Source organism: Paenibacillus sp. FSL H7-0350, assembly GCF_038593195.1.
In the GTDB taxonomy this organism is placed as follows: Bacteria; Bacillota; Bacilli; order Paenibacillales; family Paenibacillaceae; genus Paenibacillus_AQ.
The window spans coordinates 2,018,504-2,076,174 of the sequence record NZ_CP151972.1 but is presented as its reverse complement, the minus strand read 5'-3'; the positions used below and the strand labels follow the sequence as shown (position 1 = coordinate 2,076,174).

Below are 57,671 nucleotides of genomic sequence, written 5' to 3'. Positions count from 1 at the left end.
ATCCTGCCATAACTGCGGCCAAGAGTAAAATTGATATTATTGACGACAAAATCGATACCGTGGTTACTAACATCCTGACCACCAGCAGCCTGTTGAAAACGAGTCCCGGCAATGCCGAGCTCAAGCAGAAGCTGGAACAGTACAAGGAAGAGTACGCCGACCTGCTGAAGCAAAAGGACCAGGAACTGCAGAAATGAATAAGTTGCCCCGTAGCCATGAGTGACGTTGATTATGGACTGCGGGGCTTTTTGCTCAGAAATACATGTTCTAGCTAGCACGCTCAGCCGCCGAATTGTCACCCTTATTTAAGGAAAGTCTGTGGACCAGCGGCGGCAGAGCGAAAGCGTAATATACACTAACCAGCAGCGTACATACCGCCAGAAGATAGTGCAGCCAAGTGATGGATACAATAGCCGGAAAAGCAAAGGCAACCAGCCCAAGCGCCAGCGAATGGCCGAGCATCATAATGGGCTCAATTAGAGCATTAACACGCCCCATATTCCTCGGGATGACCAGCTCCGGCAGCCAGCTGCCGATAGCGATATTCACAGGAGCAATGCAGAAGCCTTCTATGAGAACGAGCGGAAGATAGACCCAGACGCTATTCGCCGAGCCCAGCGCAACAATGAGCAGGCTGGACAGCAGCAGTCCGGTGATCAGCACCCGGCTCCGTGTGAACCGGCGGATCAGCGGGGAGGCTGCCAGGCTTCCGGCCAGATACCCGATGCCCAGGCACAGATTAATGAGAGAGGCATGAAGCATGTAGGAACCGGGACTGAGCTTGTATTTCATTGTAAAAATAGGGAGAACCGCAAACACCCCATTGACGATCCCGAAGAACAGGAAGCCGGAGATGAGCGTCAGGAGCAGCCTGTGACTGAGGATATAACGAAGACCTTCCAGGAAATCCCCGATGAGCCGGGGAAAACGGATATCCCTCAGAGCGTGGTGACCGCCGGGCATCCGTACATCCTCATGGAACCGGCAGCTTAGAATGAGCAGTCCGGAGAGGAGGAAGCTGATGCCGTCGATTAGAATGGCACCCTCAATTCCAAGGAAGCGGTAGGCGAATGCGCCAAGGCTCATGCCGAACAGCATGAACAGTCCCATAATCATCTGGTTCAGGCCAACAGCCTGCACATATTGCTCCTGGCCGATGCTACCCTGCAGCAATCCCATCTCGGCAGGACCGAAGAACTTCGCTACGGCACTGCGCAGGAAGAGCAACAGGAAGCATAAGGTCAACAGCTCGAAATGTAAGGCAACGAGGAGCAGCAGAGTTAATCCCGCCCTGATCCAATCGCTGTATACAGCGATACGGGCGCGGTCAAGCAGATCGGCGATAACCCCTACCAGCCAGAACACGGCCAGGGTAGGCAGAGAATACATCAGTTCAGCAGTTGCCGCCAGCGCCGGACGGGTACTGAAGTGATCGACCAGATAGTAGGCAAAGGCCATATTTCCGACCACTGTTCCGAGCTGGGAAGCAAAGTTGGCCAAGAACAGCCTGGTGAAGACAGGGTTGCGAAAAAGCGCAGACATAAGTTGCCTCCTATTCCAGAGCCGGACGGGGCCCGGGGTTCAGCAGCTGCTTCAGATAATCTAGCAGCGCTTCGATCTGCAATTCCGTATGGGCAAGCTCGGCTCCTACAGCCAGGGTATGCGTTGCTATCCCTTCCTGATAAGAAGCTGTAATTCTTGCAATCTGGTCGAGTGGCAGCACAGGGCTGAATTCCCCGCGTTCCACTCCTGTGCGAAGCAGTGCTTCTAAGCGAGAAAGACCTGTCTCGTAGCGTTTCAACAGGAGGCTTCGCCGCTGCTTATCCCTTGAGCCGCCAAGAAAATACTCATAGAAGGCCGGCAGAAAGCTTCCGCCCGGCATCTGCATTAGGTCAGCCTGCTGATCGGCATACATCTGCCGGATAACATTCCAGATCATAGGTTGTCTAGCTGCCAGTTCTTCCAGGTAAGCCTCATGCTCTATGTCCTGCTGATCCAGCAGCGCCTCGAAGATTTCCGCCTTGGTTTGAAAATACAGATAGATCCAGCCGCGGCTCATCCCGGTTTCATCCAGGATATCCTTGAAGGTAGCGGCTTCATAGCCTTTGGCGGTGAACACCAGCTTCGCAGCATTCAGGATTTTGGAGCGCCTTTCTTCCTTCTGCTGATCGGAGATTCTCGGTGACATTCGGATTCCTCCTTGTTTATAATGACACGTGCGTCATTTTTATTATAATGACACGGTTGTCATTTTTCAAGCGGTAGTTTGACTCAGATATCAATAATTAGCTATAAGAAGCTATACAGGTTTTTATAACACGTGTTATACTTCCCTTGAGGTGCTGAAAAGTATGAGTAAAAAAAGAGTGACCAGCTTCGATGTAGCTAAACGGGCGGGCGTGTCCCGCAGCGTAGTCTCTGCGGTGCTTAATGATACGCCTGGCATTGGTGTTGGAGCCGATACGCGTGAGGCTGTGCTGGAAGCCATCCGTGAGCTGAATTATCATGTGGATGCTGGAGCACGCAGCATGAAGACGGGAAGAAGCATGACACTTGCCGCTTATGGGGATACGCGCCATCCGCTGTTCATCCGGCTGCTGGAAGGGATGCAGCGGGAGTGTGAGCTGGGCGGGTATCACATCCTGCTCTGTTCTCCGCGCCCCAAGGGGAATGCGGGCGGCAGGGCCGAGCTGCTAGAATTGTATCACCAGCGGAAGATTGACGGGATAGTCACCCTGGACCACACCAGCTACAAGGATGAGGAGTGGGCGTCCCTTGTCAGCGCTGCCGGAGTCCCCTACGTCTCCGTGGAAGGGTATGCGGAAGTGCCGGGTGTATGTTCTGTACTGGCTGATTATTCAGGCAGTGTGGAGACCGCAATGAATTATTTGATGCGGAAAGGCACGGCACAGCAGCCGGGGCCGGTCTACGCCGAGGTATATCATGCGCTTGACACGGATAACTGGGCGGAACGGAACCGCCGGGAGGCCTACACAAGCTGGTGTACATCGCGTGGGATGGAGCCGGTAATCATTCGTTTGGAGGAGCATGGCGGCGAGTGGGCTGATTGTCTCCAGAGGCTTGCGGCGGTCAGCGGTCAGCCGTCTGCGCCGCTCCTGGTTAACTGGTCGAGCGCGATCCCCGATCTGTATCGGGCTGCTCATAAGCTGGGCCTGCGGATCGGCGAAGACCTGCGTATTATGGCAGCAGACAACACGATTCAAGGCGACCGGCTCAGCCTGCCCTCCTTAAGCTGCGTAGAGATCCCCTATGTGAGTATGGGGGAAGAGGCCGTACGCTGCCTGCTCGCGCAGATGAGCGGAGGGAGTGCAGCAGGGCAGGCCGAGAAAATCTGGCTCCCGGCCGTGTTGAAGGCGGGGGAAAGCGCATAAATGGTGGTGCAAGTAAAACTAAAGTGTTAGCTGCTGGAGGTATTGGAGATAGTCCGGTTGGTGGCGTGGAGTGCGCCGGGTGGGCTGGAGGCAGGAATGAGAGGGATAAATCCCTCTGAGTCGGCTGAAAGTGGGCTGGAAGCGGGAGTGAGAGGGATAAATCCCTTTGAGTTCGCTGAAAGTAGGCTGGATGCGGGAATGAGAGGGATAAATCCCCTTGAATTGACTGGAAGTAGGCTAGACGCTGGAATAAGAGGGATAAATCCCTCTAAGTTGACTGGAAGTAAACTAGATGAGCTAGTGGAGATGGGCTAGGTGAGCGAATGAGGAGCACAAGTGCCCCTGAATTTGCTGAAAGTGAGCCAGATGAGCGAATGAGGAGCACAAATGCACCTGAATTTGCTGAAAGTGAGCCAGGTGAGCGAATGAGGAGCACAAGTGCACCTGAATTTGCCGAAAGTTGGCTAGGTGAGCGAATGAGGAGCACAAGTGCCCCTGAATTTGCTGAAAGTGAGCCAGATGAGCGAATGAGGAGCACAAGTGCCCCTGAATTTGCCGAAAGTTGGCTAGACGAGCGAATGAGGAGCACAAGTGCCCCTGAATTTGCTGAAAGTGAGCCAGATGAGCGAATGAGGAGCACAAGTGCCCCTGAATTTGCTGAAAGTGGGCTAGGTGAGCGAATGAGGAGCACAAGTGCCCCTGAATTTGCTGAAAGTGGGCTAGGTGAGCGAATGAGGAGCACAAGTGCCCCTGAATTTGCTGAAAGTGAGCCAGATGAGCGAATGAGGAGCATAAGTGCCCCTGATCTCAGCCCGCTCCCCCCCACTTTTTGCCCGCTTAATAACACGTGTTATAACTAAGGAGGAGAACGATTATGTTCTGGACAGAAGAGAAGCTTGGTGCGCGGTTGAGAGAGCTGGAGAGTTACAGGTACCGTGAGGGGATTACACTTGAGGAATGGCAGGTTACTGAGGATCTGGAGGGGGCCAACGGTGCTTATCCGCCCGTACTTGACGGAGACAGGAAGCTGCGGACCGGGGAGCATTGGACCGGCTATGATGCCTATCTGTGGCTGCACCGCAAGGTAACCGTACCTGCCGAATGGCAGGGAAAACGTGTTGTCGGGTTGTTCGATTTTGGGCGCACCGGCGGAGGCAATAACGGCGGGTTCGAATCGCTGCTGTACCTGGACGGGAAGCCTTATCAGGGGGTGGACTCCAACCATCAGGAGGTATTCCTGGAAGACGGCGCGGCCGGCCGGGAGCTGGAGCTCACGTTCCGCTTATGGTCGGGACTGAACGGTGACGGTCAGCTGATCCCTCAGGAGCACAAGATCATGCGGGCGGAGCTGGCCTATCTGGATGAGTCCACTGACAATCTCTATTATACCGGCCGGGCTGCGCTGGGTACGATCAAGCAGCTACAAGACAGCCAGATTCAGAAACATGAGCTGCTAACCGCCTTGAACAAGGCCTTCAACCTGCTGGACTGGTCCAGACCCGGAAGCGCCGCATTCTATGCTTCAGTCCAGGAGGCGGAAGCGCTGCTTCAAGAGGCGCTCGCCCGAATGGAGCAGGAGCATCCGGTAACGGTGACCGCCATCGGCCATACACATATCGATGTGGCCTGGTTATGGCGGCTTACCCACACCCGGGAGAAAGCAGCCCGTTCCTTCTCTACCGTACTGCGGCTGATGAAGCAGTTCCCGGAGTACATTTTTTTGCAGACGCAGCCTCAGCTCTATGCGTATATCAAGCAGGACTACCCGGAGATCTATCAGGAGATTAAGGAGCGTGTGGAAGAGGGCCGCTGGGAAGCCGGAGGGGCAATGTGGCTGGAAGCGGATTGTAATCTGACGAGCGGCGAGTCGCTGGTGCGGCAGATTTTGTACGGGACCAAGTTTTTCCGAGAAGAGTTCGGGGTGGATTGCAAATACTTATGGTTGCCGGATGTGTTCGGGTATAGCTGGGCGCTGCCGCAGATTCTGCGCAAGTCAGGGATTGATACCTTCATGACCACCAAGATCAGCTGGAGCCAGTACAACCGGATGCCGCATGATACGTTCCAGTGGAGAGGGATTGACGGCAGCGAAGTGCTGACCCACTTCATCACGACGCCGGAGGGCCCGGAATCGGGTGCTTGGTATTACACTTATAACGGTCTGATCGAGCCGTTCTCTGTGCAGGGAATTTGGGAACAGTACCGGGACAAGAACCTGAACCGTGAGCTGCTGTTGTCCTATGGTTACGGAGACGGGGGCGGCGGTGTCAACCGCGAGATGCTGGAGATGCGGCGGCGGCTGGATACGATGCCAGGTCTTCCGCAGGTGAAGACGGGCCGGGCAGCGGAATACTTCGAGCGGCTTCATGAGACGATAGATGCTACGGAGGAGTATGTGCATACCTGGGATGGGGAGCTATACCTGGAGTACCACCGGGGAACCTATACAAGCCAAGCTTATAATAAAAAAATGAACCGCAAACTAGAGCTTCTATACCGTGAAGCGGAATGGCTGCAGATGCTCTGGGCGGCGGAGAGCGGCGGATTCAGCCAGTATCCGGCGGGCTCGCTCCTCGAAGGCTGGCAGATCATTCTGCGTAATCAGTTCCACGATATTATTCCCGGCTCCTCGATTCATGAGGTGTATCAGGATTCCCGGGTGGAATATGCCGAAGCAGAGCAGCTTGGCCTGGCGGCGCGGGCGGCGGCTGTGGAGGGACTCGTCGGCTTAACTCCTGCGCCTGCTGAGGATTCATCTGCGGCGCAATCCGGTCTCGCATCTGTCCCTGCCGAGGATTCTTCTGCCGTGCATGTCGGCCTTCCTCCGGCGTCTGCCGAGGGTTCGCTTGCGGCACATGACGCTCTCCCGCCTGCGGCGCAAGCTGACCTCCCACCGGCGAAAACTCCGGTGCAGACAGAATATACGCTCTTTAACAGCGCATTCTACACCGCTCCCCGGCTTGCAACCGTGCCACATGATGCCGAGAATGCTGTCTGGACAGATGCCGAAGGTAACCGGCTGACTGCCCAGCGCTCCGGCGGGCAGTGGCTGGTGGAGACGGCGGCGGTTCCGGCGATGGGCAGTGCAGTGATTGTTGCCGCTGAGCCTGGCGGTTCCGAAGCCGCTCAGCCAGAACCCACCGTTCCTTTCCGCTGGCAGGATTCCACACTAACCACTCCTTATTATATTCTGGAGTGGAATGCATCTGGACAGCTCAGCCGGATCTTCGACCGCAGCGCAGAACGTGAGGTGCTGGCAACGGGCGAATGCGGCAATGTGCTGCAGGTCTTCGAGGATAAGCCCAAGATGTTCGATGCCTGGGATATCGATCTGTTCTACCAGGAGAAGATGCGGATCATCAGCGATCTGCGCTCTGTCAAGCTGACCGAGTGTGGGCCACTTCAGGCGGTGCTGGAATTCGTCTGGAGCTACATGGATTCCACCATTGTCCAGAAGGTTAAGGTCTATGCCGGAAGCGCGCGGATTGATTTCGAGACCTATGTAGACTGGCATGAGCAGCAGCAGCTGCTGAAGGCGGCCTTCCCTGTGGCTGTGCGGGCTACGGAAGCGACCTATGATATCCAGTTCGGCAATGTGAAGCGGCCGACTCACTGGAATACAAGCTGGGATTATGCGCGATTCGAGAGCGTGGGTCATCAGTGGGCCGATCTGTCGGAGCGGGGCTACGGGGTCAGCCTGCTGAACGACTGCAAATACGGCTATGACATCAAGGATCATACGATGCGGCTGTCGCTGATCAAATCGGCAACCAGCCCGGACCGGCTGGCGGATCAGGGCGAGCACAGCTTTACGTATGCCCTGCTTCCGCATGAAGGGGATTGGGTGGCTGCGGGCACGGTACAGGAAGCGTGGGCGCTGAACCAGCCGCTTCTGGCCGTGGAAGGCGCCTACACCGCCGGAGCCGGCAAATCCCTGATCACCTGCGATGCCCCGAACATTGCGATCGATGCCGTGAAGCTGGCGGAAGACGGCAGCGGCTGTATTGTCCGGCTGCATGAGTTCACCGGAACACGCTGCACGGCGAATGTCAGCAGCGATTATGCGGTCTCCTCCTGGCAGCTGCGCGATCTGATGGAGCGGCCTCTGGAGGCTGAGACGGTGGATGGACCCGCTATAAGGCTTGATTTCAAGCCTTATGAGATCCATACGGTTCATGTAGCTTTTCCTAATGCTTAAGCCGGATCTGCCCGCCCAGGCAGGTTAATGCACATCTAAAAGACCGTCATTCCGGCAGGGGGAGTTTTCACACACCCTGCCGGAATTGGCGGCCTTTTTATTAATACTGTTCCTGTACACTTACATCAGCTTAATCAGTTCTTCCAGCTCAGCAACCAGACTTTTGGCAAGCTCGAAATTGTTATCCTTCAGCGCCAGTTCTACCCGGGTTTCGGCTGCTTTCTTCTTCTGCTCCAGCTCCAGATAATCTTTATCGAAATGCCGGGCATAGATCATCTTCTTGAATTTCTTGATCGTCATCTTGCGGACCGTTTTATCGTCAATAATCAGTACATAGTCCATCCCGTTAACCACGGAATAGAAGTCATGCGAGATCATAAGAATCGCGCCCTTGTACTCCTGGATGGCTTGGTCCAGAGCGATTTGCGTGTAGGTGTCCAGATGGCTGGTCGGCTCATCGAGCAGCAGGACATTGGCCTTCAGGGCAGACACTTTGGCCAGTTGGAGCAGATTTTTTTCGCCGCCGGACAGGGATTCTATTCTCTGGTTCACGATCTCGCCTTCAAAGCCGTAGCCTGCCAGATGGGAACGGATCTCATCATACGTAGCCATTCCGGCCTCGATGAATTCTTCGAGCAGGGTGCTCGCATCCGTCAGCACTTCACCTTGAAGCTGGGACAGATAAGCTACCGTAGCCTCCGGGCTCAGAGTTATAGAGTCGTGCTGGCCCCGCGCGATATCGCGCAGCAGGGTTGTTTTGCCGGTACCGTTCGGACCGATCAGGGCGACTTTATCACCAGCATTCATCTCGAAGCTAACCTTGTCCAGCAGCAGCTCATCGAAGGCCGCCCGGTACTCTTGAACTGTCACAACAGGAGCATCGGCGTCCTGCAGCTCATGCACCATCCCCAAATGAATCTGCGGCTGCTTAATGTCCACGAACGGCGCTTTGATTCTGCGGGCTTCCAGTCTTTCCTGGAACCTTACTCTCGCTTTCAGTGCTCTCCCTCTGGAGGCTTCTGAATTATACGTGGCGATCGCCCGGAGGTTGTCGATGATGTTCTCGTTGCGCTCAATCTCTTCCTGTTCGGCAAGGGCCAGCTCCTGCAGCTCTATTTTGGTCTGAAGCAGGGAGAGGTTGTATTCCAGATACCGGCCGTCAAACTCTTGAAGCTCCTTATTTTCCAGATGAATAATCTTATTAAAACAATGGTTAAGCAGATAACGGTTGTGCGTAACCACCAGCAGAATTCCCTTATGGGAGTTAATCAGCTGCCGGAGCGCATTGAGGTTCTCGAAGTCCAGGAATACATCCGGTTCATCCATAATCAGGAAGTCAGGACGGTTCAGCATTTCCTTCATGACCTGAACGAGCTTGAATTCCCCGCCGCTCAGCTCGGATACCTTAAGATCCCTGCGCTTCATGAGGTCTGCCAGATTCAGCTTTTTGTGAATGAGGCTCTCGTAATCATCTCCGCCCAAGGCCTCAAAAGCGTCCAGAGCCAGTTGATACTTCTCCAGCAGCGGCTCAATATCCGCCGAGGTCTCCATCTCTGTGCAGATGAGCTGTATTTCCTCCTGTAGCTTAAGGAAGGGTCCGGCTATATATTCAAACACGGTGGTGTCGGCAGACAGGTCCGGCTTGGCGAACTGGCTGACATACCCGATGCTGCAATCAGGCTCCATCTCAATGCTGCCGTCGAACAAATATCTGTCCCGGTCCATCAGGATGTCGATCAGGGTGCTTTTTCCGCTGCCGCTGGTTCCGATAAAAGCGCAATGCTGCGCCTCTTCGAGCGTAAACGAAATGTCAGTGTAGAGCTCTTTTTGCGGGAAGGAGAAGGACAGGTGTTGAACTTTAATCATAGGACTACCTTTCTGTGTAGCTGGAATGGAGTTTACCGTTGATAGCCTAACACTATTTCCTAATAACATCAATCATTCCACGTTAAAGTTGTTCCTCCGGGTTCACCGCTTTCATCTGTTTCCTTCCCGGTGTTTGTCGGTAGATCCCCGGTGTTGTGCCGATGATCCGCTTGAAAACCAGATTGAACGTTGACGGATCGCGGTAGCCTACCTGCTCTGCAATGAGGTGAACAGGCGACTTGGGCTGCTGGACCAGCAGCAGACAGCTTTTCTGAATCCGGACGTTCTGCAGGTACCGGTAGAAGGTCTGCCCGGTATGCGCCTTGAACAGCCGCTGAAGATGCCGTTCACTCCAGTCGAAGCTGCGTGACAGATGCGTCAGGGTAATCTCCTGCACATAGTTCAGGTGGACGTAATTCAGAATCTGCAAAAATTGCGTCTGCTTGCCCAGCGGAAACTGAATCTCGTCATGCTCCAGCCTGTAGATACTGATCAGAAGTTGAATGAACAGGGTCAGCAAATAGCTGTCGGAGCCGCTCTGCGGCAGGTGAAACTCACGGTGAAGCGCCAGAAACAGGTTCTCTATGGAACCATTCAGATCCGTCAGGGAGAAGGAATGCAGACGGTGTTCTCTGATCTGCTCCAGGTAGGAGGCGATCGGCGGGTCTTGAATCACGGAGGCAAGCCGGTCCAGTAGCTCCGGTTTAAACAAACAATTGTACACGACGAGCGGCTCACGCAGAGAGCTGGGTGATGACGGACGGAAGACATGAGACACGCCGACAGGAATGAAGTGCAGCTGGCCCTTGCCGGTCGGGTGAGCCTTCTGGCCGATATAATGAAATCCTTTGCCCTCGGCTACGAAGGTCAGCTCTATGAAGTCATGGGAGTGAAGTGGAAGATCATAGGCCTCGTTAGCGCGGTTCACATATAACAGGAGATTGCCCCGGAAGAAATACTCCCCTTTTAGCGTATGGTTGGCCGAATCCATCAGTTCCCTCCTCCAGATGGCAGAAAGTCCTTTTTACCCCGGTGAAATGTCCATATTGCAGGTCATGCAAACCACGCGGAATCCTATAATTGTAATAGAAAGCGCATCATATATACAGGATTAATCCTATAAAGGTGAGGTGTATTCAATGATAGCTATCCAAAAACCGCGAGTGGAGTACCAGGAGAATCCGCTGGGGCTGGATATTCGTAATCCAAGAATCAGCTGGCAGGTGAGTGCGGATGAGCGGGATGTGAGGCAGCAGGCGTATCAATTACAGGTGGCAGGCGCGGCGGATTTCGGGAGCGTATGGTGGGATTCGGGCAGAGTGGAGTCCGGGGACTCCCTTCACATTGAGCTGAAGGAGCTGGAGCTGCAGTCCAGGACGCGTTATTATTACCGGGTGAAAATATGGGATCAGCACCATCGTCCCACAGAGTGGTCCGGGGCGGCCTGGTGGGAGATGGGGCTGCTCTCGCCGGAGGAGTGGACTGCAGAATGGATTACGGCTCCGCTGGCCTGCCTTGCGGAAGAAGCAGAGCAAAGCCCGCTGCTGCGCGGAAGCTTCCATGTGGACCGGCCGGTCGCCCGCGCCAGAATCTATGTGACCAGTCTCGGGTTGTATGAGCTGGAGCTGAACGGAGTGCGGGTAGGCGATACTTATCTCAATCCCGGGTGGACCAGTTACAGCCAGCGTCTGCAATACCAGACATATGATGTGACCCCGCTGCTTAACCTTGGGGACAATGCGGCTGGTGCCTGGCTCGGGAACGGCTGGTACAAAGGAATTCTAGGCTGGGAGCACAGGAAGTATATCTATGGCAGCCGTACAGCGCTGCTGATGCAGCTTCATCTCACCTTTGAGGACGGCACGGAGCAGATCATAGGAACCGGCCCGCAGTGGAAGGTGATGCCCGGCCCGCTGCAGATGTCGGAGCTGTATCACGGGGAGACCTATGACGCCCGGCTGGTGCAGCGCGGCTTCAGCACGCCGGGGTATGACGACACGCTGTGGACACCGGCGGAGATTCTTCCGTATACCAAGAAAATTCTGCTTGCGCAGGAGAATGATCCGGTCCGGGCAGTCCAGGAATTGGCTCCTGTGGCCCTCATCCGCACTCCGGCGGGGGAGATGGTGCTCGATATGGGCCAGAATATGGTCGGCTGGCTGCGGTTCACCGTAGAAGGCGCGGCGGGACAGGAATATCAGCTGCGGCATTTCGAGGTGCTGGACCAGGGGGGCAATGTGTATACAGAGAACCTGCGGGCAGCCCGGCAGACTGTTACTTATATCGCCGGCAGCGGGGGCCGGGAGAGCTTCCAGCCGCGTTTTACCTTCCAGGGCTTCCGGTATGTGCAACTGATCGGGTTCCCGGACCCGCTGGATCTGCAGGACTTCACAGGCGTGGTGCTGCATTCGGATATGGAGCCGACGGGCACCTTTACCTGTTCCAATGCACTGCTGAATCAGCTCCAGCACAACATCCTGTGGGGGCAAAAGGGCAATTTCGTCGATGTGCCGACCGACTGCCCCCAGCGCGATGAACGGCTCGGGTGGACCGGAGACGCGCAGATGTTCATCCGCACCTCGGCGTATCTGATGAATGTGGCACCTTTTTTCAGCAAATGGCTGAGGGATCTGTCTGCCGATCAGCGGGAGGATGGAGGAGTTCCTTACGTGATTCCGCATGTATTGGGGGAGGAGGCACATTCCTCTGCGGCGTGGGGAGATGCGGCGGTCATCTGTCCGTGGACGATCTACCAGTGTTATGGCGATAAGCGGATTCTGGAGCAGCAGTACAGCAGTATGCAGGGCTGGGTGGAGTATATCCGCCGCCAGGGGACTAATGAGTTCCTGTGGAATACCGGCGACCATTTCGGAGATTGGCTGGGTCTGGATGCCAAGGCAGACAGTCTTGTGGGTGCTACGGACCGGAATTATATCGCAACGGCCTTCTATGCCTATTCGGTTCAGCTGATGGAGAAGACGGCGAAGGTGCTGGGCCGGACCGAAGATGTGGAGAAATACTCGCAGCTTCATCACCGGATCAAGGATGCGTTCAACCAAGCGTATATTCTACCAGCGGGGCAGGAAGCTACGGCTACCCAAACAGCCTGTGTGCTGGCGTTAATGTTCGGACTAGTGGAGGGGAATGCAAAGGACCGCACGCTAGCGAGACTTATCGGGCTGCTGGAAGCGAGCGGGTATCACCTTACGACAGGCTTCGTCGGAACGCCTTATCTGAATTTGGTGCTGGCGGATGGGGGCCGTTATGACGCTGCCTACAAGCTCTTACTACAGACGGATTACCCATCCTGGCTGTACCAGATTACCCGCGGGGCCACTACGATCTGGGAGCATTGGGACGGGATTAAGGAGGACGGCAGCTTTTGGAGCAAGGATATGAATTCCTTCAACCACTATGCTTACGGGGCGGTAGGGGACTTCCTGTACCGCTATGTGGCCGGGATCGGGCAGACAGAGGAAGGGCCGGGCTATAAGCAGTTTCTGATCCAGCCACATCCGGGAGGCGGACTGACCTCGGCTGCTGCCGGACTGGAGTCGATGTACGGAATGATCCGCTCTGAATGGAAGATAGATTCCGGGAAAATGGGGCTGACCGCCGTGGTTCCGCCGAATACTTCGGCTACGGTGCTGTTGCCGGACGCCTTGCTGGCGGAGGTGTCGGAGACAGGCATGGCGGCTGGACAGCCGCTTGAGCAAGCCTCCGGTATTCATTCCGCTGAGCAGCTGGCACGGGCGGTGAAGGTTACGCTCGGCTCCGGGGAATACAGATTCCAGTACCCTTTGCGGAAGTAAGCGGATTGTAGCCGGGGCTATTTCAGCCACTGATAATACTGCGATGCAGGGCCCTCGGGAGTATAGGGCTCTGTTTTTTGTTGCAATCTCCCCACATAAGGGCTATCATAGATAAATAAAGTCTGTAATTTCAGACATAGTCCTTATGTAAGGTGGAATAAGACATGAAATACTCCAAAGCAACGAACTACGCCCTGCACACAATGCTGTTTCTGGTGGCGCACACTCCCGATAAGCCAATGGGCGTGCAGCAGCTTGCCAAGCGGCAGAATGTATCGCCAACGTATTTGTCCAAGATTCTAACCAAGCTGGTGAAGGCCGGGCTTATCGAATCCGCATCTGGGGCCAATGGCGGGTATCGTCTGCGGCGCAAGGGGGACGAAATCTCGTTCCTGGATATCATCCATGCCATTGAAGGCACGGCATCGCTGTTCGACTGCACCCTGGACCATCCCAGTGAGTGTCTGATTCAGCAGGAGATGGTTAAGGCTGAAGGGCAGATGGAGGATTATCTGCGTAACAAAATGATGTCCGAGCTTGCCGAGAAGATGCTGGCCAGCCATTAAGCTGTGGCATCATGCTGTCGCATACTGTGTGCTGCTATTTCCCGCTGCAACGGATACCGTCCCTTCAGGGGCGGTATAGCCGTTGTAACTTAGCGGGTATTATAGATATTCAAAATCTTTTAAGTCTTCGTAATTGTCGTGTGATGAATACATTCAGAGAGGATGAATTAGTAATGAATAACGGATTATTCGATGCAAGCGTATGGGAGAAGGCTTGGAAGGAAGATCCCAAGGCGATGGCTAACAAGTTCAAAGCGATGGGTATGAACCCGCACACGAGCTTCGATCATAAAGCGGATGTGTTCAATGAAGAGGTATTCAGCAGTGCCGGGCGGGACCGGAGCGAGCGGATTATCGGCTGGATGGAAGGCCAGGGCGTGGACTTTAAAGGGTTGACTGTTCTCGATGTAGGCGCGGCTTCGGGCGGGTTCACAGTTCCTTTTATCGAGCGGGGGGCCAAGGTTACAGCAGTAGAGCCTAATGTTCCGTTAGCGGAGCTGTTTCTGAAGAACACTGCCGGAGCGGCTCCGGGTCAGGTGGAGCTGGTGCATGAAGCGTTCGAGAATATCGATATTGCGTCACGCGGCTGGCTGGGTGCCTTCGATCTGGTCTTCGTGTCCATGTGTCCGGCGGTGTTCGACTGGGAGAGCACGGAGAAGGTGATCAGCTGTGCCCGGCAATACTGCTATATCAGCACCTCGGCAGGTGTGCAGGAGCATAGTCTGATGAATGAAGTGCTGCCGCTGCTGACGGGCCGGGAGGTTCATGCGGAGTCTTCGGATATGGCTTATCTGACTCAATTATTATATTTGAAGGGCTATTCCTATGAGACGATTATTACCCGCGAAGCGAAAAGCAAGGAGCTGACCTTGGAAGCAGCAGCCGCTGAGGTGATGGAAATGCTGCCGCTGCATCATCTGGACGGGGGAGAGGCTACCCGCAAGGTAGTTACAGACTATCTGCACACGGCCTACCCGCAGCAGCAAGTCGTTGTCCGCCAAGGCGGGCGGTTCGGCAAAGTGCTGATTAAGCTGCAAGACCTGAATATGTACAGCCGGGCCGCTGCCGGAACGTCCGGGAAATCTGCCGATTCTGTGAAGCGTTGAACCGGAGCGCGCCATCCCCTGCACATGAGATTGTCTTTCCCGGGAAAGATGCTATCATAGAGAATAGGTCCCTGCGCGGGATCTATTTTCTTATATAGGAGGACTGAGGGCTATGAGCAGGAACAAGCGTATTTTCGAGCATGACCTGATGAAGAAGGTAGGTGAAATCTACTATGAGCCATAGTCTCAGAACAGTTTCCTTGCGCAAGGAGCTGGTGCAGCAACTGGTCTATCTTGATGAGCATAAATTCTCCATTCTGGACAGGGGAACATGGGAGTCACCGGCTGAGCGGTCAGAGGTACAGGCGATGATCAAAAGCTATCAGGAGACGGTGGAGCGGATTCTGTCCGGTGACAACGATGCGCTAGAACGTTCTATGGTGCTGGTCGGTTCCCGGGTGTCGTTGCGTATCGGGCAGGAGACGCTGAAGGATATGTACCGGATTGTAATTCCTGGTGAAGCTGAGCTGGATGAATTCTGCATTTCCCTCTGGTCGCCTATGGGCAGAGGGCTGATTCTGGCGTGTCCGGGCGAGACGGTAACGATTCAGACCCCATTCGGCAGCGACGAAGTCCTGATTCTTGATAACAGGTACGAGTGAAGCCGATTGCTGACAAAAAAGAGGCGTCCCTGATCATCCTGCGATGATGGGGGACGCCTCTTTGTCTTCGGCCTTATTGCTGCGGCCGGGAGTTACAGTTCTTCGATTTCCTGCAGCCAGAGCGCGGCAGAAGCATCGCTTGGCATACGCCAGTCGCCGCGCGGCGAGAGGCTGACCGTACCGACCTTCGGTCCGTCCGGCAGGCAGGAGCGCTTGAACTGCTGGGTGAAGAAGCGGGTGACGAACACCTTCAGCCAGGCGGTCAGCTGCTCCTTGGGATAAGCACCGCCGAAGGCGTGCTGGGCGAGATAGAGCATTTTGCCGGGAGAAGCGCCATTACGCAGCATGTAATAGAGGAAGAAGTCATGCACAATGTAAGGCCCCAGGATATTCTCGGTCAGCTGGACAATCTCTCCGGTTGCAGAAGGCGGAAGGAGTTCCGGGCTGATTCCGGTCTCGATTATGCTATAGAGGTACTTGTTCACCGTCTCGTCTGCTTCATGGTCCGCATACCAGGCGACAACATATTGGATCAGCGTCTTCGGAATGCCCGAATTCACGCTGTACATCGACATATGGTCGCCGTTATAGGTACACCAGCCCAGCGCAAGCTCGGACAGGTCGCCTGTACCGATGACAATCCCGCCGTTCTTGTTGGCGAGGTCCATCAGAATCTGGGTGCGCTCGCGGGCTTGTACGTTCTCGTAAGTCAGGTCATGCACCTCGGGGTCGTGGCCGATGTCAGCGAAGTGCTGGAGGCAGGCCGCCTTGATGTCAACGACCTTCATCGTGGCGCCGAGCGCTTTGATCAAGCCTACAGCATTGTCGTAGGTGCGGCTGGTCGTGCCGAAGCCCGGCATCGTGACCGCCAGCACATCGCTGGCCGGACGCCCGAGCAGCTCCATGGCCCGCACGGCAACCAGCAGCGCAAGCGTAGAGTCGAGGCCGCCGGAGATGCCGATCACAGCCTGCTTGGTGCCGATGTGACGGATACGCTTCATCAGGCCGGAGGTCTGGATCGAGAGAATCTCCTGGCACCGTTCGTCCCGCTGGAGCGGATTGCCCGGCACGAACGGGTTGACGCCTACGTTCCGTTTCAGCTCCCGCCGGGTGCCGCTGCTGAGCGGCGCGGCGTAGAGAATCTCGCGGTAATTGCGTCCGCCCTTGCCTGCACGGAACGTTCCCATCACGGTGCGGGAATACTGCAGCCGCGGCAAGTCAATGTCGGCGGTAATCATCCGGCTCTCATGAGTGAAGCGTTCCGATTCGGCCAGCAGCTGGCCGTTCTCCGCGATCAGGGAATGTCCGCCGAAGACAACGTCTGTTGTCGATTCGCCGGTATTGCAGCCGGCATAGACATAACCGGCCACACACGAGGCAGACTGGCCCCCGACCAGCTGGCGGCGGTAATCGGCCTTGCCGACCAGCTCGTTGCTGGCCGACGGGTTGAACAGCAGCGTCGCCCCGGCTTGGGCCAGCAGGCTGCTTGGCGGCACCGGCACCCAGAGATCCTCGCAGATCTCCACACCGAACGACAGATTTCCGTCACTCTCACAGGCAAAAATCAAATCATTGCCCACCGGCACCACCGATCCGCCGATCCGCAGCTCGGACACCTCCAGCTCCTCGGCTCCCGCGAACCAGCGCGGCTCGTAGAATTCACTGTATCCGGGAATGCAGGTCTTGACCACAATCCCGAGAATCCGGCCCTGCTGTAGGACAGCGGCACAGTTAAACAGCCTGCTCTTGATGGAGACCGGCAGACCGGCAATAATAATCATCCGGTGCTCTGCCGTCGCGGCCGTAATCCGCAGCAGCGCCTGCATCGCGGATTCCAGCAGCCTGGGCTGGAGGAACAGATCCGCACAGCTGTAGCCGGTGATGCACAGCTCCGGGAGTACCAGGTACTCCACCTCCTGGGTGCTGGCTGTATTGATGGCTTCAATAATCTGGTCTGCATTGAATACGCAGTCAGCCACCCGGAGTTCCGGGGAAGCGGCGGCGACTCTTGCGAATCCGTAATTCTGCATTCATTTCACCTGTCCTTTACTGTCCTGTAGTTGAAGTACCTACCCTAATAATTGTACCCATCAATCGGCACCGGTAACAAGGCCTGGCGGGGTCTCTTTCTCAAAGCCATAATCCCGTTCAACCTTGCACACCCTCGTTTTATAAGTCAGGTACCATTCCCCGATTCCTTTGCTTTGGGCGACCAGATGCCGCTCATTCTGTTTCCATTGCCGTATGGCTTCAGGAGAATCCCAATAGGATACAGTGATCCCGAGGCCCTCCCTGGCGCTCTCCATTCCGAGGAATCCAGGCTGGGCGGCGGCGAGCTGGGCCATTTCCTCTGCCATTTCCGCATAGTGGTGATCACCGTCCGTTCGTTCCGATGTAAAAATGACTGCATAATAAGGCGGTGCGGGGGTGTTCACAATCCTGCTCATCAGGGTTCCTCCAGTGTCTAGATATAAATTTCCTATCCATACTACCTCTATTATGAATCTGTTGTATAGGGGTATGGGGGCTGAATACAGCAGCGCAGCCAATCCTCTTGGGCAGAGCGCTGTGATATAGGAGGCGCGCTGAAAGACTTCATTTGCGGACAAGACGGTAATACGTTAGAGTTTGGTAGAGAAGAGAGGAAGGGAGCAACCCATCATGCCATTAGCAGGCCAAGAACTGATCGAAGAAATCCGCAGCACTGAGGTGCCTTACGGCTGCCTGGCGGTCTGGTTCCTCGGACAAGCCAGCATTATTGTCAAGGGGGCGGGGGTGACCGTCTATATTGATCCATATGTATCCCCGAACCCGGACCGCACTTTCCCGCCGCCGGTAGGGCCTGGAGAGATTACGAATATGGAGGTCTGCCTGATTACCCACGACCATTCAGATCATCTGGATGAGGAGGCCCTCCCCGTGCTTGCCGGACTGAATCCGCAGGCGCAGTTCATGGCCCCGGCGGTCTGCCTGGAGCGTCTGCAGGCGCTGGGCATCCGCAAGGAGCAGTTGACTGCTGCCTTGCCTGCCAGTGAAACAGAGCCTGCAAGCGGGCTGAAGGTCATACCCGTTGCAGCGGCGCACGAACAGCCCGAACGCGATGAACAGGGTCATCCTAAGTACGTTGGCTACATTCTGGAGCTTAACGGGGTGACGCTTTATCATGCCGGGGATACCGTGCTGTTCCCTGAGCTGATTGAGGAGGTAGGCAGCCGCAAGATCGATCTGGCGCTGCTGCCGATTAATGGACGCGATTATTACCGGGGCAGCCGCAATATCGTGGGCAATATGAATTACCGGGAAGCGGCGGAGTTCGCGGCGACCTCAGGCTTTGAGACCGTGGTACCGCTGCATTATGACCTGTTCGCCGGCAACGCCGAGAATCCGGGCTATTTCGTAGATCACCTGTACCGCCACTTCCCGGAGCAGAAGTTCCATATGATGGCCAGAGCGGAACGGTTCGTGTACGTGTCGGCGCAGGCTTTTAAGCGTGAACGTTAAGACTTATTGTGAATCAGCAGGGTAGAGCAGGGAGACCTGATATTTGGCAAGGAACTCGATCCATTCCTCGGACGGCCGCTGATCGGTGACGATATAATCGACCTTGTCGAAGCTGAACAGCCGGATGAAGGCGATCCGGTCGAACTTGGAATGGTCAGCCAGCAGGACCACCTTGCTCGCTTGCTGCTGCATCAGCACCTTAAGTTCGGTCTCCGCTTCGTTGGAATCAGAGAGTCCGCCGGTCATGGAGAGTGCCTTGCAGCTGAAAATCGCCACATCCACATTATATTTCAGAATGGTCTGCGAGGCCGTAGGCCCTACGAAAGAGCTGGTCTCCGGTCCGAGCAGGCCCCCCGTGGAGATGAGTTTTTGCCCGGAATGCTGGAATTCTGACAATACCGCCAGGGAATTGGTGATGATTGTCAGATTTTTTTTGTCCTCCACGATTCTCCGTAATCCTTCAAAAGCCGTAGTGCTGGTGTCCGTCATCACACTGTCCCCGTCATTAATCAGCTCCAGCAGCCTTACCGCAATCATCCGCTTCGCTTCAATGTTGACCTGATGCCTGTGCGAGTAGGAAGGGTCCTCGTTGGTGTGAGCGTTCAGAATCGCCCCGCCGTAATTCTTCTTGGCAATACCCTCCTTGTCCAGCCGGTCAAGATCGCGCCGGATCGTCTCCTCCGATACACCAAATTTCTGTGCCAGATCCGCAACATGAACCTTCTTATGCCTGTAGAGCTCATTAATGACCAGATCCCGCCGTTCAAAAGCTTTCATATCATGCCCACCCTTACGTTATGTAGTTAAGTACAGTTTACTATAACCTGCTGCATAACATAAATCCCACAATCACAAACGATTCCACAGTTTATCGCAATTATATCACACAAAACCACACAATAACCAAATTTAAAGTGTGGAATAGTGTTGACTTTGAAGGTGGGTGATTCTATGATGTAGAAGAAATGGAAAGCCTGCGGCGAAAGACAAAAGTGTGCAGACCGCAGAGGCTGTATTTGGTAGCGCTTACTAATCGGAGCTAGCGCTCCAGTGTAATGTTCTCATACTATCAACTTACGATTCCGGGGAGGAACAGCAGTGACAGCAAATTATCCGAAGATTGGAATCCGGCCGACGATTGACGGCAGAAGACGCGGGGTGCGCGAATCGCTGGAGGTACAGACGATGGGCATGGCGCAGCGCGTGGCGGCATTTTTGCAGGAGAATGTAAGGTATCCGGATGGTTCACAGGTGGAGTGTATCATTGCCGATTCTACGATTGGCGGCGTGAAGGAGGCTGCTGCGGCGGCGCAGAAGTTCGCGGGTGCAGGTGTAGGCGTATCCATTACAGTCACCCCGTGCTGGTGCTATGGATCGGAAACGATGGATATGGATGCGACCATCCCGCATGCGGTATGGGGATTCAATGGAACGGAGCGCCCCGGCGCAGTGTATCTGGCGGCAGTTCTGTCTGCTTATGCGCAAAAAGGCATTCCGGCCTTCGGTATCTACGGAGAGGATGTCCAGGAATCCAGCAGCGAGGAAATCCCGGCGGATGTTCAGGTGAAGCTGCTGCAGTTCGCGAGGTCCGCGCTGGCGGCCGCTCTGATGAAGGGGAAGTCCTATCTGTCGATGGGTTCTGTGTCGATGGGAATCGCCGGCTCCATTGTGAACGAGCAGTTCTTCCAGGAATATCTCGGCATGCGCAATGAATATATCGATATGTCTGAATTTGTACGCAGATTGGAGGAAGGGATCTATGATCCCGAGGAGTTCGCGCGGGCGCTGGCCTGGGTGAAGGACAACTGCCGTGTGGGGGCGGATAATAATCCGCAGCATCTGCAGCTCAGTGAAGAGGTTAAGGAAGAGCAGTGGGAGACGGTTGTCTTAATGACGCTGATTGCCCGTGATCTCATGACCGGCAATCCGCAGCTTGCAAAGCTTGGCTTCGAAGAAGAAGCGAGTGGTCACAATGCCCTGCTGGGCGGCTTCCAGGGCCAGCGGCAATGGACCGACCATTTCCCGAACGGCGACTTCATGGAGACGATTCTGAACTCCTCGTTCGACTGGAACGGCAGACGGGCGCCTTACATCGTCGCCACTGAGAATGACAGCCTGAACGGGGTGACGATGCTGTTCAATTATCTGCTGACGAATACGGCGCAGATTTTTGCCGATGTGCGCACCTTCTGGAGTCCGGCGGCCGTGAAGCGCGTGACCGGGTATGAGCTGGAGGGAGCAGCGGCAGGCGGCCTGCTGCATCTGATCAATTCCGGCTCGGCAGCGCTGGACGGCACCGGCGAGCAGAGTATTGACGGCAAGCCGGCAATCAAACCGTTCTGGGACATCACGGATGAAGAGGCGGCTGCCTGTATCGCGCAGACTCAGTTCCGCCCGGCTTCCCAGGAATATTTCCGGGGGGGCGGCTTCTCCACGGACTATCTGACCCGGGGCGGCATGCCGGTCACCATGGCCCGGCTTAATCTGGTCAAGGGGCTGGGGCCTGTCCTCCAGCTGGTAGAGGGCTACACTGTAGAGCTTCCGGCAGAGGTCCATGACACGCTCGACCAGCGCACAGACCCTACCTGGCCGACAACTTGGTTTGCTCCGAACCTGACCGGTCATGGCTCCTTCCAGTCTGTGTACGATGTGATGAACAATTGGGGCGCCAATCACGGGGCGATCAGCTACGGGCATATCGGTGCGGATCTCATTACGCTGGCCTCGATCCTGCGGATACCGGTCAGTATGCATAACGTGGAGGAAGCGCGTATTTTCCGTCCGCGCGTCTGGTCGCTGTTCGGCACGGAGAATCTGGAGAGTGCCGATTACAGAGCCTGCCGCAATTTCGGTCCGCTCTACTAATCCTCCAGGTGAAGAGGTGGGAAGATGACAGAGGCGAAGACGCAAGCTATGGACATAACCGGTGACCCGGAAATCCGGCTGCTGGCTATCGATCTGGGAGCCAGCTCCGGCAGAGTGATGCTGGGAAGCTACAGGGACGGGAAGGTGACGGTGGAGGAGATTCACCGCTTCCCTAACGGGCCGGTAGAGGTGAACGGACATTTGCACTGGGATGTGCAGCGGCTGCTTCAGGAGATCAAGCAAGGGATTGCGGCGGCTGCGGCAAGCTATGGACCGCTGCACTCGCTGAGCGTCGATACCTGGGGAGTCGACTACGGCCTGCTGGATGAGCAGGGTGAACTGCTGGACGTTCCGCATCATTACAGGGATCAGCGGATGACGGACATCGCTTCAGTACTGGAGGCTGCGTTGCCTCCAGCAGAGCAATTCAAGCTGACGGGCAACCAGTCCAGCCCGATTAATACGGTGTATCAATTGTTTGCCGATCTTATGGCGAAGCCGGAGCTGCGGACAACCGCCAGACAGCTGCTGATGATGCCGGATCTGTTCAATTATATGCTCAGCGGCGTGGCCGTGGCCGAGCAGACCATCTGGAGCACCAGCGGCCTGCTGAATCCGCAGTCCACAGCGCCTTCAGCCGAAGTGCTGCGCAGGCTGGAGCTGCCGGCTGCGCTGCTGCCCCGGCTGGTTCCGGCAGGCACGGTGCTGGGGGAGCTCCGGACCACACTCCAGGAAGAGCTGGGCAGCGGCCCGCTCCAGATCATTGCCGGAGCTTCGCATGATACGGCCTCCGCTGTGGCCTCTATTCCTTATGGCGGTTTCGGCTCTAGCTACGCTGAGTCCAGCAATGCCGATTCTGGTTGCGTTGATCCTGGCTGTGGCGATCCAGACCGGATCGACGGATTCAGCGATCCGCTGCCATCCGCTGCATTCATCAGCTGCGGAACCTGGTCGCTGGTCGGCCTGGAGACGGCCGAGCCTGTATTAAGCGATGCCGCCCGGGCCAGCGGCTTCACTAACGAGAGCTGCTTCGGCGGCACCAACCGGCTGCTGAAGAATATCACTGGCCTCTGGCTGCTCCAGGAGACCCAGAGGAGCTGGGCTGAAGCGGGGGAACCGCTCAGCCATCAGGAAGCCACCGAGCTTGCCGGGCAGCTGGACCGGCAGGGTGCGTGCATAGCGGAGCTGGACCCAAACGATCCGCTCTTCAGCACACCGGGCGATATGCCGCTGCGGATTGAATCCTACTGCATCCGCACCGGACAGCCGGTGCCGCAGACCCGGGCAGAGATCATCCGTTCAATACTGGAGAGCCTGGCCCGGTCTTACGCGGATACGATCCGCGAGCTGGAGGCGCTCACCGGCCGTCCGGTGCGCTGCATTCACATGGTCGGCGGCGGCATTCAGAACAAGCTGCTGTGCCAGCTGACGGCAGATGCTACCGGCAAATACGTTATTGCCGGACCGGTAGAAGCGAGCGCGATCGGCAACATTTTGGTGCAATTGACGGCGCTTGGAACTATAGATCCCGCAGAGGTCCGCAGGGTGGCAGCCCGGTCTTGCTCAACGCTCCGGTACCAGCCGTCTTTATCACATCAGAACTGACAAACTTCAAGCAGCAATCAAGCAGCAATCAAGGAGGCAATTATGAATAATCATGAAGAAGAATTACGGCGCCAGATCTGCGATATCGGCCGTAATCTGTTCAACAAGGACTTCATCGCGGCCAACGACGGTAATATCTCAGCCCGCTTGTCGGCCACCGAGGTCATTACTTCGCCCACAGGAGTCAGCAAAGGGTATCTGCAGCCGCATATGCTGGTCAAGGTCAATCTGCAGGGAGAGATCCTGGATGCAGCGGAGGGCTACCGCCCCTCCACGGAGGTGAAAATGCACCTGAAGATTTACAATGAGCTGCCGGAGATGGGCGGGGTGGTTCATGCGCATCCGCCGTATGCTACCGCTTTTGCCATCAAGGGGGAAGCTCTGGACAAAATGATGATGCCGGAATCTGTCATTGCCATGGGCGACATTCCACTGGCGGTATACGGGACGCCTTCGACCGAAGAGATCCCGGATTCGCTGACTCCCTTCCTGGGCAAGAAGACGGCTGTGCTGCTGGAGAGCCACGGAGCCCTGACCTGGGGCAAGGATGTAATGGCTGCTTATATGAATATGGAGCGGCTTGAATATACGGCGAAGCTGACCTTCCTGACCCGCATGATCGGGGGAGAGCGCGAGCTGCCGCCACACCGGATTGAGGAACTTGTGGCTCTGAGATCATTCTACGGAATGTAATGAAGCCGGAGAGGAGACGAAGGCTATGCTCAAAAAAATACCCAAACTGCTCTCCCCCGAGCTTGTCCGCACCCTGATGGAGATGGGCCACGGTGATGAGCTGGTGCTGGCGGATGCCAATTATCCGGGACATGCGCTGCATTCCCGGGTGCTGCGGGCTGACGGGATCGGTATCCCCCGGCTGCTTGACGCGATCCTGGAGCTGCTCCCGCTGGATCATTATGCTCCGGCTCAGGCGGCCTTCATGGCCGTAGTGGAGGGGGACCCCACCGTTCCGGTGATATGGGACACGTACAAGGAGATTCTCACCCGGCATGATCCTGCGGTGCAGGTGGAGTATGAAGAGCGTTTTGACTTCTATGACCGCTCCAAGCACAGCTACGCCATCCTAATTACAGGGGAAGAAGCGCTCTACGGGAATATTATTCTCAAAAAAGGTGTGATTTCCCCCGAGGCCGGGGAATAGCGGCACCAAGCAACGGACCGCCCGGTTAGGCTATGGGCGGTCTTATTGCCTTGCATATAGCGCCAGCTTAGTCGACCGCTCGTTTAGAGGACGCTCATTTAGAGCGAATACCCTCAGATGTTGCAAGTTATGCAACCTGGCTACCCCAAAACCGGAGCCAGCCTGAGGATTGTTGCAGGAAATGCAGGAATGTACAGGCTTGTCTGCTTTGGTAGAGGAGGAATCCTGCTTTTTGTACAACAATACTAGCAATGAGTGTATATGTTGGGGGAGAAGCTGCAGTTTGTGCAAGATTATTGGTGTTAGTTTGTAAGTTATGATGCTAAGGCTATATAGCTATAAGTCTATTACTCTATTACTCTGTTACTCATACGTATATTGTATCTGTCCCTCTGTACGTTGCTGCACGGAAATACAGCACAAGAATGCAGCACAAGTACCCCATGCATCGATACGGCGGGGTACTTTTTGTACTGTACAGTAATCGTAATATCTGTCTGTCGTAGTTAAAGGGAGTGTGTCGCTGGGAAGTATGTGTTGGCGCGAAGGTGAGTGAAGCAAATGTGTGTGGAAAACCGAATACGTTGGGCAGCAGTGAGGCATGTAGAGCAAATGTGTGTGGAAAATCGAATACACTGGGCAGGCTCGAGGATGCGTAAATCAGATACACCCAAAGTGAGCAACTCAGGAGCACAAGTGCCCCTGAATTCAGCAAACGCAGGCCAATTGAGCAAATGAAGAGCACAAGTGCCCCTGAATGCCCCCGATGCCCCAAAAGTGGGCGGATGGGTAAGACATAGTTAGTGACACAAGCTGTATGGACCGCACAAGTCCGTACCGCATCCCTCATTAATTACATCTCATTCATCACAAATCATCTCTAATCCAACATCCATTATTGAGCATCTCTTACCCAGCCACCTAACCTCCATCCGCAGGGCACTTTTGTTAAACCTCGTTATACATGTTCCGCAGGAATTGCGCACTGGCCTGGAGATGTTCCTCAGGAGTGCTCTCCAGCAGGCCCTGGATATGCGGGCGTTTATATTTCATGTAGCGGAGCAGCGGGGCGAAGTTCAGCATGCCTTGTCCGGCAGGAACGATGTCGATGGCGCCGTTCTTAACTGTGAAATCCTTCAGATGCAGGACCGCGATCCGGTTGCCGAGCAACTCCAGCGCTTCTGCCACAATCTGCTCCTGCTGAAGATAATTGTCCGGGGTCATCAGATTCGCGGCATCCAGTATAATTTGCAGGTTATTAGACGGCACAGTATCCAGCAGACGCCGGGCTAACGGGGCCGTGTAGAGCGGGTGGTTGACGCCTGCCTCGATGCCTACAGTTACTCCGAAGCGTTCGGCCTCAGTAACCATGGCACTAACGGAGTCAACCACTTGTCCAAAAGCCTCCTCCGTGAAATTATCCGGCGTATATCCCTGACCTACGCTGCCGGTCTCCGTACCAACCAGACTTGCGCCGAAGTCACGGGCCAGCCGCAGATGAGTGTTGAAGTCGCTCAGCGCCTGAGTACGCTTGCCAGGGTCGGCATCAATAATGTTCACATAACAGCCGAGGACAGCAATCTTGATACCCGCTTGTCTGAAGGAATCGCAATAGTACGCAGCAACACCCGGACTAAGTGCGCCAAGCTCAGTCACACTCTCCGGAAAAGACTTATGCAGCGCCAACTGAATTGCCGGGAAGCCATGCTCCTTCAGCTTATCTATTAATTGCGGCAGCGGACACCGCTTGAAGTCATGGGCACGGACGCCCAGGTGAAATGGAACGGTCATAGGGTTAGACTCCTTTATATTCAGAGGTAAGAGTTCGTATGGAACCCGCAGGGCTGGTTCCCGCAAATCAGGCCGCCTATGTCCAAAAGTGGTCACAGGCGGCCTGGTCATGCTGACTGAGGATTGAAGCAACATCTAAGCATGGCGAATAATGTGCGGTATGTTTGCGATGACCTACAGGCGGATGCACAACCTAATCCGCACGACACACTCGTCTGCATCCCTCGCCTACACCCGCAGATCGGCTGCAGCAGCTTCAGCTCCATAGACTATGCGAGCGCTTCTGCTACCTTGTCTGCAACCCCCGCCTACACCCGCAGATACGGGTGCAGCAGCTTCAGCTCCGCACACTGTGCGAGCGCTTCGGCTACCAGCGATGCGATTTGCTGCGCCCCGGATCTGGAGAAATGCGTGTCATCCGTAATGCCGTCCGGATAGTTGGGGCGGGCACCCGGCGGCAGGTGCATGAACAGCCCGGCTGATGCTTCGGCTCCCAGTCTGCGGTAGAGCTGCTGGGAGGCGGCAAAAACATCAAGCAGAGGCGTTCCGGTCTCCCCGGCAACCTCCCGCATGACCTGCGGATAGAGTCCGACCGCCAGCGGATCAGGTTCACCATCCGGGGTGAACCTGCGGCGGCTGACCGAGGTCAGCAGCAGAGGCGTACAGTCCCGGCTGCAGGCGGAATCGATGAATACCTTCAGATTCTCGCGGTAATCGGTATGCGGTTCTGTATAACGGAGAGGGTCCTCCAGCTTCTGGTCATTATGGCCGAACTGGATCAGCAGGAAGTCTTCGGGGAGGAAGTCCCGCTCCATGTCTGCCAGTCTGCCCTCAGCCAGGAAGGAGCGTGTGCTCCGTCCGTTGATGGCCCGGTTCTCAATCCGCACCTTCCTGCTGACATACTGCTGCAGGTATTCACCCCATCCGGCCATCGGCCATTCCCCGCCGCCCTTCTGGGCGGCGGTAGAGTCTCCGGCGATATAGATTGTCGGCATCTTCAGCATTCCTCCATCTAGACGGAGATCCCGGCTGCACTGCCTGCAGTCTGGAACCCGAAATATCCGGCTGCGTTATTGTAAGAAATATCTTCGACCATAGCCCCCAGGACGCTGAGGTCATCCGGCGCTTCCCCGCGTTCGGAGAGTTCACCGAGCAGCCCGCACAGGACGCGGCGGAAATATTCATGCCGGGTATAGGAGAGGAAGCTGCGCGAATCGGTCAGCATGCCGACGAAGTTGCCGAGCAGGCTGCCTTCGGCCAGCAGGGTCAGCTGCTGGCGCATGCCGCTGCGCGTATCGTTGTACCACCAGCCGGAGCCAAGCTGGAGCTTGCCGGGGGTGTCCTTCTGGTAACAGCCCAGCAGAGCCAGCAGGGCAGGGTAGTCGCCGGGATTCAGCGAGTAGAGGATCGTCTTCGGCAGGCCGCTGCCGCTCTCGGCCCGGTCAAGCAGCTGCGACAGTGCTGTGGTCAGCGGCAGATCGTTGATGCCGTCATAGCCGGTATCCGGTCCAAGCCGCTGGAACATCGGCGTATTGTTGTTGCGGTAAGCATGCAGGTGAAGCTGCATAGTCCAGTCCTTGTCATGATAGAAGCCGATCAGCGCGGTCAGCAGCTCAGTGCGGTAGCGGGTGATTTCCTCCGGCGACAGCGCAGCTCCCTGCATTCTTTTGGCAAAAATAGCTTCAACCGCTTCAGGTTCACCCGCTTCATAACGCAGAACATCCAGCGCATGGTCCGACAGGCGGCAGCCCTGCTCGTGGAAGAAGGCAACACGGTTACGCAGGGCATCCAGCAGCCCGGCATAGCTCTTGACCGGCAGGCCGGAGGCCGACTCCAGCTTCCCGATCCAGGCGGCGAAGCCTTCGGCATCGATGTTCAGCGCCTTGTCAGGACGGAAGGTCGGGAACACCTGGAAGGCAGTCTCACTCTCACTCAGCAGCTTGTGATACTCCAGGGAATCTGCCGGATCATCGGTGGTGCAGATCACCTTGACACCGCTGCTGCGGATCAGTCCGCGCCGGGTGAAGCCCGGTTCAGCCAGCTTACGGTTGACCTTCTCCCAGATGGCCGGCGCCGTGGCTTCATTCAGCATCTCCTCTACACCGAAGAAACGGCGGAGCTCCAGATGAGTCCAGCTGTACAGAGGGTTGCCTACTGCCTTAGGCAGTGTACGGGCCCAGGCCAGAAATTTATCATAATCAGAGGCGTCACCGGTAATATGCGATTCAGGCACGCCGTTCGCGCGCATCAGCCGCCACTTGTAATGATCGCCGTACAGCCAGGCTGCGGTCAGATTCTCAAATGGCTGGTCCTCATAGATTTCGCGCGGGTCCAGATGGCAGTGGTAATCGATAATGGGCATGGTTTTGGCGTAATTATGAAAGAGTAGCCGTGCTGTTTCGCCGGACAACATGAAGTCCTCGTTTAGGAACATGAATAGGATCTCCCTTTGAATGGATTGGAATAAGTTCTACTACAAAGTAACGCCTGTTTTGAAAATAGCCAGCTCACGCACTTCATTCTGCTCGTTCCGTGTTTTTTGGCCGCTGGCGACATCAATGATATACGTGATGAATTCCTCCAGTACATCGGCCATCGGTGTTTCCAGCAGGGGACCGGCGTTGAAGTCCATCCAGTGGCCTTTTTTGGCAAAAAGGTCGTTGTTCGTTGCTATCTTAACCGTAGGCACAAAGCTGCCGAAAGGCGTGCCGCGGCCCGTTGTGAACAGCACGAGCTGGCAATCCGAAGCGGCAAGCGCGGAGGCAGCGACCAGATCGTTGCCGGGAGCCTGCAAGAGGCTCAGTCCTTTTTTGCGCAGCTTCACGCCATACTGCAATACATCCACCACTGGTGACGATCCGGCCTTCTGGGTGCAGCCGAGCGATTTGTCCTCCAGCGTGCTGATGCCGCCGGCCTTGTTGCCCGGAGACGGATTCTCATAGACAGGCTCACCGTAAGAGAGGAAATACTGCTTGAAGTTATTGATCAGCGAGACGATATCATCATAGACCTCCTTACTCTCCGCGCGGGCCATCAGCACCTTCTCCGCACCGAACATTTCCGGTACCTCCGTCAGCACCGAGGTCCCGCCCTGGGAGATAATGAAGTCGGAGAATGCGCCTAGCAGCGGGTTGGCTGTAATACCGGAGAACCCGTCAGAGCCGCCGCATTTCAGCCCGATGTTCAGCTCACTGAGCGGAACCGGCTCACGAACGTCGTTCGCAGCGGCTTCATACAGCTCCTCCAGCAGCACAAGACCGGCCTCAAGCTCATTGCCTACCTCCTGAGCCACCAGGAATTTAACCCGGGATTCGTCATGATCGCCCAGCATGCTGCGGAACTCGGAGACGATATTATTCTCGCAGCCCAGGCCGAAGACGAGTACACCGCCTGCATTGGGATGATTGACGGCATCGAGCAGAATGCTGCGGGTCATGCGGTGGTCATCGCCCAGCTGGGAGCAGCCGTAAGGATGCTTCAGCACGGTCAGGTTATCGAATCCGCCAAGATCGGGATGCTCGGCCTTGAACTCCTGAAGCATCTGCTCGGCCACGCCGTTCACACAGCCCACAGTCGGAATAATGAACAGATCATTACGGATGCCCACCTTGCCGTTACTCCGCCGGTACCCCTGGAAGGTCAGATCACGGCGCGGATAGATTACCGGATGGACATCAGGCACATACTCGTATTCTTCCTCGCCGGACAGATTGGTTTTGATGTTATGCGTATGAATCCAGTCGCCTGCGGCAATTGGAACTGTGGCATGACCGATCGGAGCTCCGTATTTGGTAATCGTATCTCCGCTGCTGAAGCCGGTCAGGGCAATCTTATGACCCTGCGGAATCTCCTGGGCGGCCTGAACCGTCAGTCCGTCTATCGTCAGTTCTTCTCCGGCAGCAATCGGCCTCAAGGCTACAGCTACCGTATCTCGCGGGTTCATTTTCATTAAGTTTTTCATGTTGACCCTCCTAAAAGTTTGTAAGCTGCGCTTCCCTGAAATTCTTCGTACAAACTCGCTTCGGAAGCATATGCCAAGTTTGTAAGTCTGCGCTTCCCTGAAATTCTTCATACAAACAAGCGGGTTCAGCCGACGAGTTCCTGTAATGCTGCGCGGGAATCTTCACGCTCCAGCTGCTGCAAGTGGGCGGCAACCGCAGCAGCCAGTCCAGGCAGCTGGGTCAGATCCTGTCCCCACAGGCTGGTGTCGGCAAGAATAGTGTTCACGAAGCTAGCCGGCTGGCTCCAGGCCTGATCGAACACTGCCAGTACCTCTGCGCCGTCCTGCCGGGGAATACGGTCTCCACGGTAGCTGAGCAGCAGGGCGGCGAAGGCGAGAGTCATCCGCTCCGGAAGCTTACCGCGTTCCTGTTGGTAGCGAAGCAGGACCGGGAGCAGGCGGGCCTTGAATTTGGAAATGCTGTTGAGCGAGATGGAGGTCAGCTCATGGCGGATGAACGGATTGCGGAAGCGCTCCTGTACGGCATCGGCGTAGGACAATAGCTGATCAGCAGGCAGATCCAGCATAGGAATCAGTTCCTCTTCGATCAACTGCTTCACGAACCGGGAGAAGGTACCGTCATTCATGACGTCTTCAACCGTCTCAAGCCCGGCGAGCAGGCCCAGAGGAACCATAGCAGTATGCGGTCCGTTCAGCAGATGAACCTTGCGTTCGCGGTAAGGCGTCATATCCGGTGTCACCACCACATTCAGTCCGGCCTTGGCCAGCGGCAGGCGCTCTGCCAGAGACTCCGGTCCTTCAATAACCCAAAAGAGGAAAGGTTCTGCGGTTACCATCACGTTATCGAGATAGCCCAGCTCAGCTTCCAGGGCAGCAGCCTGGTCACGCGGATAACCAGGAACAATCCGGTCGACCAGACTGCAGCAGAAGGTGTTCTCGGACTTCAGCCATTGCAGGAATTCTGCGCCAAGGTTCCAGTCAGCCGCATAACGTTCTACGATCTCCTGCAATTTCTCGCCGTTACGGTCAATCAGCTCGCAGGGGATAATGACGAAGCCTTTCTTGCCAAGCTCGAAGCGGCGGTGGAGCAGCGCAGTCAGCTTGCCCGGGAAGCTCTTAGGGGGAGCATCATCTGCGTGGTCGCCTGGAAGATAGGCAATACCAGCTTCGGTAGTATTGGAGGTAATGAACTCCAGATCATCATTCTCGGCGAGCGCGAGATAAGCTTCATAATCGGTATATGGGTTAATCACCCGGCTGACCGAGCTGATAATTTCGCGGGAATTGACGGTCTCGTTGTCCATGATGCCATTCAGCAGTACGGTGTAGAGGTTGTCTTGAGCGGCCATCAGTTCAGCTACTCCGCCTGGTCCCTGCGCAATAGGCTGAATGAGGACGGCGCTGCCGTTGAACAGACCCTGATTGTTCATTTGCTGCAGCTGCCAGTCCACGAACGCACGCATGAAGTTGCCTTCGCCGAACTGAATCATCCGTTCAGGATGGAGGGTTAGCTCCGGGTGAGTGCTTCTGGATAAACGGTTTGTCATAGTGGTCATGATCTCCTTTAGAATACAGTGATAAATTGCACACGTTAACATTTTATTTTAAGCAAGATACGGAATTCCTTCACTTCTCCAGGAAGGCTCCGTATCTGCAGAAAATAGCGTCTGGGGTTCTGGTAGAGTTATTCTGCGGCCACCGTATCCCGCACAACCAGCGAAGTCTTGACGAACAGCTGCTGCGGCGGGGTCTCCGGCTGCTGAAGCAGCTGGATCAGCATGGTGATGCCCAGTTCACTGATCTCAGCAATCGGCTTGCGGACGGTGGTCAGGGCAGGATTCGTATAGCGGGCGAACATCATATCGTCGAAGCCGATCAGTGAGATCTGCTCCGGTACCCGGACCTTGTGGGCATAGCAGGCATTCATGGCGCCAATCGCCATATCATCATTGGAGCAGAACACAGCCGTAGGCCGGTCCTCCAGGCTAAGCAGCTTGCTCATCGCGGCATATCCGCTCTCAATGCTATAATCTCCTGCGGCAAAATAATCGGGATTCAGCGGAAGCCGGCCTGCAATCAGACTGTCCAGGAAGCCCTGCTTACGTTCGCTTGAGGACTTGAAGCCGGGCTTTCCTTCAATAATAGCCAGCTTGCAGTGACCCTGCTGCACAGCATAATCAATCGCTTCCTTCACGCCTTCGCGGTCATTGGCCACCACGTTCATGATGCCCGGGTCCTCGAGCTGGCGGTTCAGCACCACTAGCGGAATGCCCATCTTCTTCACATGATAGATGAAGGCATTGTCTTCATCGCTCTGGCTCATGACCAGAATACCGTCGAAGCGCTGCGGCTGAATATTGCTGAAATGCTGTACACCGTCGATCCCGTTTACCGTCAGATTATAGTTCTCATCGAGGCTATGCGTAATGCCTTTGATCGCATCCACCAGGAAGCTTGCGGATGTCCCCTGCTCAATACTGGAGAAGAACAGGCCAATGATGAACGATCTCTTGGTGACCAGGCTCTTGGCGCTGTAATTGGGCACATAATTCATTTCGGAGGCGATCCGTTCAATCTTATCCCGGGTGGCTTTCTTGATCAGCGGGTTGCCGTTCAAAGCCCTCGATACGGTAGTATGGGACACACCGGCAACACGGGCAATATCTTTGATGGTAATCATAGGTTCTCCCCGGGTACATGGAATTGTTAACGATTTCAGTTTAGTTCTCCAGCAGCGTCAAGTCAATAGTTTATTGGAATGCACACGTTAATATTTTGTGAAAAGTGAACGCAAAAACAGACCCGGATCAGGGTCCAGGGTCTGCGTTTGAAGAGGGGAGGGAGGATCAAGGGCGAGCGCTGTTTCTCCTCTGTTTCTCCTTTGATGAAGAGACCCCGAAGCCTTCTCAGGCATGGTTGTGCTGGAATTTCGTAATGTCGCGGGCGTAATGCGAGGTGGTGCCGTCGAATCTTTTCAGCCGGACGTACTCATCAGAGAATTTCTCAACGACTCCGCTGCCTACCTGGGAATACATTCCGTCAGGGTCAAGCTGGAGGGCAGATACGAAGGTCTGTGACAGTGCGGCTACGAAAAAATCAATATTTTTAACAAGTGTCTGTGGCAAAAAGTCCCAGTCCTTTCATCGGATAAATTCAACATCAGCGGGAAAAAACTTAAATCTTATTGTACGACAGGCTGCCGGTTTTGAACATAGGCTATACTTTGTGTATATATATCCAGCCGGAAGTTGACACAGGGATGTCCGGTTCGTATGTTATGCTCTCATTATAAGAGAATCCAATCACAGCAGGAGGAATTCAAGAATGGCCGAACCCCTGAAAGCAATGTACAACCAAGAATTCCTGCACAGCCTGGGAATGAAAATTAAAGCTGTCTACGGTTCGTTTGAGCTAGGCCGCTTCATTGCTGAGGCGATGAAGGAGCCGTGGGAGGAGCTGGAGCTGAAGGCAAGGATGCGGCGGATTACAGAGACGCTGGGCAGCTGCCTGCCCCCGGCCTATGAGGAAGCGCTGAAGATATTGTATGCGATAGATAAGGACTGTGTCGGCTTCCCGTATCTGATCTTCCCGGATTTCGTGGAGGTGTATGGCGGAAGCGGGGAGCACTGGGAGCTATCGATGGAGGCGCTGGAGCGGTTCACCCCGGGGTCCTCGGCGGAATTTGCCGTCAGGCCGTTCCTGCTGCGTGATCCGCAGCGGATGATGGACCAGATGCTGGTCTGGGCGGAGCATCCGGGGGAGCATGTACGGCGGCTCGCCAGCGAGGGCAGCCGTCCCCGACTGCCTTGGGGCCAGGCATTGCCGGTGTTCAAGCGCGACCCGTCTCCGCTATTGCCGCTACTGGAGAAGCTGAAGGCTGACCCGTCACTCTATGTGCGCAAAAGTGTAGCCAACAACCTGAACGATATCGCGAAGGATCACCCCGATATCGTCATAGCCACTGCCCGCAACTGGCTGGGCAGTGATGTGAATACAAACTGGATTGTGCGGCATGGCTGCCGCTCGCTGATCCGCAAAGCCGACCCTGAGATCATGGAGCTGTTCGGATATGCCCAGGAGGAGAGCGGCACCCCGCTGGTCAGCTCGGCTGCCTTGGCGGCTGACTCGGCCGTGCTGCGGATCGGAGAGCACTGTGAGCTGCAATACGCTCTGACGATCCGGGAGGGCGGTCCGGTGCGCATCCGTATTGAATACGGGATCAACTTCGTCAAGGCCGGCGGCAAGACCTCACGCAAGCTGTTTCTTTTATCCGACAAAACCGTGCCCGGCGGCACCAGACTCTCCGGTACGCGGACCCACCGCTGGGCCAACCTGACCACACGCAAGCACTATCCCGGTGAGCATACGATTGTGCTGCTTGTGAATGGACAGGCTGTTGCCGATACCTCACTGCTGCTTGAGCCTGAGTGATAAGGCGGAGATCTTTGAAGCATCCATACCCAAACAAAGCGGATGTTCCGGCAGCCAGTTCATGGCTTTCAGGACATCCGCTTCTCTATGGGTGCTATTATTCGCTAGGCTTGGCTCTGGCTGCTAGTCATGAATATTCCCGGCCATTTTCAGCCGTTTGGCAATCTCCTTGAATTCCTCGGCGGAGATGCCCGGTGCGAATTCTTCCTTCAATTCCGGGGCTTCGGGGATAGGGAAGCCTTTCGGTACACCCTGAATGACCTCCAGTGGAAGCCCGTCTTCAGGATGGGTACCCTTCCAGATCTGGTCAATGGAGCTGAAATCCTTATCGCTCCACGTGTAGAGCTTCGTATGGACGCCTTTTTCTTCATACTTCCTGGCTTCATTGAACGCCTTGTTGTCCAGGGAAGGAATCGGCACGAGCTTGGTGACATTGACGCCTGTGGCAATCTCCAGCGCCTTGGCGTAAGCGACTACGTGAACGCCCCCACGGACAAGCAGGAAGCCGACTACCGCCCGGGCTGCAGGGTGGTCGGTCATTTCGTAGACCTTCATTTTATGGGTTCTGGCCCCGCACTCCAGGAAGAAGTTATGCAGCAGATCCTCTACCAGGTTACCGCTGTTGAACACATTGGCTCCGGTCCATGGATTGCCCATAGAGTCGAATGGCATGGCTCCCTGTGCGCCCGCCAAGAAGTGATAAGACAGCCGTGCGTCTTTGACATCCCCCAGCGGCGTGGAATCCGGCTTCTTATAGGCTGTGGAACCTCTTAGACATTTATTCACGGCGTGGGAGACCAGCTCAACATGGCCCAGTTCCTCGGCGGTAATACTCATCACCAGGTCGTAGAAGGGCTTCAGCTTGTCCTTGGAGCGGAAGTTGAAGGACTGGTACAAGTAGTTATTGAGTGTTGACATTTCACCGAATTTGCCACCGAGCAGCTCTTGAACGGCTGCTGCAGCATTAGGATCTGGTTTCTCGACGTCCGGGATTTCAATCATAATCTCATCCATACGTGTGAACATGGTGATCATCATCTCCTCAGCAATAGGTGTAAGCATACGTGTCTATCTTGCACCTATTTCCAGTTCTTCAAACATCACCGCTGAGGAAGCTGGACATGCAGTTCATGATTGCTTTTCGGCTGCTGCGAGGCCATCTTCAGAACATAGCTTCTCGTTCCGCCCGCTGGGGCGTCCTGCCAGAGCCGGTAGCCTGCTGTGGCGGTCAAGGCTGCATTGTCCGTACTTGCAGAGCCTGCAAAGTAATTCTCGTTCAGCCTTCCGACAACGTCAGCCATTTGCTTCAGCTCAGCCTCCGTATAGCTGGCGTAAGCGGGATCTTCAGCCAGACGGGAATAACTCCGGGTGGCAGACCGCTTGCGGAAGTTGGCTTCACTGTAGGCCCTGAAGCCCAGCAGATTCGGATCTGTATTGCCGGTGGCTGTTGCCCATTGCTCCATCCCTAATCTTGCAGTGCTGTAATCCAGAGTCTGACGGGCGGAGGAAAAGGTTAAGAGTCCGTATTGATGGGGATAAACGGATAAAGCACTGCTGGCAATGTCATAGATGCGCTCCCCGTCATGACTGTATTCACTGATATCCTGAATGTGTATATGCCCGCTGAGAACCGTCTGCACGCCGCTCTTCATCAAGGCATCTGTAACCTTGGCATGGTCCTCTACAGTGAAGCCCTCTTGAATGAATTCACTGTGGTTCAGCAGGCTGTGATGCATGACCGTCACAAGCTGCGCGCCTGCGGCAGCGGCCTTCGCACCGCAGGCGGCGATCCATTCCAGGGTCCGGTCACTGACCCGGCCCTCCAGCTGGGGATGGCCCAGCGCTTTATTGTCTCCGTACTGTGCAGTATCCAGCATGAGCAGCCATAGCTCCTCCGACGGGGCAGCCAGGTAGCTGAGCGAATCTTCGTCTCTCAGCAGGGCCTCATCATAACCGAAGCTGCCATAGATTTTGCGGAACGCTGTGGCGCTCACGGAATCTGTGGCGTATTGGCGCTTATCGCGGAAGCTCCGGGCCCAGGGATTCCGGATATCATGATTGCCCGGGATCACATAGATCCGGGTTCCGGTGTCTTGCTCAATGCGCTTCAGATGCCCGGCCAGCTCCTTATGGCTGGCTTCTTCCCCGTTGTTGCTGAGATCCCCGCTGATAATCACCACATCCGGCTTGCGGATTCCGATATCATAGCCCAGAGTCTCCATCATCTCCTTGCTGTAGCCGAGCTGCTTGCCGTCACCGGCAGCCAGAAACTGCTGGAAGGCAGGCCCGAGATCTCTAAGCTCCTGCGCTAAATAATGGGTATCGCTCGTTGTCAGGATACTCAGATCATGACCGGACTGAATCCGGTATTGCGGCTCCGTCTCGGCCGCATCCTGTCCGTTACAGGAGGAGAGCATCAGGAGCAGAAGAGGAAGGATAGCATACTTACGGATGAATTTCATTAGGCCAGCACCTCTTTTCCAGGGTAACAATGCAAAAAAAGGGTGTTCTCCCCGGCTGATTGCCCGAAGAGAAACACCCCGCACCCTGCCGCATTATTTTTTCACTTCAGTGACGCCGGTTACCTTCCCTTGATCTGCTGCGGAATAGGTAGCCTGGTATTTGTCATCGGAGAAATAGACATTGCCTTCAATGGTGGCATTCACGACAGCGAAGCCGTCAGCCTCCACATAGACATCACCCACAAACGTCCCTCCCTGAATCCGGGCATTCTCACTGCGGATCGTCAATTTCGGAGCGGTGAGCTTGAAGGAGTTCGTGATGTTGTGATCAGCATCCTGGGTATAGAGCGCGATTTTGCGGGCAGGCTCTTCCTTATGGATGAACTGTCCGCCCATCACAAGCTCCTCGGAGAAGCTCAGGTCCTTCAGTGTAGCTGCAATCCAGGTGCCGTCTTTGCTGATCGCCTTCTTGAAGGCTTCTCCGTTATCGACTACCGAAGCCGAAGTGACCGCATCCGGTGCAGCGGTAGCCGCCGTATTGCCCGCGTTCTCTGCTGTGCTGGTGTTCCCTGCATTTTTGTTTGCGTTGCCGCAGCCAATGAGCAGGGTCAGGGTGAATGCCGCAAGTATTACTGCGAACTTTCTCATGTGATAACCTCCTTGGGGTGTGAAATGCTGATGGTATTTTCCTTAAAATTAATATAGAATGATTGGTACGGAATTGATGTGATCTAGTTAACAGGGCTACAATAATATTTACCGATCGTTCTATAAATGGTAAAATAGACCGCGAAAGGAGCATGATCATGGCGCGTAGCAAAGAGTTTGACATTGATGATGTATTGCTCAAGGCAATGACGATTTTCTGGCAGCAGGGCTATGAGAAGACCTCCATGCAGGATCTTGTAACCGGTATGGGAATTCATAAGCGGAGCATGTATGACACCTTTGGAGACAAGCATACCTTATATATAAAAGCGCTGGAGCGCTTTGCATCCCTTCAAAGCTCCCGGATGGAGAGCCGGATCGAGGGTATCACCTCCGCCAAGGCAGCCATCCGTCTATTATTCGAAGCCATAATTCACAGAAGTGAAGAGGAGCCGAAGGGCTGCATGCTGGTGAATACGGCAGTGGAGCTGTCGGGTCATGATCCGGAAGCTGCTGGCCGGGCGAATGAGGCTTTTCTGAATACAGAGAGATTAATTGAGCGGCTGATCCTGCATGGTCAGGAGACCGGAGAGCTATCCTCCCGGCATGCGGCCCCGGCGCTTGCTGCTTATCTGCATAATGCCCTGGTAGGTCTGCGGGTTATGGTCAAGGCAACACAGGATACAAGCAAGCTCCAGACCATTGCTGATACTACGCTTGCTGTGCTGGACTAAGCTGCCGTATTAGTATGAACGCGCCTGCCGGTAATTATCCAACATATATTCGGCCGGTAGCAGGTGTACGAGTGTAATCAGGCTTCAATATGAACGCGGTATGCATTACAATATGAATCTGGATAAGGTTACACCGGCAGGAGGGAGCAATAGGAATGGCGAAACAGAAATACTACGTAGTATGGGAAGGTAAGAAGCCTGGAGTCTACAATACATGGGCGGAATGCCAAGCGCAGACGGATCATTATACTGGAGCGAAATATAAGTCCTATGAGAGCAAGGCGGCGGCTGACACAGCCTTCAAGGCAGGCTGGAAGGGCAACTGGGGAACAGGTGCGGCATCAGGAGCATCCGGCAAAAGCAAGTCAGGCAAGACTTGGAGCCGCAGTGCCAGCGTGGAGACGTCTGAGGAGATCGATTATGATAGCATCTCCGTGGATGTAGGCACCCGGGGCAATCCCGGACCGGTCGAATACAAAGGCGTGGATACCCAGACCGGGGATGTGATTTTCTCCTGCGGTCCGATCCGTAAAGGGACTAATAACCTCGGAGAGTTCCTGGCGATTGTGCATGCGCTGGCTCATCTTAAGCAGGAGGGCAGCAGCAAGACAGTCTATAGTGATTCTGTCAATGCAATGAAATGGGTCAAGCAGAAAAAGGTAGCCACGACCTTGCCCCGCGATGCCTCCACGGAGGAGATCTGGCAACTGATTGACCGGGCGGAGAGCTGGCTGCGGAACCATACCTATGATAACAAGGTGCTGAAATGGCAGACGAAGTCATGGGGCGAAATCAAAGCGGACTATGGCCGCAAATAAGTTCCTGTTATTCTGGTTAATAACAGGTAATGAAACAATACTAATAGCAGGGAATTGGGAGGAGAACAGGATGTTTGGCAACGATTGGGATGAAGTGCTGCAGGAAGAGACGCAGAAGCCTTACTTTGAGGAATTGCGCTATGCCCTGGCACGCGAGTACAAGCAGTATACAGTCTATCCCCCGAAGGACAAGCTGTTCTCGGCGCTGAAGCTGACGCCTTACAGTAAGACCCGGGTAGTCATTCTTGGACAGGACCCGTATCACGGCGCAGGACAGGCCCATGGCCTTAGCTTCTCGGTCGAGCCGGGTGTAAGGATTCCGCCGTCTTTGCGGAACATCTACGCTGAGCTGCATAGTGATCTCGGTCTAGAGGTGCCGGGTCACGGATCGCTGCTGCACTGGGCGGAAGAGGGCGTGCTGATGCTCAATGCCGTACTGACAGTACGTGAGGGCCAGCCGAATTCGCATAAGGGGCTGGGCTGGGAGACCTTCACGGATGCCATTATGGCGAAGCTGAACGAACGGACTGAACCGATGGTATTCATCCTGTGGGGCAGTCATGCCCAGCTCAAGGGCGCGGTCGTGGACCGCAGCAGACATAAGGTGATCCAGTCTCCGCACCCGAGCCCGTTCTCTGCACACCGCGGATTTCTCGGCAGCCGCCCCTTCTCTCAGGCCAACCAGTATCTGGAGCAGCATGGGCTTAAGGGCATTGACTGGTCCATACCGGAGGTATAAGTAGTTCAGGCACAGGGAAGGGCGTGGAGCCATGAAGCATTGGGTTGGCAGACCGGTCATTATGTACTGCGGTGAGCAGCCATATACGATCATGAAAGGCGTTCTGCGCAGATGGGATCTTGCAGCTTCGGTAGCCGTCATCGGGCATCAGGAGATTGCTGTCCCTTTCCGCGATATTGTGTACATCAAAGCCCTGGCTCCCAAAGAGAGGGCTTTGCCCCCGGTTCTCCATTCGGTCGGCTATATCATGAGAGAACGTCTGCAGTTTGATAATGCCGTCTATTTCAAATCAGCGGTTACCGTCTGGAAAGGGGACCAGCTGGTGGCGTTCAATGCGACGATCATCGCACATACCAAAGGCTCCGTGACGCTGCATGGCGGGCAGAACCTGCCTAAGGGCAACCATACTTTTGTGGTCCGCTCGCTGCGGGGCTGAAGTCTGAATACATCCAGGCGTGTACATTGAAAAGCCCTCCGGCGCGGAGATCATCGGGACTGCACCCTGTTTGTGAGACAGGGGTCAAAACACCTTGCAAGTTTAAGCAGCCAGTCGCCGAAAATCCACCGGCGACTGGTTATTTAGTTTCGCCTGAATCCGAATTGAGTTATAGTAGGTGATGTAGTCTCGAACGGTCCGTTCAACGATTGCTGTCGTTGTACACATGAGATCTTCGAGGTAGAACGTTTCAGACTTTAGGGTGGAATGAAACGATTCGATGGGGGCATTATCCGCGGGCGTTCCTTTACGGGACATGCTCATGGTAATGCCTTTTTCTTTGACTGCCGCCTGGTACGCCTGAGACGTATACACACTGCCCTGATCGCTGTGGAGCAGCATGTTGGCCCGCTCTGGAAGTTGGCCCAGCGTATCCAATACAAAGGACGTGTCCTGCTTGTCCGCTATACTGTAAGCGACAATTTCTCCGTTGTACAGATCCAAAATACTTGAAAGGTACAACATCTTGCCGCCAAACGGCAAATACGTAATATCTGTGACCAGTTTTTGCAAGGGAGCTGCTGCATGAAATTGCCGCTTTAACAGATGTTCTGCAGGTTGTGCCGGTTGCCCCGTAGTCTTTCGTTTCTTCATCCTCACACGGCACTGTAATCCCTCACGCTGCATGATACGCTGGACCCGTTTATGGTTTATAGGCTCTTCTGCCCGAAGGAGTGCCGTGATTTTACGGTAACCGTACCGGAATTTGTGCAGAGTGCAAAGCTGCCTTATCTTTTCCACCATCCGATCTGTACGTTGAGTCCTGGCAGCCTTCCAGCGGTAGTAGGTAGCTCTCGCGACCCCAAGCCACGCACAAGCCTCCGACACCTTCACTTCTGCCCGAATGGATTCGATCCAGGCAACGACAACTTCTGGTTCCACCCCCTTTCCAGTTCCTTGTACTTTTTTAGCAGGTCCAATTGTTGCTTCAGGAATCGATTCTCTGCCTTTAGTCTCTCCAGCTCCGTAGTGGCTTCCGGACCTTTTCCAAGGCTGTATTGCTTACCTACAGGTTGCTCCATGCGATGAATTTCGCCTTCGCGATACCATTTCATCCAGACTTTTAGTTGTGTCCTATTTCGTATGCCCAACTGTCTCATAACATCGCTCACGGGTACTCCTGCCAATCTCATTTCTATAGCTTTCATCTTTATTTCTACGGGGTAACTCACTCTGGTTGCCAACGCAAAAAACACCTCCAAGGATATCTCCCTATCTTACGACAGAGTTTCATTCTCTTGAAGGTGTTTTGATTTGTCTCACATTAGGGGGTCAGTCCCCATCTGCGCCGGAGGGCTTTTTGTCCAACTATAGCTGATCGTCCTTGACAATCTCGATCTCAATCCCTGGCGGAGCACCGGACTCAGGGACGGGTTGATCCACCCGTTCGGCGACAATGATCTCGTAAATGCGCAGGAAGATGATTTTGATAATCATATAGACCGGAAGCGCAATGAGGACGCCGATCAGGCCGTAGAAGTCGCCCCCCACAAGTACAAGCAGCACCGTGGTCAGCGGATGCACGTCCAGCGACTTGCCGTAGATGACCGGAGACAGCACGTTATCCTGAATCTGCTGCGCGATCAGAATGACAACGGCTGACCAGATCGCCAGTGAAGGCGATTCGATGAACCCCACGATAATAACCGGAACCGCCGCCAGCAGCGAGCCCACATAAGGAATGAAATTTAGCGGGATGGAGATCAAGGCGAGCAGCAGGGAATAGGGCAGACCGATCAGCAAAAATCCGATATACAGCAAGATGCCGAGCACCACATTAAGCAGGACGCGCGTAACGATGAAGCCGCTGAGTGCAGAGTCGATATCCTTGAACATCTCCTGGCCTTCCTTGCGGTACTTTCTCGGGATCAGGCCCTGAAGAATCGGAGACAGCTTGTTGCCGTCTTTCAGCATATAGTAGAGAATGATCGGCAGGGTGGCGATTACCACGACAATACTGGAGATCACTGCGATCAGATTAGACATTGAATTCGTTACCCAGGTAATGACATTGTTCAGATACTCCGTCAGGCGTGTGGTCACATCTGTATCACCCTTGAAGAAGCGGGAGAGCGACGGATCATTCTGGAGCTTGTTGAACTGATTCTGTATACCCTCGACCAGATATGGCGTATTGTCGATGAAGTTCTGGATCTGCTCACGCAGTGTAGGCCAGACCAGTACCCAGAATAGGACGAACAGTCCGGCGAACACAAGATAGATCAGCAGCACGGACAGCCCGCGGTTTACATTTTTGGTACCCAGATAGTTGACGATCGGCCGCAGCAGATAATACATGAAGCCCGACAGCATCATCGGTACGAGTAATAGTTGAATAATAGATACCAGCGGTGTGAACAGAAAAATGACCTTAGAGCCCAGGTACAGGATCGTCAAAAAGGCGATAATGGCCAGGCAGGTCCGGAAATACTTGCTTTGAAGCATAGGCAGTCCCCCTAATCTCTTAAGTTATGTTTATATTTATGTATACGTATCTTTATAACCGAATTAGAAGAGATTGATTCACGGCCGGCAGTAGCCGTTGCTGTTAGCGGAGTTCAAGGCAGGTTCAACCCCCAGGCAGGGTGGTAATATCGCAGTAACAGGAGGGATGCCGCATGCCAACATTGGTATTGGGGATTTTTGGACACCGGAGTGATGCGGTGCTGGCGATCGAAGAATTGAAGGAGAACGGGATCAAGGCGAAGCATATCTCAGCTTTCACAAAGCAGAAGAACACGCTGGAGATGATCAGCCAGGATGCCGGAATCGGGGATGTGGAGACAGGGCAGGGGAATAAAGGCTTGTTCGGCACAGCCCGCGGACTGGGGGTAGGTCTGGATATGGTGTCCGATTCAGCGGTCGCAGCAGGTCCGGCAGCCCGCAAGCTGGCAGGAGCGGATCTGGAGACAGACGGGCTTGAGGTCAGCCTGATCGGGATGGGAATTCCGCAAGAAGATGCGCAGGCGTATGCGAAGCATGCCGATCTGGAGCATATTATTGTCATTGTCCTTCTGCCCGAAGAGGAGCTGCAGGAGAAGGTGCAGGCCATATTTGCGAAGCATGAGGTCATATCTTTGAAGTAAATGACGGGTTTGGACAAAATAAACGTTCAACGCAGCCGGCGGGACTTTCGTCTGGCTGCTTTTTTTTTGCGGTTCTGTACGAACAGCACCGGGTCGATAACCGGACCTACCTTTCCGCCTGTTTCCTGGGTTACCTGCTTGGCTTTTACCAGAGAGAAAAAAGTGAACAGTTCCCCGAGAACGCCGAAGCCGGCAGCAATAATCGCATAATCCTCTGCACTAAGCTCCTCTGTTTCAACAGGGCCGTTACTGCCTCCCGCTCCGTGGCCGTTAATGCCGCTGCTACTGCCGTTCCCGCCGTTCCCGCCCGCGCTGCCATATCCGTTGTTATTGTAATAGGCCATCTCCTGTTCACCCGCTTTTCCCCATATGTAATATAAATATGTTGCTCGCTGCCATTGTGAAATGGGCAATCGGGAGGTAATTTGCCGAAACAGATGATATAGTGACAGGCTGAAATGAGCAGAAATGAGCAGGGAATGATCCGATTCTTAAAGCAGCGGTGAATTCGGTTGGAATAACTGGGTTAAACTCATGATTTTATGGCGAAAAATAAGCAGAGAAAGCCTCTTTACAGTTCATGAAAACGCTGTTACAATCATAAATGAGCACAAATGATCAACATCGATCACAAATGATTTAGGTCCAGTCATCTTTTCTTTCAATTCAGTAGTTACTGTATATATAGGAATCCGGCAGCGGGTAGCTGCACATCCTAAAGGAGTGAGCTGCATGTTTGAAGAAGAACGCAAACGGATGATTCTGCTGTTTGTCGAGAAGCATACAAGAGCCTCGGTTCAAGAGCTGGGCCAGGAGCTGTCCGTCTCGGAATCGACCATCCGCCGGGACCTCAAAGAGCTGGAGGAAGCGCGGCTGCTGAAGCGTACGCATGGCGGGGCAGTGTCCCTGCAGAGTGTGAATTTTGAAGCGGCGGTTTCAGACAAGGAAGACCGGTTTCTGGAGGAGAAGCTGCGGATTGCCGGGAAGGCTGTGGAGATGATTGAGGATGGCGATGCCATTCTCCTTGACGGCGGTACCACCACCCTGCAGATTGCCCGGGCGCTGAAATCGTTCCGTAATCTCAAGGTCATTACCAACTCGATCATGGCGCTGAACGAGCTGAAGGACTGCCGTCATATTGAGGTGTCTATTACAGGCGGGATGCTAAGGCCGGACACTATGGCTTTTGTCGGGCCGATGACTGAACGTTCGCTGGACATGGTACGGGTGGATAAGGCTTTCCTTGGCACCAACGGGCTGGATATCCGCGAAGGGATTACGACGCCGAATATGCTGGAAGCGGCCACGAAGCGCAAAATGATCGCAGTAGCGAAGCAGACGATCCTGCTGGCCGACCACAGCAAAATCGGGCAGATATCCTTCTGTAAGGTCGCAGATCTGCAGGAGATGGACCACTGCATTCTGGATACGGGGATACCGGATAGCTTCCGGAGACAGCTTGAGAAGCTGGATGTGGATTATACACTGGTGTGATGGGATGGGAAGACAAACATTATAAATGAGGGATGAATGATGATCTATACGGTGACACTCAATCCTTCCGTCGATTATATCGTGGAGGTAGAAGAGTTAACATTAGGCGGACTCAACCGGATGAAGCGGGATATGAAGCTGCCTGGCGGCAAGGGCATTAACGTATCCCGTGTACTGAAGCAGCTGGGCGTTGAGAATACGGCCACGGGATTTCTTGGCGGTTTCACCGGAGGCTACATTGACACCTGGCTGGGCCAGGAAGGGATATCCCGCGACTTCGTTCCTATTGCGGACGATACCCGGATCAATATCAAGCTTAAGGCAGGCCAGGAGACGGAGATTAACGGTGCTGGTCCTGTCATTACGGAGACCGAGACGGCTTCGCTGCTGCACAAGCTGGAAGCCCTGAAGCCGGGTGACATTGTGATTCTGTCAGGCAGCACGCCACCTTCGCTGGGCGGAGATTTCTACAGCAGGCTGATTGCAGTATGCAAGCAGAAGGGCGCGGAGTTTGTTATTGATACGACCGGGCAGGCCTTGCAGGACGCATTATCCCAGGGACCGCTGCTGGTCAAGCCGAATCACCATGAGCTGGCAGAGCTGTTCGGTGTTCAGATCAGTACCCGGGAGGAGATTATCACTTACGGACGCAAGTTGCTTACGGGCGGCGCCAAGCATGTGCTGGTCTCCATGGCTGGAAAGGGCGCATTGTTCATTACAGGGCAAGAGGTCTACCATGCCAGCGCTCCTAAGGGCCAGGTGAGGAATTCAGTAGGTGCGGGAGATTCGATGATTGCCGGATTCGTGGGCACCTTGTCGCTGACAGGGAATGTGCTGGAAGCCTTCCGTGCCGGTGTGGCATCAGGAAGTGCCACAGCATTCTCCGATGATCTGGCAGACCGGGCATTGATTGAAGAGCTTCGTCCGCTTATTGCCATATCTCAGCTATGAATAACAGAGGTAAGAGGTTCAAGTACATTCGGGGAGTTGAGATTAGATGAAAATTACAGATTTAATGATACAGGAAACGATGATTATGGAGCTGCAGGCTACCACGAAGGAAGGGGCCATTGACGAGCTGATTGCCAGTCTCGCGGCCAGCGGACGCATCACGGATGCGAAGCTGTTCAAAGAGAAGATTCTGGAGCGTGAAGCCCAGTCCAGCACAGGCATCGGCGGAGGCATTGCCATGCCGCATGCCAAGACCAAGGCCGTTAAGGAAGCCACGGTGGTATTTGCGAAGAGCAGCGCCGGAATTGATTTTGCCTCCTTGGATGAAGCCCCGGCCCATATATTCTTCATGATTGCCGCGCCGGACGGAGCTGGAAATATGCACCTGCGAACACTCGCTGCACTGTCCAGGTTGCTCATTGAAAGCGAATTCATCGAACAGCTCATGGGTGCCAAGACACCTGCCGAGGTGTCCGCCTTATTCGATGCCAAGCAAGCGGAGGCTGAGGCCCAGGCAGAAGCGGAAGCCAAGGCAGCGGAAGTGAAGGCTGCTCCGAAGGCAGCCGCACCGCAAGCTGAACCGGCACGGATCATTACCGGGAACCCGGATTCACAGAGCTTCGTAGTTGCTGTAACAGCCTGTCCCACTGGAATCGCCCATACTTACATGGCCGAGGATGCCCTCAAGAAAAAGGCCAAGGAGATGGGCATTAATATCCGCGTTGAAACCAACGGCTCGGAGGGTGCGCAGAATGTGCTGACTGCAGACGAAATCGCCCGGGCCAGCGGGGTCATTATTGCCGCTGATAAAAATGTAGAGATGGAGCGCTTCAGCGGCAAACCAGTGCTTCAGCGTCCGGTTAGCGACGGTATCCGCAAGTCAGAGGAACTGATCCGGATCGCAGTTGCAGGAGATGCGCCTATCTACCGCGGCTCTGAACGCAATGACGAAGGGGCAGCGCCTGTAAAGTCCGGTTCTATTGGAAGCAAAATTTACAAAGACCTGATGAACGGCATCTCGCATATGCTGCCGTTCGTAGTCGGTGGAGGTATTCTGCTGGCGATCTCCTTCCTGATTGAACAGGTGGCCAGTCCCGACAATCCGCTGGTTAAGCTGCTGCAGAGCATTGGCGGCGGTGACGGAGCCTTCCACTTCCTGATTCCGATCCTGGCCGGATTTATCGCGATGAGCATCGGCGACCGGCCTGCGCTTATGCCAGGTATGGTCGGCGGTCTAATGGCACTCAACTCCAATTCAGGCTTCCTCGGCGGTCTGGCGGCAGGGTTCCTGGCCGGTTACGTTGTGGTTATGCTCCGCAGAGCCTTCTCGGGCCTGCCGCGCACACTGGACGGACTGAAGCCGATTCTGCTCTATCCCGTATTCAGTCTGCTGATTACCGGCGCGATTATGTTCTTCCTGTTCGATCCGTTATTCAGCTGGATCAATGGGGGACTGACCGATGTGCTTAATAATCTGGGCACAGGCAACAAGATTCTGCTGGGCTTGGTGCTTGGCGGAATGATGGCCATTGATATGGGCGGCCCGTTCAACAAAGCAGCTTATACCTTTGCCATCGGCGTGTTTACGTCCAGCGGCAATACGAATGGAATGATGATGGCCGCAGTCATGGCTGGAGGGATGGTACCTCCGCTGGCGATTGCCCTGGCCACCTCATTCTTCAAGAATAAATTCACGGAGACCGAACGTAAATCCGGTGTAACCAACTATGTGCTGGGCTTATCCTTCATCACCGAAGGAGCCATTCCATTCGCTGCGGCTGATCCGCTGCGGGTGCTTACCTCCTGTATCCTGGGCTCTGCCGTAGCCGGCGGACTTACCCAGCTGTGGAACCTCAACGTTCCCGCACCGCATGGCGGTGTGTTCGTAGCCTTCCTGTCCAGCAATGCCGCGCTGTTCCTGTTATCTGTGCTGATCGGCTCCGTGATTTCCGGGCTGATCCTTGGGCTCTGGAAGAAGCCGATTGAAGCGAAATAACCTATTTTACCTTTCCCTGAAACCGCCTGGGAGCAGAGACCATTCTCTGCCCCCGGACGGTTTCTTTACCATTGAACTCGTGAATAATGGCTGTTTTACGCTTGCCCCTCCATTTTGGTGTCTTATTTCGGTATAATTAACAATAGATATACAGAGAAGGCAAAGGAGAATGCGAAATGATTTTGCACAGAGGTGAGGTCTTATTCCGCCAGGGAGACGGCGGCCAGAACCTGTTCAAGGTGAAGAGCGGACTCTTCAAGGTCACGAGACTGCATGAGAACGGGAACATGGTACTATTCAACCTGTTATATCCGGGAGAGACTGTTCCGCATCATTCCCTCATTTCGCCGAAGGAGGCGCATGGAACCGCAGTGGCGATGATGAAAAGTGAGGTAGAGCTGATCCCGGCTGCAGAATGGTACCGGGAGCTGAAGGAGAAGCCTGAGAAGGTGATGGAGATCGCCCTTTTGCTTCAGGAGAAGGTGCGGTTCATGCAGACGAGGCTTGATCATCTCACTGTTGGGACGCCGGGGGAGCGGATGGCTCTGCTGACCCGCTGGCTGACCGAATATTCTCATGGCGCACAGCTCACAGATCTGCTGACACAGGAAGAGATCGGACAATTGATCGGCGTCCGCCGCGAGACCGTCAACCGTCTGCTGAGAAATCAGGGCTGATTGCTTATTTTTGATGGAAACTGTTTAGAGTGGCCCTTCCGCGTGGTATAATCTATTCAGAACATATCAAACTAAAGAAAGGATCAGGATACCATGTGTCCCCGAAGGACGATTCCCCAAAGGACGATTTGGAAACGTTATGATCTGTCTTATACTTAGCTTCCCTGTAGAATGTGCGCGAACCGTTGTTCATTGACGAAGCCGCTTCTGCGAAGGGAAGGGAGTATTGTATGCGAAGGAGCAACATCTCCTCAGGTATAACCCATCGTAGAGGCTGGCACGAACGTCTAGCCGCCATATACGATAAGGGGAGACCGAGTAATGAGGAAACAAGACAGTGGCATGAGTTTGCCGCTCCGGTTAGCCATTATTTTGACCGGAACACTATTGCTTGCATTTACGTATTATCACATTAATTATCAGAACCACTTGACCGAAGGCGGATTCGTAGGATTGTCGCTGCTCGGCAAGTATGTACTGGGGATTTCACCATCACTAAGCATCCTGATTTTGGACATTCCGGTACTCATCATCGCAATCATTTTCAAAGGAAAATCATTCGTAGTGAACACCTTCATATCCGTAGTGGCTTTCACGGTATTCTACGGGCTGATGGAACGCTATTCCGGCTGGGTTATTGACCTGCAGGATAACTTGCCCGTTGCGGCATTGTTGTCCGGGGTATTGACAGGTCTGGGCGCAGGAATGGTCCTGCTGGGCGGCGGGGCGAGCGGCGGGGACGATATTTTGTCCGTGCTGATCAGTGAATGGAAAGGTATTAAGGTAGGAACCGTATTTATCCTGATGGATGTAATCGTTCTGGCTTTTTCCCTCTTCTATATGCCGTTAAGAGAAACGCTGTATACGGTGATGGCTGTAGTTGTAGCCGGTTATGTAATCACTTTTACAACCTCTCTGGGCAGACGGAAGCTGGTTCAGGCACCTAAGATTCCGTCTGCACTTGCCAAGACTCAGGAAGGCACAGTGAATGTGAATAATGCAATGTGAACTCCGTGAACCACGGGGATGATAAAAGGTCAGCGGACTACCGTCCGGCTGGTCTTTTTTTTGTGATTTTTTTAAAATATAAGAATATATATGTTTCACACGATAATTTAGCCTTCTATTTCTCGCTGAAACGGTACCGTCTTTTAAAAGGACGGCAAAGCCGTTTCTACTTGTGAAATAAGGTCCGGCTATTCCTGCTTCACCGCTGACAGCAACAGGAACATCGGACGCCGTGTCTCCTCCTGCCAGGCCGGATTCTTCTCCAGCATCTCAGGGGTCGGCTGCAGCTCAGATAGCTGCTTCAAGCCGAAGCCTGATTCGAGCAGTGTACCCAGATAGGTGGCGGTGGTCCGGTGGTATTTTGCAACCTTGTATTCGAGAAAATCAGCCAACCTTAGCCCTTCCAGATGATAGTTGTCTACGGGCCAATGCTGCTTCTCCCCGTCCGGACTGTAATGCCAATCCTGCGCGGCGAGCGCGGTGAAGATCGGATGCTCTACAGAGAAGACGAAGGCTCCCCCGGGCTTCAGGCAATGCCGGACCTGGCGGCAGAGGCTGCCGAAATCTTCAATATAGTGGATCGCCAGCGAGCTGATTACGGTATCAAATTGTTCTGCCCCGAATGCGGCATCCTCAATCGCGAGCTGGAGATACTCAATCTTCGGGTCGTCCGTCATCGCACGGGCACGTTCCAGCATATTGGCGGAGAGATCTATGCCTACGACGGAAGCCGCCCCTTGCTCCCGGGCATACCGGCAATGCCAGCCGAACCCGCAGCCCAGATCAAGCACCCGCTGGCCCGCCAGATCAGGCAGCAGGGTACGGAAGACCTCCCATTCTCCGGCAGCCTCCAGTCCGCCCGTAGAGCGGGGCATCTGGCTGTAATTCGCAAAAAAACCCGCGTCGTCATACTTATTTTGCTTCATTCACTGAACCTCCTACATCCATTTGTTACAGAAAGTATAACGCAGATTGGACAGAGGTGCAGCCTTAAGAGTACTTTGTTACCCTTCTGGACGGTAGCGGATAATCAGCAGGACAACCGTTGTTACAACGGCCAGTGACAAGGTATTGGTGATCAGAAAAGCAAGTCCGACCCCCTGCGCGGCCAGGTTAACCGCATAAGCCTCCATTAGAAGGATGCCCAGCAGCATCAGCAGATAAGCTTTCAGACTGAGATCTGCAACCGAACGGGTCCTGAAGATCTGCACAATCTGCGGAATCCAGCCTACCGCGAGAATGAGACCGCCAACCAGCTGCATAGCTGTGAATAACATACGTTGCACCCCGCTATTCTTATATTCTTAATAGTATGGTGTATGCTCAGGGGGAGAGGGAGGTTCAGACAAAAACCCGCCGCCCCTCGGGAGGGACGGCGGGTTCACCCGGCGGGCGTCTGCCCGGGTCTAGGATTGCTTCAGCTGGATAAGCTGCTCCAGCAGCTGCTGCGTGTCGTCTACAGGAAAGGCTTCCTGCAGCACTTCATTAACGGTCTGCTTCGCCCGGTCAACCTTGTCTTGACCAATAGCAGTCAAGGACGTATAGATGCTTCTGCGGTCTGCCTCGCAAGACTTGCGCTCCAGCGCTCCGCAGCCCTTGGCTTCGAAGCGGCTGACCAGCCGGGACACAGCACTCTGGCTAAGTCCGACCATCGATTCCAGCTGTTGGAGCTTCAGCTTTTGCTCAGGGGCTTCGGACAGAAACAGTAATACGTAGAATTCCTTAAGCGATAACTCATAGTTCTCGGTCAGCTTCGCTTCAAGGACTGCGGCCACCTTCATCTGTATCAGAGAGAGTGATAACCAGCTGTTAATCAGATCATTTGAAGGGGGGTTAGTCATGTCTTCCATCCTCCCGGTGTGTACCTGTAATGAAAAGTAGTTGTTATACAGTATACCATCACCATAGGCAAGCTGCTGACGAATTGTCCTTAACGCGGGAATCCCAAAGCATACTGCTTAGGGATATCTGCGTCTTTGCGCAGCGCCACACTGGCTTCCAGCGTCCAGTAAGGATTACGGAGCATTCCCCGGCCCACTGCCACCAGGTCAGCTTCTTCATTGCCGATGACGGCATTGGCAAGAACCGCTTCATCCAACCGGCCGACAGCAATCACCGGTACGTTCAGCTCCTGGCGGATGGTTCTTGCCAACGGTAACTGATAGGCTGCATGGTTGCCCGGTCCATTCTCTGCGTCAACTGCTCCCTCACCGCCTGAACTGATATGGAAAATATCGGCCCCTGCTTCCATATAAGCTCTGCTGATCTCCAGACCCTCTTGAAGGCCGTAGCCGCCTTCCACATATTCTCTGGCGGAAATCCGCATGATTAGCGGCATATCCTCAGGCATCACGCTCTTGGCGGCAGCGATAACCTCCCGGCCGAACAAGGTCAGATCCTGTCCGTACTCATCAGTCCGCTGGTTGGTCAGCGGCGAGTGGAACTGGTGAATCAGATAGCCATGGGCGCCGTGCAGCTCAATAGTGTCGAACCCGGCCTGAACCGCACGCTCTACGCCCCGTTTGAATTTCTGGACCATGTCTTTAACCTCCTCTGTCGTCAAGGCATGGGGAGTCTTGGACTTGCCGTCAAAAGGAATAGCAGAAGAGGAGACGGGAACCTTGGCATCCTCCGCCTTGCGACCGGCATGGGCTACCTGAATTCCAATTTTGGATCCATGGGCATGACTGGCTTCCACAATCCGCGCCAGTGAAGGAATCTGCTTATCAGACCAGAGGCCCAGATCATAATCGGTAATCCGGCCGTCCGGGTCCACATCAGCCATCTCGACAATGATCAGTCCGGTGCCGCCGACAGCGCGGCTTACATAGTGGTTGTAATGCCAGTCGTTAGCGATTCCATCTTTATTGGTAACTGAATATTGGCACATGGGCGGCATAACAACCCGGTTCTTCAATTTTAAGCTTTTATACTCATAGGGGGTGAACAGATCTTTCGTCATCCTTCTCGCTCCTTCGGTTTGCTTGGGATAGTTAATTATAAATGCATGCGCATGCATATAAATATAAAGGGTACCTTCCGTCCTGTCAAGTCAGCGTTATGAATTAAAATTTGCAATACTGCAAGGGACTTGTAAGTTTCAGAAATAGCTGTGTGAGTTTACAATTATTATATTGAAAACAATAAAGGGGGATCGCCATGGAGCTGCTGACCATTGTGAAAGCAATCATCCTGGGAATTGTGGAAGGGCTGACCGAATTTGCTCCGGTATCCTCGACAGGCCATATGATCATCGTTGATGATATGTGGCTTACATCGCAGGAGTTCCTGGGGAAGTATACGGCCAACTCCTTCAAGGTAGTGATTCAATTAGGCTCCATTCTTGCGGTCGTCATTATTTTCCGTAACCGGTTCATTGATCTGCTGGGCTTCGGGAAGCTCAGCCGCAAGGACTTGGCCGTAGTGCCGGAAGGGCAGCGGCAGGCTCCGGCGGAAGGACGGTTGAAGCTGACACATATCCTTGTCGGATTGCTACCGGCCGGAATCTTTGGATTTCTGCTGGAGGATTACATCGATGAGCATCTGTTCTCTACCTTTACTGTGCTGATTGGACTTGTGGTTGGAGCATTATTTATGATCTGTGCCGACCGTTTTGCGCCTGCGAATGCCCGGACTGAGAGTGTGGATCAAATTACATATAGGCAGGCGCTATCAGTCGGATTGATCCAATGTATCTCCCTGTGGCCGGGCTTCTCGCGGTCGGGTTCGACGATATCCGGCGGGGTTCTGCTGGGCATGAGCCATCGTGCGGCAGCCGACTTCACCTTCATCATGGCGGTGCCGATTATGGCTGGGGCGAGCCTGATTTCACTGCTGAAGAACTGGCAGTATTTTACGCTGGATGCCTTGCCGTTCTTCATTGCCGGGTTCATCAGTGCCTTCGTATTCGCACTGGTATCGATGCGTTTCTTCCTGAAGTTGATTAACCGGATTAAGCTGCTGCCCTTCGCGATCTACCGGATTGTACTTGCGGGTGTGGTCTATCTGATCTGGTTTTGATTTCGTCGTGACCCAATGTCTAAGCTGCTCCTTGATCATGGGGGGCGGCTTTTTTTGGCGTTCTGCTATAGGGAATCTGTATAGCCGGATTGCTTGGAATCTGTTGCGGGGCGCGGGAGGCGTGCAGTAAGATGGCATCAGATTAAGGCTTGGAGACAAAAGCGACAGACAATTATACAGAGGAGTGGACACCTATGAGTAAAGGAATCAAGACAAGCAGCCTCGGTTATCCGAGAATCGGGAAGAATCGTGAATGGAAGAAATTATTGGAGGCTTATTGGGCCGGGAAACTCGATGAGCAGAGCTTCCGCTCGCAGATGGAGGATATTCAGCTTCAGCATCTTCAGACCCAGCAGCAGGCCGGAATTGATCTGATTCCGGTGGGCGATTTCACCTTCTATGACCATGTGCTGGATACCGCCGCCATGTTCGGAATCGTACCGGCGCGTTATGGATATAAGGGCGGAGAGATTCCGCTGGATCTGTATTTTGCAATGGCGCGCGGCAATGCAGAGGCCCCGGCCTGCGAGATGACCAAATGGTTCAATACGAATTACCATTACATTGTGCCTGAGATCGGCAGCCTGTCCCCGGTATTGACAGCGAATAAACCGCTGGAGGCTTACCGCTTCGCCAAGGAGCGGGCAGGCATTGAGGGCAAGCCGGTTATAGTCGGACTGTATACCTTCCTGAAGCTGTCCAAGGGCTTCCCGGCAGCAGACATCGCCGCCGTTGCCGCACGCTTCCTCCCGCTGTATGTCCAGCTGCTGCAGGAGTTGCAGGCGGAAGGAGTAGTCTGGGTACAGATCGATGAACCGGCGATTGTTACCGGCTTAACGGCTGAGGATACCGCACTGCTCCAGAACATTTACAGTGAGATTGCTGCTGCCGTACCAGGACTGAACCTGATGCTGCAGACGTACTTCGAAGCTGCGGAGCCGCTTGAAGCACTTCTGGCGCTGCCTGTGCAGGGTCTAGGTCTTGACTTCGTGCATGACGGCGGCAAGAATCTGGAGTCGGTTGCACGCCTGGGCTGGCCGCAGGATAAGGTACTCGGCGCCGGTATCCTTGACGGACGCAACATCTGGCGCGCCGATACCGATGCCAAGCTGGAGCTGGTAGCGAAGCTGCTGACCTATGTGCCCCAGGAGCAGCTGATTCTCCAGCCTGCCTCAAGCCTGCTGCATGTGCCTGTAACGGTTGAGGGCGAGGTCAAGCTGAAGGCTGCGGTCAAGAATGCCTTGGCATTCGCCAATGAGAAGCTGGCCGAGCTGGTTCTGATTGCGGCAGCCGTGAACGAAGGAAGAGGGCGTTATGCCGCTGAGCTGGAGCGCAGCCGTGAGGTGCTGGCCGTATTCCGTGCCCTGCCGGAGCGCGGGCGTGAGGATGTAGCGGAGCAGGTGCGTGCCCTTGCCCAGCTGCCGGACCACCGCAGTCTTCCGTTCGCCGAACGTGTGAAGGTACAGCAGGAGAAGTGGCGTCTGCCGCTGCTGCCGACCACGACCATCGGCAGCTTCCCGCAGACGGCTGAAGTCCGCCAGGCCCGTCTGAAATGGCGCAAGGGAGTCTGGAACCAGGAGCGTTATGACTTGTTCATCAAGCGGCAGATCGCTGAAGCCATTACGCTTCAGGAGGAGCTTGGTCTGGATGTGCTGGTTCACGGGGAATTCGAGCGTACGGATATGGTGGAATTCTTCGGGGAGAAACTGGCGGGCTATCTGTTCACCGCAGGCGGCTGGGTTCAGTCGTATGGCTCACGCTGCGTGAAGCCTCCAGTAATCTATGCCGATGTTGCCTTTATAGAGCCGATGACCGTCAAGGAGAGTGTGTATGCCCAGTCACTGACGAAGCTGCCTGTTAAGGGAATGCTGACCGGACCGGTCACGATCCTGAACTGGTCCTTTGTCCGCGATGATCTCAGCCGGGAAGCGGTGGCGGGACAAATCGCCCTCGCCCTGCGTCATGAAGTATCCGCACTTGAGGAGGCTGGTATCGAGATGATTCAGGTCGATGAGCCGGCGATCCGCGAAGGTCTGCCGCTGAAAGCGAGAGATCATGAGTATTACCTGAACTGGGCGGTGAAATCCTTCCGGACCGCGACGAATCATGTCAAGGCCACTACACAGGTGCATACGCATATGTGCTACAGTGAATTTAATGACATGATCGGTTCGATCTCGGCGATGGATGCGGATGTCATCTCCATTGAGACCTCGCGCAGCCATGGTGAGCTGATCGTCAGCTTCGAGGAGCAGGAATACGACAAGGGGATTGGACTGGGTGTGTATGATATCCACAGTCCGCGTGTACCGGTGGTAGAGGAGATGACTTCGGCCATCGAACGTGCGCTGCGCGTGCTGGATGTCCAGCAGTTCTGGATTAATCCCGACTGCGGACTGAAGACACGGGGCTGGGAAGAGACCACAGGCGCACTGCGCAATATGGTGAAGGCGGCGGTACTGGTAAGAGAGCAGCACGGCGCAGTGACCCGTTAAATGGCGGAGCTGTTCCGCTTAAGATTCTTAGATTTGCACAGAAAAACCACTGCAAGCGGGAGAGTACAGTCTCCGGCCCGCAGTGGTTTTGTTTTAAAGGAAACACTTGATAATAATTCTCATTCTTGATAGAATGAGAAAAGAAAGAAGGAACCTGTGGAGGGCTCCTTCATATTCTGCAATGATTCATTATTTACTTTCGAAGGTTTTGCAATCTGTTTCCTCAGATTGTGTAGGCTGCTTGGAGCTGTGGTAAGCAACGAAGATGGAATCAGCGTTGCATTTGTTCTCTTCAGCCCAGTAGGTGCAAGAATTAACTGCGCACAATACGTCTTTTGCCATGAGGGTTCACCTCCTCTTGTAGTAGTAGGCAACATAAATCGGCAAGAAATCAATTGCAGCTGCCCGGGCAAGGTGGAGCTTGTCCGAATAGCGCCATAACCTTATTCTATGCGAATAGGGTTTTTGGTGTTTTTTTGCCGTTTTATCATCGTAATTGTAACAAATAAAGAGTTATTACGCAAACAGGACCACACAGGGCAATTCATCGCTGAATGGTCTTTTTTGTTATTTTCCGTAAATGACTGCAACCTTCCAGCTTTTGGAACGTCAAGAGGGATAGGCGCGGAACGGACCGATACAGATAACGGCCTTTCGCTACAGAAGCTGAAACACCGTAAGCAGTATACAATTACACTTTATGGAGGAATGAGCATGCGAAAATGGGGTCTGCATTACTTATTGTATCTAGTGGTTGTAGCCTTAGTCCTGGCGGGATGTGGCGCGTCGAGTAATAACTCAGATTCGGCAGCGAATACAGAAAGCGCGTTCAGAAATGAAGCAGCATCAGACGGATCAGCGGAGAGTGCGCCTGCTGCGGTAGAGGGTAAGAAGGATAGTCTAGCTAACACGGCGATGGCTGTCAATGATCAGGCTGCAGTGAAGGGCGGCGGCGGAAATTCGGCACTCCCTGGGACGGATGCTGGGCAAGGAGCAGATGCTTCTGCCGGATTCACCGGCACCGATGTGGTGGCAGGGCTGAACAAGAAGCTGATCTACAAGGCGAACCTCAATATGGAGGTAAGCGACTACGGGGCAGCCCAGACCGAAGTGCGGAATATGGTTACTCTGGCCGGCGGCTACATTATCGAATTCTCAGAGAATATGTCTGAATATGAACAGGGCGGAACCT

Annotated in this window: 52 protein-coding genes (2 of these 52 running past the window's edge); 27 read left to right on the top strand and 25 right to left on the bottom strand. The window is 54.5% G+C overall.

The annotated features are described in order from the left end of the window. Nucleotides 1-197 carry the 3' portion of a hypothetical protein gene (locus NYE24_RS09760; protein WP_036698579.1) on the top strand. The gene continues 319 nt to the left of window position 1, outside the view, so only the last 197 of its 516 coding nucleotides appear in the window; its start codon lies beyond the left edge, outside the window; the stop codon is at nt 195-197. A gap of 70 nt (nt 198-267) precedes the next feature. Here NYE24_RS09760 and NYE24_RS09755 read toward each other — a convergent pair whose 3' ends face one another. Continuing rightward, nucleotides 268-1,542, bottom strand: coding sequence for an MFS transporter (locus tag NYE24_RS09755; RefSeq protein WP_342478548.1), 1,275 nt, complete (start codon nt 1,540-1,542; stop codon nt 268-270). A gap of 10 nt (nt 1,543-1,552) precedes the next feature. Continuing rightward, nucleotides 1,553-2,188 (bottom strand): TetR family transcriptional regulator, encoded by a 636-nt coding sequence (locus tag NYE24_RS09750; protein WP_076154470.1) that lies wholly within the window; start codon nt 2,186-2,188, stop codon nt 1,553-1,555. Nucleotides 2,189-2,351: 163 nt separating this feature from the next. Between NYE24_RS09750 and NYE24_RS09745 the strand changes: the two genes are divergently transcribed. From NYE24_RS09745 to NYE24_RS09735, 3 genes are all read left to right on the top strand, one after another. Beyond that, a complete protein-coding gene (locus tag NYE24_RS09745; RefSeq protein WP_341026038.1) occupies nt 2,352-3,392 on the top strand; it encodes a LacI family DNA-binding transcriptional regulator in 1,041 nt (346 codons plus the stop codon). A 96-nt stretch (nt 3,393-3,488) separates the two neighbouring features. Then, nucleotides 3,489-3,707, top strand: a complete 219-nt coding sequence (locus NYE24_RS09740) for a hypothetical protein (protein WP_143804213.1) — start codon at nt 3,489-3,491, stop codon at nt 3,705-3,707. 559 nt (nt 3,708-4,266) lie between these two features. Then, nucleotides 4,267-7,590: an alpha-mannosidase gene (locus NYE24_RS09735; RefSeq protein WP_342478547.1), complete on the top strand. Its 3,324-nt coding sequence runs from the start codon at nt 4,267-4,269 to the stop codon at nt 7,588-7,590. A gap of 120 nt (nt 7,591-7,710) precedes the next feature. Here NYE24_RS09735 and NYE24_RS09730 read toward each other — a convergent pair whose 3' ends face one another. Both NYE24_RS09730 and NYE24_RS09725 read right to left on the bottom strand, forming a co-directional pair. Further along, the gene (locus tag NYE24_RS09730) at nt 7,711-9,456 is read right to left on the bottom strand and encodes an ATP-binding cassette domain-containing protein (protein WP_342478546.1); all 1,746 of its coding nucleotides are present in this window, start codon (nt 9,454-9,456) and stop codon (nt 7,711-7,713) included. An 82-nt stretch (nt 9,457-9,538) separates the two neighbouring features. Beyond that, nucleotides 9,539-10,447 (bottom strand): AraC family transcriptional regulator, encoded by a 909-nt coding sequence (locus tag NYE24_RS09725; RefSeq protein ID WP_342478545.1) that lies wholly within the window; start codon nt 10,445-10,447, stop codon nt 9,539-9,541. 148 nt (nt 10,448-10,595) lie between these two features. Between NYE24_RS09725 and NYE24_RS09720 the strand changes: the two genes are divergently transcribed. The 4 genes from NYE24_RS09720 (at nt 10,596) to NYE24_RS09705 (ending at nt 15,542) form a co-directional block, all read left to right on the top strand. Further along, on the top strand, nt 10,596-13,268 hold the full coding sequence (locus NYE24_RS09720; RefSeq protein ID WP_342478544.1) for a glycoside hydrolase family 78 protein: 2,673 nt from the start codon (nt 10,596-10,598) through the stop codon (nt 13,266-13,268). Nucleotides 13,269-13,432: 164 nt separating this feature from the next. Continuing rightward, nucleotides 13,433-13,834, top strand: coding sequence for an Rrf2 family transcriptional regulator (locus NYE24_RS09715; protein WP_342478543.1), 402 nt, complete (start codon nt 13,433-13,435; stop codon nt 13,832-13,834). Between the two features lie 173 nt (nt 13,835-14,007). Continuing rightward, on the top strand, nt 14,008-14,940 hold the full coding sequence (locus tag NYE24_RS09710; RefSeq protein ID WP_051493878.1) for a methyltransferase domain-containing protein: 933 nt from the start codon (nt 14,008-14,010) through the stop codon (nt 14,938-14,940). A gap of 173 nt (nt 14,941-15,113) precedes the next feature. Continuing rightward, a complete protein-coding gene (locus NYE24_RS09705; protein ID WP_342478542.1) occupies nt 15,114-15,542 on the top strand; it encodes a GreA/GreB family elongation factor in 429 nt (142 codons plus the stop codon). Between the two features lie 92 nt (nt 15,543-15,634). Here the strand turns inward: NYE24_RS09705 and NYE24_RS09700 are convergent, their stop codons facing one another. Both NYE24_RS09700 and NYE24_RS09695 read right to left on the bottom strand, forming a co-directional pair. Next, nucleotides 15,635-17,572, bottom strand: coding sequence for an NAD(+) synthase (locus NYE24_RS09700; RefSeq protein ID WP_342478541.1), 1,938 nt, complete (start codon nt 17,570-17,572; stop codon nt 15,635-15,637). Nucleotides 17,573-17,632: 60 nt separating this feature from the next. Continuing rightward, nucleotides 17,633-17,989, bottom strand: coding sequence for an antibiotic biosynthesis monooxygenase (locus tag NYE24_RS09695; RefSeq protein ID WP_036698558.1), 357 nt, complete (start codon nt 17,987-17,989; stop codon nt 17,633-17,635). 214 nt (nt 17,990-18,203) lie between these two features. On the opposite strand from NYE24_RS09695, the gene NYE24_RS09690 reads away from it, so the two are divergent. Further along, nucleotides 18,204-19,043 (top strand): MBL fold metallo-hydrolase, encoded by an 840-nt coding sequence (locus NYE24_RS09690; protein ID WP_083677734.1) that lies wholly within the window; start codon nt 18,204-18,206, stop codon nt 19,041-19,043. Nucleotides 19,044-19,046: 3 nt separating this feature from the next. Here NYE24_RS09690 and NYE24_RS09685 read toward each other — a convergent pair whose 3' ends face one another. After that, nucleotides 19,047-19,820: a DeoR/GlpR family DNA-binding transcription regulator gene (locus tag NYE24_RS09685; RefSeq protein WP_076154461.1), complete on the bottom strand. Its 774-nt coding sequence runs from the start codon at nt 19,818-19,820 to the stop codon at nt 19,047-19,049. Nucleotides 19,821-20,141: 321 nt separating this feature from the next. On the opposite strand from NYE24_RS09685, the gene NYE24_RS09680 reads away from it, so the two are divergent. Genes NYE24_RS09680 through fucU form a run of 4 tightly spaced genes read left to right on the top strand, consistent with a single transcriptional unit; the run spans nt 20,142 to nt 24,672 of the window. After that, nucleotides 20,142-21,908 (top strand): L-fucose isomerase, encoded by a 1,767-nt coding sequence (locus tag NYE24_RS09680; RefSeq protein WP_083677733.1) that lies wholly within the window; start codon nt 20,142-20,144, stop codon nt 21,906-21,908. A 24-nt stretch (nt 21,909-21,932) separates the two neighbouring features. Beyond that, complete coding sequence (locus NYE24_RS09675; protein WP_342478540.1) at nt 21,933-23,513, top strand: rhamnulokinase family protein; 1,581 nt, start codon at nt 21,933-21,935, stop codon at nt 23,511-23,513. A 42-nt stretch (nt 23,514-23,555) separates the two neighbouring features. Next, nucleotides 23,556-24,206 (top strand): class II aldolase/adducin family protein, encoded by a 651-nt coding sequence (locus NYE24_RS09670; RefSeq protein ID WP_036698548.1) that lies wholly within the window; start codon nt 23,556-23,558, stop codon nt 24,204-24,206. 25 nt (nt 24,207-24,231) lie between these two features. Beyond that, nucleotides 24,232-24,672 (top strand): L-fucose mutarotase, encoded by a 441-nt coding sequence (gene fucU, locus NYE24_RS09665; RefSeq protein ID WP_036698546.1) that lies wholly within the window; start codon nt 24,232-24,234, stop codon nt 24,670-24,672. 948 nt (nt 24,673-25,620) lie between these two features. On the opposite strand, the gene NYE24_RS09660 is transcribed toward fucU, so the two are convergent. The 7 genes from NYE24_RS09660 to NYE24_RS09630 form a co-directional block, all read right to left on the bottom strand. Beyond that, complete coding sequence (locus NYE24_RS09660) at nt 25,621-26,463, bottom strand: sugar phosphate isomerase/epimerase (protein WP_342478539.1); 843 nt, start codon at nt 26,461-26,463, stop codon at nt 25,621-25,623. Nucleotides 26,464-26,771: 308 nt separating this feature from the next. Continuing rightward, the gene (locus NYE24_RS09655) at nt 26,772-27,458 is read right to left on the bottom strand and encodes a rhamnogalacturonan acetylesterase (RefSeq protein ID WP_342478538.1); all 687 of its coding nucleotides are present in this window, start codon (nt 27,456-27,458) and stop codon (nt 26,772-26,774) included. Between the two features lie 17 nt (nt 27,459-27,475). Continuing rightward, a complete protein-coding gene (uxaC, locus tag NYE24_RS09650; RefSeq protein WP_342478537.1) occupies nt 27,476-28,897 on the bottom strand; it encodes a glucuronate isomerase in 1,422 nt (473 codons plus the stop codon). Between the two features lie 39 nt (nt 28,898-28,936). Continuing rightward, nucleotides 28,937-30,424 (bottom strand): altronate dehydratase family protein, encoded by a 1,488-nt coding sequence (locus NYE24_RS09645; protein WP_341026026.1) that lies wholly within the window; start codon nt 30,422-30,424, stop codon nt 28,937-28,939. A 125-nt stretch (nt 30,425-30,549) separates the two neighbouring features. Continuing rightward, nucleotides 30,550-31,971 (bottom strand): tagaturonate reductase, encoded by a 1,422-nt coding sequence (locus NYE24_RS09640; protein ID WP_084649027.1) that lies wholly within the window; start codon nt 31,969-31,971, stop codon nt 30,550-30,552. 137 nt (nt 31,972-32,108) lie between these two features. Then, complete coding sequence (locus NYE24_RS09635; protein ID WP_036698537.1) at nt 32,109-33,104, bottom strand: LacI family DNA-binding transcriptional regulator; 996 nt, start codon at nt 33,102-33,104, stop codon at nt 32,109-32,111. 226 nt (nt 33,105-33,330) lie between these two features. Continuing rightward, nucleotides 33,331-33,549 carry a hypothetical protein gene (locus NYE24_RS09630; protein WP_036698535.1) on the bottom strand — a complete coding sequence of 73 codons (219 nt, stop codon included), beginning with the start codon at nt 33,547-33,549 and terminating at the stop codon, nt 33,331-33,333. 199 nt (nt 33,550-33,748) lie between these two features. Between NYE24_RS09630 and NYE24_RS09625 the strand changes: the two genes are divergently transcribed. Then, on the top strand, nt 33,749-34,855 hold the full coding sequence (locus tag NYE24_RS09625; protein WP_036698533.1) for a hypothetical protein: 1,107 nt from the start codon (nt 33,749-33,751) through the stop codon (nt 34,853-34,855). Between the two features lie 123 nt (nt 34,856-34,978). Here NYE24_RS09625 and NYE24_RS09620 read toward each other — a convergent pair whose 3' ends face one another. The 3 genes from NYE24_RS09620 to NYE24_RS09610 form a co-directional block, all read right to left on the bottom strand. Further along, complete coding sequence (locus NYE24_RS09620; RefSeq protein WP_036698814.1) at nt 34,979-35,881, bottom strand: manganese catalase family protein; 903 nt, start codon at nt 35,879-35,881, stop codon at nt 34,979-34,981. A gap of 74 nt (nt 35,882-35,955) precedes the next feature. Beyond that, the gene (locus tag NYE24_RS09615; RefSeq protein WP_342478536.1) at nt 35,956-37,317 is read right to left on the bottom strand and encodes a metallophosphoesterase; all 1,362 of its coding nucleotides are present in this window, start codon (nt 37,315-37,317) and stop codon (nt 35,956-35,958) included. A gap of 93 nt (nt 37,318-37,410) precedes the next feature. After that, nucleotides 37,411-37,965, bottom strand: coding sequence for a hypothetical protein (locus tag NYE24_RS09610; RefSeq protein WP_342478535.1), 555 nt, complete (start codon nt 37,963-37,965; stop codon nt 37,411-37,413). 158 nt (nt 37,966-38,123) lie between these two features. Between NYE24_RS09610 and NYE24_RS09605 the strand changes: the two genes are divergently transcribed. From NYE24_RS09605 to NYE24_RS09590, 4 genes are all read left to right on the top strand, one after another. After that, nucleotides 38,124-38,699: a TetR/AcrR family transcriptional regulator gene (locus NYE24_RS09605; protein WP_036698526.1), complete on the top strand. Its 576-nt coding sequence runs from the start codon at nt 38,124-38,126 to the stop codon at nt 38,697-38,699. A gap of 155 nt (nt 38,700-38,854) precedes the next feature. Next, nucleotides 38,855-39,517, top strand: coding sequence for a ribonuclease H family protein (locus NYE24_RS09600; protein WP_036698524.1), 663 nt, complete (start codon nt 38,855-38,857; stop codon nt 39,515-39,517). Nucleotides 39,518-39,587: 70 nt separating this feature from the next. Next, nucleotides 39,588-40,256: a uracil-DNA glycosylase gene (gene ung, locus NYE24_RS09595; RefSeq protein WP_342478534.1), complete on the top strand. Its 669-nt coding sequence runs from the start codon at nt 39,588-39,590 to the stop codon at nt 40,254-40,256. A gap of 31 nt (nt 40,257-40,287) precedes the next feature. Next, nucleotides 40,288-40,692, top strand: a complete 405-nt coding sequence (locus tag NYE24_RS09590; protein ID WP_036731789.1) for a hypothetical protein — start codon at nt 40,288-40,290, stop codon at nt 40,690-40,692. Between the two features lie 102 nt (nt 40,693-40,794). On the opposite strand, the gene NYE24_RS09585 is transcribed toward NYE24_RS09590, so the two are convergent. Together NYE24_RS09585 and NYE24_RS09580 are read right to left on the bottom strand one after the other, a co-directional pair. Next, nucleotides 40,795-41,936 (bottom strand): IS3 family transposase gene (locus NYE24_RS09585; protein ID WP_342476556.1). Its coding sequence is split into 2 segments (ribosomal slippage): nt 40,795-41,663 and nt 41,663-41,936, totalling 1,143 coding nucleotides; the frame shifts between segments, so codons are not numbered across the junction. Between the two features lie 124 nt (nt 41,937-42,060). Continuing rightward, nucleotides 42,061-43,197 (bottom strand): AI-2E family transporter, encoded by a 1,137-nt coding sequence (locus NYE24_RS09580; RefSeq protein WP_051493876.1) that lies wholly within the window; start codon nt 43,195-43,197, stop codon nt 42,061-42,063. 173 nt (nt 43,198-43,370) lie between these two features. Between NYE24_RS09580 and NYE24_RS09575 the strand changes: the two genes are divergently transcribed. Then, the gene (locus tag NYE24_RS09575) at nt 43,371-43,838 is read left to right on the top strand and encodes a general stress protein (protein WP_342478533.1); all 468 of its coding nucleotides are present in this window, start codon (nt 43,371-43,373) and stop codon (nt 43,836-43,838) included. A 26-nt stretch (nt 43,839-43,864) separates the two neighbouring features. Here NYE24_RS09575 and NYE24_RS09570 read toward each other — a convergent pair whose 3' ends face one another. Further along, a complete protein-coding gene (locus tag NYE24_RS09570; protein WP_076154456.1) occupies nt 43,865-44,182 on the bottom strand; it encodes a hypothetical protein in 318 nt (105 codons plus the stop codon). Between the two features lie 388 nt (nt 44,183-44,570). On the opposite strand from NYE24_RS09570, the gene NYE24_RS09565 reads away from it, so the two are divergent. The 5 genes from NYE24_RS09565 to NYE24_RS09545 all read left to right on the top strand — a co-directional run bounded on the left by NYE24_RS09565 (nt 44,571) and on the right by NYE24_RS09545 (nt 49,964). After that, the gene (locus NYE24_RS09565) at nt 44,571-45,332 is read left to right on the top strand and encodes a DeoR/GlpR family DNA-binding transcription regulator (RefSeq protein ID WP_036698516.1); all 762 of its coding nucleotides are present in this window, start codon (nt 44,571-44,573) and stop codon (nt 45,330-45,332) included. A gap of 39 nt (nt 45,333-45,371) precedes the next feature. Next, nucleotides 45,372-46,283, top strand: a complete 912-nt coding sequence (gene pfkB / locus NYE24_RS09560) for a 1-phosphofructokinase (protein WP_036698514.1) — start codon at nt 45,372-45,374, stop codon at nt 46,281-46,283. Between the two features lie 46 nt (nt 46,284-46,329). Next, nucleotides 46,330-48,279: a fructose-specific PTS transporter subunit EIIC gene (locus tag NYE24_RS09555; RefSeq protein ID WP_342478532.1), complete on the top strand. Its 1,950-nt coding sequence runs from the start codon at nt 46,330-46,332 to the stop codon at nt 48,277-48,279. Nucleotides 48,280-48,455: 176 nt separating this feature from the next. Beyond that, nucleotides 48,456-48,956 carry a Crp/Fnr family transcriptional regulator gene (locus tag NYE24_RS09550; protein ID WP_036698511.1) on the top strand — a complete coding sequence of 167 codons (501 nt, stop codon included), beginning with the start codon at nt 48,456-48,458 and terminating at the stop codon, nt 48,954-48,956. Nucleotides 48,957-49,277: 321 nt separating this feature from the next. After that, entirely contained in the window at nt 49,278-49,964 is a 687-nt protein-coding gene (locus tag NYE24_RS09545; protein ID WP_036698508.1) for a YitT family protein, read from the top strand. A gap of 188 nt (nt 49,965-50,152) precedes the next feature. Here the strand turns inward: NYE24_RS09545 and NYE24_RS09540 are convergent, their stop codons facing one another. From NYE24_RS09540 to NYE24_RS09525, 4 genes are all read right to left on the bottom strand, one after another. After that, complete coding sequence (locus NYE24_RS09540) at nt 50,153-50,890, bottom strand: class I SAM-dependent methyltransferase (protein WP_036698506.1); 738 nt, start codon at nt 50,888-50,890, stop codon at nt 50,153-50,155. 78 nt (nt 50,891-50,968) lie between these two features. Then, nucleotides 50,969-51,241 (bottom strand): PQ-loop domain-containing transporter, encoded by a 273-nt coding sequence (locus NYE24_RS09535; protein ID WP_036698505.1) that lies wholly within the window; start codon nt 51,239-51,241, stop codon nt 50,969-50,971. Between the two features lie 129 nt (nt 51,242-51,370). Continuing rightward, nucleotides 51,371-51,805, bottom strand: coding sequence for a MarR family transcriptional regulator (locus NYE24_RS09530; RefSeq protein ID WP_036698504.1), 435 nt, complete (start codon nt 51,803-51,805; stop codon nt 51,371-51,373). Between the two features lie 89 nt (nt 51,806-51,894). Beyond that, on the bottom strand, nt 51,895-52,926 hold the full coding sequence (locus NYE24_RS09525; RefSeq protein WP_342478531.1) for an NADH:flavin oxidoreductase/NADH oxidase: 1,032 nt from the start codon (nt 52,924-52,926) through the stop codon (nt 51,895-51,897). Nucleotides 52,927-53,123: 197 nt separating this feature from the next. Between NYE24_RS09525 and NYE24_RS09520 the strand changes: the two genes are divergently transcribed. Together NYE24_RS09520 and metE are read left to right on the top strand one after the other, a co-directional pair. Beyond that, entirely contained in the window at nt 53,124-53,984 is an 861-nt protein-coding gene (locus NYE24_RS09520) for an undecaprenyl-diphosphate phosphatase (RefSeq protein WP_036698502.1), read from the top strand. Nucleotides 53,985-54,178: 194 nt separating this feature from the next. Further along, nucleotides 54,179-56,479, top strand: a complete 2,301-nt coding sequence (metE, locus tag NYE24_RS09515) for a 5-methyltetrahydropteroyltriglutamate--homocysteine S-methyltransferase (RefSeq protein ID WP_342478530.1) — start codon at nt 54,179-54,181, stop codon at nt 56,477-56,479. Nucleotides 56,480-56,668: 189 nt separating this feature from the next. Here metE and NYE24_RS09510 read toward each other — a convergent pair whose 3' ends face one another. Next, the gene (locus tag NYE24_RS09510) at nt 56,669-56,821 is read right to left on the bottom strand and encodes a DUF1540 domain-containing protein (protein WP_076154452.1); all 153 of its coding nucleotides are present in this window, start codon (nt 56,819-56,821) and stop codon (nt 56,669-56,671) included. Between the two features lie 372 nt (nt 56,822-57,193). On the opposite strand from NYE24_RS09510, the gene NYE24_RS09505 reads away from it, so the two are divergent. Then, nucleotides 57,194-57,671, top strand: the beginning of a protein-coding gene (locus tag NYE24_RS09505) for a DUF4349 domain-containing protein (RefSeq protein ID WP_051493875.1). The gene runs 662 nt beyond the window's last position; only the first 478 of its 1,140 coding nucleotides appear in the window; it begins with the start codon at nt 57,194-57,196; the stop codon falls past the right edge of the window.

Coding starts and splice junctions, on each gene's coding strand:
- NYE24_RS09755 (WP_342478548.1), bottom strand. CDS start 1,542: ATGTCTGCGCTTTTTCGCAACCCTGTCTTCACCAGGCTGTTCTTGGCC.
- NYE24_RS09750 (WP_076154470.1), bottom strand. CDS start 2,188: ATGTCACCGAGAATCTCCGATCAGCAGAAGGAAGAAAGGCGCTCCAAA.
- NYE24_RS09745 (WP_341026038.1), top strand. CDS start 2,352: ATGAGTAAAAAAAGAGTGACCAGCTTCGATGTAGCTAAACGGGCGGGC.
- NYE24_RS09740 (WP_143804213.1), top strand. CDS start 3,489: ATGAGAGGGATAAATCCCTCTGAGTCGGCTGAAAGTGGGCTGGAAGCG.
- NYE24_RS09735 (WP_342478547.1), top strand. CDS start 4,267: ATGTTCTGGACAGAAGAGAAGCTTGGTGCGCGGTTGAGAGAGCTGGAG.
- NYE24_RS09730 (WP_342478546.1), bottom strand. CDS start 9,456: ATGATTAAAGTTCAACACCTGTCCTTCTCCTTCCCGCAAAAAGAGCTC.
- NYE24_RS09725 (WP_342478545.1), bottom strand. CDS start 10,447: ATGGATTCGGCCAACCATACGCTAAAAGGGGAGTATTTCTTCCGGGGC.
- NYE24_RS09720 (WP_342478544.1), top strand. CDS start 10,596: ATGATAGCTATCCAAAAACCGCGAGTGGAGTACCAGGAGAATCCGCTG.
- NYE24_RS09715 (WP_342478543.1), top strand. CDS start 13,433: ATGAAATACTCCAAAGCAACGAACTACGCCCTGCACACAATGCTGTTT.
- NYE24_RS09710 (WP_051493878.1), top strand. CDS start 14,008: ATGAATAACGGATTATTCGATGCAAGCGTATGGGAGAAGGCTTGGAAG.
- NYE24_RS09705 (WP_342478542.1), top strand. CDS start 15,114: ATGAGCCATAGTCTCAGAACAGTTTCCTTGCGCAAGGAGCTGGTGCAG.
- NYE24_RS09700 (WP_342478541.1), bottom strand. CDS start 17,572: ATGCAGAATTACGGATTCGCAAGAGTCGCCGCCGCTTCCCCGGAACTC.
- NYE24_RS09695 (WP_036698558.1), bottom strand. CDS start 17,989: ATGAGCAGGATTGTGAACACCCCCGCACCGCCTTATTATGCAGTCATT.
- NYE24_RS09690 (WP_083677734.1), top strand. CDS start 18,204: ATGCCATTAGCAGGCCAAGAACTGATCGAAGAAATCCGCAGCACTGAG.
- NYE24_RS09685 (WP_076154461.1), bottom strand. CDS start 19,820: ATGAAAGCTTTTGAACGGCGGGATCTGGTCATTAATGAGCTCTACAGG.
- NYE24_RS09675 (WP_342478540.1), top strand. CDS start 21,933: ATGACAGAGGCGAAGACGCAAGCTATGGACATAACCGGTGACCCGGAA.
- NYE24_RS09670 (WP_036698548.1), top strand. CDS start 23,556: ATGAATAATCATGAAGAAGAATTACGGCGCCAGATCTGCGATATCGGC.
- fucU (WP_036698546.1), top strand. CDS start 24,232: ATGCTCAAAAAAATACCCAAACTGCTCTCCCCCGAGCTTGTCCGCACC.
- NYE24_RS09660 (WP_342478539.1), bottom strand. CDS start 26,463: ATGACCGTTCCATTTCACCTGGGCGTCCGTGCCCATGACTTCAAGCGG.
- NYE24_RS09655 (WP_342478538.1), bottom strand. CDS start 27,458: ATGCCGACAATCTATATCGCCGGAGACTCTACCGCCGCCCAGAAGGGC.
- uxaC (WP_342478537.1), bottom strand. CDS start 28,897: ATGTTCCTAAACGAGGACTTCATGTTGTCCGGCGAAACAGCACGGCTA.
- NYE24_RS09645 (WP_341026026.1), bottom strand. CDS start 30,424: ATGAAAAACTTAATGAAAATGAACCCGCGAGATACGGTAGCTGTAGCC.
- NYE24_RS09640 (WP_084649027.1), bottom strand. CDS start 31,971: ATGACAAACCGTTTATCCAGAAGCACTCACCCGGAGCTAACCCTCCAT.
- NYE24_RS09635 (WP_036698537.1), bottom strand. CDS start 33,104: ATGATTACCATCAAAGATATTGCCCGTGTTGCCGGTGTGTCCCATACT.
- NYE24_RS09625 (WP_036698533.1), top strand. CDS start 33,749: ATGGCCGAACCCCTGAAAGCAATGTACAACCAAGAATTCCTGCACAGC.
- NYE24_RS09620 (WP_036698814.1), bottom strand. CDS start 35,881: ATGTTCACACGTATGGATGAGATTATGATTGAAATCCCGGACGTCGAG.
- NYE24_RS09615 (WP_342478536.1), bottom strand. CDS start 37,317: ATGAAATTCATCCGTAAGTATGCTATCCTTCCTCTTCTGCTCCTGATG.
- NYE24_RS09610 (WP_342478535.1), bottom strand. CDS start 37,965: ATGAGAAAGTTCGCAGTAATACTTGCGGCATTCACCCTGACCCTGCTC.
- NYE24_RS09605 (WP_036698526.1), top strand. CDS start 38,124: ATGGCGCGTAGCAAAGAGTTTGACATTGATGATGTATTGCTCAAGGCA.
- NYE24_RS09600 (WP_036698524.1), top strand. CDS start 38,855: ATGGCGAAACAGAAATACTACGTAGTATGGGAAGGTAAGAAGCCTGGA.
- ung (WP_342478534.1), top strand. CDS start 39,588: ATGTTTGGCAACGATTGGGATGAAGTGCTGCAGGAAGAGACGCAGAAG.
- NYE24_RS09590 (WP_036731789.1), top strand. CDS start 40,288: ATGAAGCATTGGGTTGGCAGACCGGTCATTATGTACTGCGGTGAGCAG.
- NYE24_RS09580 (WP_051493876.1), bottom strand. CDS start 43,197: ATGCTTCAAAGCAAGTATTTCCGGACCTGCCTGGCCATTATCGCCTTT.
- NYE24_RS09575 (WP_342478533.1), top strand. CDS start 43,371: ATGCCAACATTGGTATTGGGGATTTTTGGACACCGGAGTGATGCGGTG.
- NYE24_RS09570 (WP_076154456.1), bottom strand. CDS start 44,182: ATGGCCTATTACAATAACAACGGATATGGCAGCGCGGGCGGGAACGGC.
- NYE24_RS09565 (WP_036698516.1), top strand. CDS start 44,571: ATGTTTGAAGAAGAACGCAAACGGATGATTCTGCTGTTTGTCGAGAAG.
- pfkB (WP_036698514.1), top strand. CDS start 45,372: ATGATCTATACGGTGACACTCAATCCTTCCGTCGATTATATCGTGGAG.
- NYE24_RS09555 (WP_342478532.1), top strand. CDS start 46,330: ATGAAAATTACAGATTTAATGATACAGGAAACGATGATTATGGAGCTG.
- NYE24_RS09550 (WP_036698511.1), top strand. CDS start 48,456: ATGATTTTGCACAGAGGTGAGGTCTTATTCCGCCAGGGAGACGGCGGC.
- NYE24_RS09545 (WP_036698508.1), top strand. CDS start 49,278: ATGAGGAAACAAGACAGTGGCATGAGTTTGCCGCTCCGGTTAGCCATT.
- NYE24_RS09540 (WP_036698506.1), bottom strand. CDS start 50,890: ATGAAGCAAAATAAGTATGACGACGCGGGTTTTTTTGCGAATTACAGC.
- NYE24_RS09535 (WP_036698505.1), bottom strand. CDS start 51,241: ATGTTATTCACAGCTATGCAGCTGGTTGGCGGTCTCATTCTCGCGGTA.
- NYE24_RS09530 (WP_036698504.1), bottom strand. CDS start 51,805: ATGACTAACCCCCCTTCAAATGATCTGATTAACAGCTGGTTATCACTC.
- NYE24_RS09525 (WP_342478531.1), bottom strand. CDS start 52,926: ATGACGAAAGATCTGTTCACCCCCTATGAGTATAAAAGCTTAAAATTG.
- NYE24_RS09520 (WP_036698502.1), top strand. CDS start 53,124: ATGGAGCTGCTGACCATTGTGAAAGCAATCATCCTGGGAATTGTGGAA.
- metE (WP_342478530.1), top strand. CDS start 54,179: ATGAGTAAAGGAATCAAGACAAGCAGCCTCGGTTATCCGAGAATCGGG.
- NYE24_RS09510 (WP_076154452.1), bottom strand. CDS start 56,821: ATGGCAAAAGACGTATTGTGCGCAGTTAATTCTTGCACCTACTGGGCT.